Genomic DNA, 55885 nt, shown 5'->3' on the forward strand with positions numbered 1-55885 from the left:
GCTTGGCCGCCAGGGTCAGCTTCCCGGTACGGGCGAAGTCACAGTCGATGCCCTCCTCGCCCACCAGCTTCTCCACCGTGTCGATCGCGTCGTCATAGGCCAAGAAGTAGGCCTTCGCCGCCTCCAGGCCGTACCGCTCGATCGCGGTCCGGAACCCGATCGAGAGCCCCGTGGTCGCCATCCCGCCGTTACGGCCCGAGGCCCCCCAGCCCACCGACTCGGCCTCGAAGACCTCCACACTCGCACCCTTCCGAGCCAGGTGCAGCGCCGCGGACAGGCCGGTCAGACCCGCACCCACCACCGCCACCTCGGCCCGACCACCGACCTCGGTCCGCGACCGATCAGGCCCCTGCGGAGCAGTGTCGAGCCAGTAAGGGGTGAACTTCATGAGCATGTCCTTCGACTTGGTGGATTCTTGTCATCTACAGCTACGTCATCGTGGGCCGCGCGCGGCGACCCGCTCGGGGGTCACAGCACCGACTCGAGGAACTTCTGGGTCCTTCGCTCCTTCGGGTTGCACAGGACGTCCTTGGGGGCTCCCTGCTCGACCACCAGCCCGCCGTCCATGAACATCACGGTGTCGGCGACCTCCTTGGCGAAGCCCATCTCATGGGTGGCGATGAGCATGGTCATGCCGCGCTCGGCCAGGTCCTTCATGACGGCGAGCACCTCCCCGACCCGCTCCGGGTCGAGGGCGCTGGTGGGTTCGTCGAAGAGCATGACGTTGGGGTCCATCGCGAGCGAGCGCGCGATCGCCACTCGCTGTTGCTGACCTCCGGAGAGCTGCCACGGGTAGTGGCCGCCGTGCCCCTCGAGCCCGACGCTTGCCAGCAGCGCGTCCGCACGCCGTGCGGCCTCTGCCTTCGGCTTGCCCTTGACGAGCACCGGTCCCGACATGACGTTCTGTCGCGCCGTCATGTTGGGGAAGAGGTTGAACGACTGGAACACCATGCCGATCCGAGACCGTTGCGCCGCGACCTCCTTGCGCTTCCTGGCGCGGTACGACGTCGCCGTCTCCCGGAATCCGAGGTCCTCGCCGTTGACGCGCAGGACTCCGCGGTCGACCTCCTCCAGCCCGTTGATGCAGCGGAGCAAGGTGGACTTGCCGGACCCGCTCGGCCCGATGACACAGACGATCTGGCCGCAGACGACGTCCAGGTCGATGCTGTCGAGCACCACCCGGTCGCCGAAGCTCTTGCGCAGACCGCGCGCGAATACTGTTCCGTCACCGTTCACTTGGCATCACCTATGAGTCCGATCTGCGAGGGGACAGGGTCGTTGCCGACCCGGGCCCTGGTGCGAGAGAACCTCTTCTCGATCAGCGACTGCGGATAGCTCAGGAGCACCGTCATGACCAGGTACCAGACACAGGCCACCAGGAGGAGCGGGATGGTCTGGTACGTGCGGGCGTAGACGAGCTGCACGCTCTGCAGCAGCTCCGCGACCCCCAGCACGCTGACCAGTGACGTCTCCTTGAACATCCCGATGAACTGGTTGCCCGTCGCCGGGACGATCGTGGGCATGGCCTGGGGGATGGTGATCCGCCTCAGCTTCGTCAGCCGGCTCATGCCCAGGGCGTCGGCAGCCTCGATCTGTCCCTTGTCCACCGACGCGAACCCACCCCGGACGATCTCGGCCTGGTAGGCGGCCTGGTTGAGGGACAGTCCCAGCACCGCCGCCGTCGTCGCGCTGATCAGTCGGTTGACGTCGATGTCCTGCGAGATGTCGGTGAAGGGGATCCCGATCGCGAGCTCCGGGTAGAGCGCGGCGATGTTGAACCAGAAGATCAGCTGCACCAGCACCGGCGTACCTCGGAAGAACGTGAGGTAGGCGCCGGCCAAGATGCGGACCGGCCTGAGCGGAGAGACCCGCAGGACCGCGATGACCACGCCCAGCACGCTTCCGAAGAACATCGCCGCGAAGGTGAGGACGACGGTCAGGACCAGGCCCCGGATGATCGACGGCGCAGTGAGGTACTGCGCCACGACGTCCCACTGGTAGTTCTCGTTCGTGACGAGAGTGCGGGTCACCCCGATCGTCACGAGGACACAGACGGCCCAGGCGACGTACTCGAGCGTTCCGCGCCGGTGCACCCGAGGCTTCGTTGCGGCGTCCTCGTGTCCGTCCGGTTTATGGCGGTCGGTACGGGTCGGTTCTGTCGTGGAGGTCATGGGTCACCTCAAGATCTGCGACTCGGAGATCGCGCCGGCGCCCAGACCCCAGCGGTCCAGGGTCGCCTGGTAGGCCGGGGAGTCCATGAGCACCTGCATCGCGGCGTGGAGCGCCTCGGTGAGCGGCGAGTCCTTGGGCAGCCCCAGGGCGGCGGTGTCGTCGCCCACTTCCTTCACGTACTGCGGCGAGAGCAGCTCGAACGCCTCAGGCTGCTGCTGCGCCGCCCACGCCAGCTGCGAGGTGTCGGAGAAGACGCCGTCCAGCCGCTTCGACGAGAGCTGCGTCAACGCACTCTCGACGTTGCCGAGGTTCACGCCCTCGACCGGCTCCTCGCCGGCGGCCTCGCAGTCCTCGGAGATGAGGGGGAGGTAGTCCTGCTGCTGCGAGCTGCCCGTCATCACGGCGATCTTCTTGCCGCAGATGGACTCGTCGGCGATGCTCAGGTCCTCGGGGTTGCCCTTCTGCACGATCAGGGACGACCCGGGCGCCCAGTAGGTGATCATGTCCAGGACCTCGAGCCGCTCCGGCGTGGGAGTCATGTTGGTGGCGGTGAAGTCGTAGCGGCCGGCCGCGATCCCCGGGATCACGCCGTCCCAGGTGACGTTCTTGACCTCGACCTCGAGCCCGAGCACCTGCGCGAGAAGCGTGGCGATGTCGACGTTGTAGCCGATCGGCGTCTTCTGGTCCTCGGCGAGGAAGGACGTGGGCGGGTAGTGCAGGTCAGCCGCCATGGTGATCACGCCGGCCTCCTTGATGTCCGCCGGCAGCAGAGCGATCGCCGCGTCATCAGGCTTCACCTCCGCCGAGATGTCCTCGAAGCTGCCCTTCGCACCCGATGCCTCGTCGCTCGACGACGCGGTACCGCCACACGCGCTGGCCGCGATCAGCAGCAGCGATCCGAGGCCTGCCGCCGCGGTAGCTCTCAACTTGTTCATGCTCTTGTGCCTCCTGGTTTTGGGCATAGGGATGTTCATCAGTTGCCGGCAGAGACTCCGGAGGAGCCGCCATCGACGGGGAGATTCCTGGCCGCCCTGCACAGGGCGGTTCTTCACGACGCCGGGCAGGCGTCAGCGCCTGCCCGTGCGAGGCGGGCGGCGGGAAGCGGTCAGATGCCGAGCAGGGTGTTGAGCTCGTCGAGGGACTTGACCACCGTGAGGTCGTAGCCCGGCGGGACCGGGTCGTAGCCGCGGTCCAGCAGCACGAGGTTGCGGAAGCCCATGTCGTGCATCGGCAGCGGGTCGTAGCGGGTGTGCGACGAGACGTGCACGAAGTCCTCGGGCTTGGCGTCCAGCTGCTCGAGCATGTACTCGAACGCGCCGTAGCGGGGCTTGTAGTAGCCGGCCTGCTCGGCGGTGTAGACGGCGTGGAAGTCCGCCTCGAGCCGCGGCACGCTCTCGGCGAGGAAGGAGTCGTCGGCGTTGGAGAGGATCACCAGCTTGTAGTGCTCGCCCATCTTCTTCAGCGGCGCGACCACGTCCGGGTGCGGGCCCCAGCTCCGCACGCCCTCGGCGAAACGCTTCCCCGCGGCGGGGTCGGACTCGATCCCCCACTTGCGGCAGATCCGGTCGAAGGAGTCCTGGAGCACCTGCTCGTAGGGGTAGTACTCACCGCAGACCTGGTCGTAGCGGTAGCCGCGGAACTCCTTGACGAACTGGTCCCACTGCTCGGCAGGGATCTGGTCGCCGACGAGCTCCTTGGTGATGGGGGTCATCGGCCAGCTGATCAGGGTGCCGTAGCAGTCGAAGGAGACGTACTTGGGGCGGAATGTGGGCTGGGTCATACGGGCAAGCGTAGGTCTGCAGATTGACGATTGTCAACAATCTTGCGTCAGTCCACCTTGTGCGGTTACTATCTACGTATGCGCGCAGATTCGCAACCACATGAGGCAATGCCTGAGCAGGAGAAGGTCGACCTCGCGGTCGAGATCTTCCGGATGCTGTCGGACTCCACCCGCGTCAGGCTCCTGTGGGCCCTGCTCGACGGCGAGCGGTCGGTCAACGAGCTCGCCGAAGCGGTGAAGAAGGCGCCGGCGGGCGTCTCCCAGCACCTGGCCAAGCTGCGGCTGGCGCGGCTCGTGCGAACGCGCCGCCAGGCGAACCAGATCTTCTACCGGATCGACAACTCCCACGTTCGGCAGCTGGTGGAGGACGCGATCTACCACGCGGAGCACAGCGCGGGGGGCATCCCCGAGCACCACCGGGCCAAGGCGGACGTCAGTGAGCTTCGCAGAGCCGACCAGTAACCGGCTCCGACCCGTCACCTGAGCTTCACGAGCAAAGAGAGAGCGACATGAGCAACGCAGCACACGACCACGGGCATGGCCACGGGCACGGCCACGGCCACGGCCACGGAGACCACGGTGACCACGACCACGGGTCGGGCGTGTGGGCGAAGATCAAGCACATCGTGGTGCCCCACTCCCACGACTCCAACGAGGCCATCCAGTCGGCCGAGGAGTCCAGCAACGAGGGCATCCGGGCGGCCTGGATCGGCCTGGCCGGCATGGGCGCCACCGCGATCCTGCAGGTCTTCATCGTCGCGATCTCCGGATCGATCGCCCTGCTGGCCGACACCCTGCACAACGTGGGTCACGCGGCCACCACGATCCCGCTGATCATCGCGTTCCGGATCGGACAGCGCGCCGCGACCAAGAAGTACAGCTACGGCTACCGTCGCGCCGAGGACCTGGTCGGTCTCTTCATCTCACTCATCATCGCCCTGTCCGCAGGGCTGATCATCTGGGAGTCCGTCAACGCACTGGTGAACCCGCGTGAGCTCACCAACCTGTGGTGGGTATTCGCTGCCGGCCTGGTCGGCGCCGGCGGCAACGAGCTGGTCGCCGTCTACCGGATCCGCGCCGGGAAGCGGATCGGCTCCGCCGCGCTCATCGCCGAGGGCCAGCACGCCCGCGCCGACGGCTTCACCTCGATCGCGGTCGTCGTCGGAGTGATCGGCGTGTGGCTCGGTTTCGAGCAGGCCGACGCCATCATCGGATTCCTCATCGCGGCCGCGATCCTGTGGATCCTCGTCAGCTCCGTGCGGACCACGGGCCGCCGGCTGATGGACGGCGTCGACGACGATGTCATCGACCAGCTGACCGAGGTCATCACCTCCACTCCGGGCGTCATCAGCGTTGGACGGGTCCGTGCCCGCTGGAGCGGTCACCGTCTCGAGGCTGACGCCAACGTCGCCGTGGACTCCCGGCTCACCGTCCTGGAGAGCCACGCGCTCGCCGAGAAGATCGAGCACAACGTGCTGCACACGGTCGCCCACGTCGAGAACGTCGTCATCCACGTCAACCCCGTCGTCGACGGTGTCGAGCCCCCGGAGCTGCACGAGCTGACCCACCACCACACCAGTGCGGCGGCACGCCAGGAGTACCTCAGCCGCCAGGCAGCCCACCGGTCCTGACCGACCAACGAGAGAAACCGACGAGGACCAAGGAGTACTTCGCACATGCTCGACTTCGAACCGAAGTTCATCACCTTCGACTGCTACGGCACCCTGACCGCGTTCGGGATGTCCGCGGTGACCCGCGAGCTGGTCGCAGACCGCGTGCCGGCGGAGCGGATGGAGGACTTCCTCGACGACTTCGAGGCATTCCGGATCGACGAGGTCCTCGGCGCCTACAAGCCGTACCACCAGGTGATCAACGACGCCCTGGCTCGGACCGCGAAGCTGTGGGGGATCGAGCACCGCGACAGCGACGGAAGGGCGATCTACGAGTCGGTGCCGTCCTGGGGCCCGCACCCCGACGTACCGGAGCCGCTGGCCGCCCTGGCGGAGCGGTATCCGCTGGTCATCCTCTGCAACGCTGCCGACGAGCAGATCCAGAGCAACGTCGACAAGCTCGGCGCGCCGTTCCATGCCGTCTACACCGCCGAGCAGGCGCAAGCCTACAAGCCCCGGCTCCAGGCGTTCGAGTACATGCTCGACCAGCTCGGCGTCGGGCCGCAGGACATCCTGCACGTCTCCTCCAGCCTGCGCTACGACCTGATGCCGGCCCACGACCTGCGGGTGAGCAACAAGGTCTACGTCAACCGGGGCTACGAACCCAGCACGCCCTACTACGGCTACCACGAGGTCTCCGACATCGCCGGCCTCGCGGCACTCCTCGACGTCTGACGCCCCGGCCCGGGCGCGGGACTCCAGATCCCTCGCCCGAGCCGGTCCACCCCCACCTGCGGCCCAGGCCGCAACCCGAACGAGAGGAAGCACATGGATCGCAAGCGCCGCGACATCTTCATCAACGTCGCCAAGCCCGGCCACGGGGACGAAGCAAGGAAGTACCTCGGCGAGTGGCTCCGCTCGCTCGACGGCCACCCCGGATACCTCGGCGGCTCGGTGCTCGAGGAGGTCGCCGGCGAGCTGCTGCCCGACACCGTGGTGCTGATTCTGGAGTTCGAGTCCACCGAGGCTGCCCGAGCGCTCTGGCCCAAGATCGAGAGCACGATCAACCCGCTCTACCCCGACGACAAGAGCGACAAGACCCCCGACCAGGGACCCGCCTTCTTCGACGGCACCAAGGACGCCGTCGCCGCCGGCGGCGAGGTCCCGCTGAAGTTCACCCGGGGAGACGGCCTCTTCGCTCGGATGCTCCACGTCCACGCAGCCGTCGTGGAGGAAGTCGCTGCTTCGGCCTGAGCACGGACTGGCGCTGCGTCGTCCGCGGCCACCGTCTCAGAAGGCGGGCACAGCCTGTTCCGCAGGCCGGCTCTGGCGACGCGATTCCAGCACCGCGACCCGCAGCCGGTTCCGAGCCGCCCGCAGGCCGGCGTACACCGCTCCCTGCGCCACGGACAGACCGAGCACCTGGGTCGGCGCCTTCACCTCCGGGGCCGAGGGAAGGCTGTCGTCCAGCCGTCGTCGTACGTCGGGAAGGACCTCGTCGACGAGCGGCTGCAGTCGACCCACCAGGAAGACCGTCTCCGGATCCATCGTCACGGCTACGGCACTGACAGCGGTAGCCACCGCCGTGGCGAACGCATCCAGCACCTCGGTGCGCGACTCCTCCTCTTGCGGTTGCAGCCACAGGTCCTCGACGCGATCCAGCTGGAGCCCCCGCCCGCGCGCGAACCGAAGCAGGCCGCTCGTGCTCAACAGGCCGTCGAGGGGCTCGTCGCCGACCCCGGAGAAGAGCACGCCGATGTCGCCGAAGGCAGGCGTGCGTCCCCGGACGAGCTCGTGGTCCGTGCAGCTGGCGAAGTTCAGGATGCTGCTCAGGCTGAAGAGCGCGGCATCGCGGAGAGTGGCGTCCTCGGTGAGGATCCGGAGCAGGGACGCGTTGGCGTCACTGTCGAGGCGCACGGGCGCGTCGACCAGGTCGGCGAGGGCTCGCTGGAGGCCGGAGCCCGCGAAGGCCTTCATCGCCTCCCCCGAACCGAAGAACTCCGTGCCGGCCAGCACACGGCCGGGCATCGCAACGACCACCTGGCGCAGCGGCCCCTCTGCGGACCTGCCGGCTTCCGCCACCAGGCCGACCAGCCAGCGGGCGGCCTCGCTGATCCCTTGGTGGTCCCCGGTGGGCACCAGCACGTGCTGCACCTCGCGACCGACGAGATCGGCCACCAGGACGCAGGTGCTCTGCACGCCGAAGCTGATGCCGACGACGTGTCCCGTCGTGCCCGGAACGTCTAGGTAGGTGGACCGGCGGCCGCGGCCGGCGACCTCGTCCACTCCCCCGTCGACGACGAAGCCGTCCGCCCGGAGCTCCTCCACTGCTCGCGACACCGTGGCCTTGCTCAAGCCGGTCAGCTCGATGAGCTCGTTGCGTGTCAGCGGGGCACGGGAAAGCACCACATCGAGGACCGACGCCTTGTTGTAGTCGCGCGACGTGGGGTTGCTGGTCACCCGACGACCCTATCGACGGTGGGCCGTTCAGCCGTGGCCACGACGGCCCGCCCGGAGCTGCGCGACGACGTCCGACATCGGTACGGCGATGGCCCGCTCCACGTTGATCCAGTCGTCCTTGGCATGGGCCAGGAGGTAGTCGCGCCGTCCTGGCACGCGCTCCGCGCGCCAGTTCGTGATCAGTGCGCGCAGGGTGAGTCGTGCCAGCGCGGCCACGGGCAGCAGCGGGAGCTCACGGTCCGTGATCGGCCGGGCCCGTTCATAGCCCGCGACGAAGGCGCAGGCCTCCCACCAGGGCTCGTCCGGCGTCCGGCCGACGAGGTTCGCCAGGGACACCGCGGGATCGAAGATCAGCGCACTGCGCATGGTGTCGCCGAAGTCGATGACGCCGGCGACGTAGTCGTCGCTCTGCTCGTCGACGACCACGTTGTAGGGGCTGTAGTCGCCGTGGATCACCTGCGCCTCGAGGTCGTCGACCCTGGGGACGACGGCTTCCTCGAACAGCCGGAAGACCTCTGCAGCCAGCCGGCGGTGCTCGCCGCTCGGCGTGTGCTCGACGAGCCCCGTCAGGTGGTGGAAGTGCCGGATGTCCCACATCAGCTCTCGTCGGTCCGCCGGGTGCGCGAACGCCTCGAGCGCCACGTCGACGCGCCCGAGGACCTCGCCCACCTGCGCGAGCTGGCCGGCGTCCGGGTCCGCCTGGGCCCAGAGCGCGCCCTCGACGTACTCGAACACCCGCAGGATCCGAAGGCTGCCGTCGTCCTCCACGACCACGTTGTCGCGTCCTTCGACGGTCAGCCTCACCCGTTGGACGGGCAGCTCCGGGACGGCGTCCTCGAGGAACCGCATCGCGGCGGTCTGCAGCCCGACGATCGCCGGAGCCTCGTCGGGCGGCGAGACCTTCACGAGGAACTGGGTCTCCTCGGCCCTGAGCCGGAACGTCTCGTCCTTCTCCGTCGCCACCGGCTGCAGACGCCCGGCGAGGCGGTAGTGCCTGTGCAGGAGGCCGCTCACCACCACCGGGTCGACGGGCTCGTGGGGGGACGCCAAGCCGCTTCCGGCGAAGAGCCGCTGGGCGAGGCCCGAGGACGGTGAGGCATTCACTGTGAGTCCCTTCAGCCCTGCTACAGACGGACTTTCGCGACCTCGGCGAAGGTCTCCAGGAACCGCGTCACGTCGGCGGAGCTGAAGGCCAGCGGAGGACGGACCTTCAGGACGTTCGCGCCCTTGCCGGTGCCGCTGATGAGGACTCGACGGTCCCGCAGGTCGTTGATGATGTCCTCGGCTCGTGCGCGATCGGGGTCGAGCGTCTCGCGGTCCCGGACGATCTCGATGCCGACGTACAGACCGCTGCCGCGCACCTCGGAGACGTACGGCGACGCCTGCGTGATCTCCTCCAGTCCGGCACGCAGGGCCTTGCCGTTCACGAGGACGCGCTGCTGCACGTTCTCCTCCTCGAAGACGTCGAGCACCGCCGCCCCGGCCGCGACCGGGATCGAGCTGCCGGCGAAGGTGTTGAAGTAGCGGACGTTCTGTCCGAAGTCGTCGCAGACCTCGGGGCGGAAGACCACGCCCGAGAGCGGCAGTCCGTTGCCCATCGGCTTGCCCATGGTGACGATGTCCGGCACCACGCCGTGCCGGCTGAAGCCCCACATGGTGTCCCCGAGCCGGGCGAACCCGGACTGCACCTCGTCCGCGATGTAGACACCACCGGCCGCACGCACCTCCTCCAGGACGCCCGCCATGTACCCGACCGGGTCGGTGAAGATGCCGTCGCTGCTGTAGGCGCAGTCGGTGACCAGCGCCGCGAGCCGGTAGCCGTGGCGCTCGAGGTCGTCGATCGCGCCCCGCACCTGGTCGCGCATGTGCTCGGCCAGCGTGGACCCGGGCGCGACGAGTCTCGGGTCGGGAGGGTCGATGAGCCGGACGTTCGGACCCAGCGGTGAACCCTTGCCCAGTGTGGGCGAGAAGCTCGAGACCTCACGGGTGATGCCGTGGTAGGCCCAGCGCGTCACGATGACTCCCTCGGCACCGGTGTGGAACCTCGCCACCCGCATCGCGAGGTCGTTGGCCTCGGACCCGCTGCACGCCAGGCTCACCTTCGACAGCTCCTCGGGGAACGTCTCGAGAAGCCGCTCTGCATAGTCGACCAGCGGTTCCTGGACGTAGCGGGTGTTGGTGTTGACGGCTGCCATCTGACAGGAGACCGCCTCGACCACGTAGGGGTGGGCGTGCCCGACGCACGGGACGTTGTTGTAGGCGTCGAGGTAGTCGTTGCCGTCACGGTCGAACAGGTGGGCTCCGCGACCGGAGACGAACTCGACAGGTTCCCGGTACATCAGCATGTAGCCGGGACCGAGCACCTCGTTCCGTCGTTCGATGGTCTCCTGGAGATGGTCGGGAAGTCCGCCCATCACACCGGGGTCGAACCGGTTGGGGAAGCTGGCGAGCGCTCGACTGAGGGTGGTAGGCATCGGGAGCTCCTTGCCGGCTCAGATACCGAGCATCGTGTTGAGCTCGTCGAGGGACTTGACCACCGTGAGGCCGTAGCCCGGCGGCACCGGGTCGTAGCCGCGGTCCAGCAGCACCAGGTTGCGGAAGCCCATGTCGTGCATCGGCAGCGGGTCGTAGCGGGTGTGCGAGGAGACGTGCACGAAGTCCTCCGGCTTGGCGTCCAGCTGCTCCAGCATGTACTCGAACGCGGCGTACCGGGGCTTGTAGTAGCCCGCCTGCTCGGCGGTGTAGACGGCGTGGAAGTCCGCCTCGAGCCGCGGCACGCTCCCCTCGAGGAAGGAGCCGTCGGCGTTGGAGAGGATGACCAGCTTGAAGTTCTCGCCCATCTTCTTCAGCGGCGCCGGGACGTCCGGGTGCGGCCCCCAGCTCCGCACGCCTTCGGCGAAACGCTTCCCCGCGGTCGGGTCGGACTGGATCCCCCACTTGCGGCAGACCCGGTCGAAGGCGTCCTGCAGCACCTGCTCGTAGGGGTAGTACTCACCCAGCACCTGGTCGTAGCGGTAGCCGCGGAACTCCCTGACGAACTGGTCCCACTGCTCGGCAGGGATCTGGTCGCCGACCAGCTCCTTGGTGATGGGCGTCATCGGCCAGCTGATCAGGGTGCCGTAGCAGTCGAAGGAGACGTACTTCGGGCGGAACGTGGGGGTGGTCATGGCGGTGCGCCCTTCCATCGGTGTGGTTGTCGAGGCAGGCCCTCTCGGCCGCTGCCCCACCATAACGCATTTCGTTCCCGTTTGAAACTGAAACTTTGTAGGGCGGTCACGACCTCGGAGCGACCCCGGACAGTCCCATCTCCTTGCCGACGACGGGCACCGCGCTCCTCCAGTACGGCGGGGCGGGGACCCTTGTGACCACGGACAGTCGCGGCCCGCCGAACCGAGGGGTGGTGAGCTCGCGGTCGCCCTCGGCGAGATAGGTCCGCAGCAGGGACCGCGGCATGACGACCGGGTGGCCGAGGAGGCGCCCGAGCCGCACCGCGGTCTCCGCCGTCGCCGCGCGGTACGGCGTGGCCCCGAGGGCGACGACGCGCTCGTCGAGGTCCTCCCCCGAGTAGTCGGTGGTGTAGGTGACGACGGTCCTGCCGGCGAGCTGCCGACGGTCGGTGGAGCGGAGGTCGCAGGTGGCGGGTGCCAGGACGCCGATCCGGTCCACTCCCACGAGCCGGCCGGTCACGCCCTTCGGCAGCTCGATCTGCCCGGCGATGGCGACGAAGGCCGCGTCGAGCGAGCCCTCGGCCACCCACTCGACGAGCCGGGGGCCGTGGTCGACGACCTGGCTGGTGCGCAGGTGGGGCAGAGCGACGTGCAGCGCAGGGAAGACCAGCATCGCGAGGCTCGGGATGGTGCCCACCGTGATGGTCGCCGACTCGGCTGCCGCCCTGCTGCGTTCGAAGACCCGCTCCAGGTGCTCGAGGATGTGCCTCGCCTGGACCATCATCTCGCGGCCGGCGGGCGTCGGGCGCGCTCCGGTGGTGTCCCGGTCGAACAACCGCACGCCGCACCGCCGCTCCAGGGCCGCCAGCCGCTGGCTGGCCGACGGCTGGCTGACCAGCAGCCCTCGCGCCGCCGCGCCGAGTGAACCGTGCCGGCCGACGGCGTCGACGAGGCGGAGGTCCGCAACCTCCGGATATGGATCCATAAGGCCAGTCTATGAGTGGTTGCCCGGCGATGCTCGCTACCGGCCGCTGCCTGCTTGTCCGAGCCTTGGAGCATGAGGAGAGATCTGGTGCGCATCCTGATGGCCACCTTCGTCAGCTGGATGGGCCTGCGGATCACGGAGGTCGCTCTGCCCCTGATCGCGCTGCAGCAGACGGGCTCGGTGTGGGCCACCGGCCTGGTCGCCGGATGCTCGGGCATCTCGCTCCTCACCTCGCCGTGGTGGGCGGCGCGCCTTCGCCACCGGGTGACCGCCGGGCCGGCCCTGGCCGCGGTCCTCGGCCTGCAGGCTCTCGGCTACGTCACCGTGGCCGTCGCCGCGACGCTCGACTCCCTCACCGTTGCGCACCTGTGCCTCAGCGGCCTGGTCGTCGGCGCAGCGACGTCGGTCGGAGGTCCCGCGACCCGCGCCATGCTCGCCGACCTCGGAGACCGCATCGGACCCGGTGTCGCGGTCCGCGCCCTGGCCTGGCAAGACCTCGCCCACCGGATCAGCATGGTGGCCGGTCCGCCCGTCGCCGCCTGGGTCGTCACCCGGCACGGGGCGATGCCGCTCATGTGGGCGGACACGATCGCTGTGCTGCTGGCGGCTGTGCTCGTGGCGAGGGTCGGACAGTACGGCGTACGGCGGGCCTCTGCCGGTGCGGTGCCGCGCCGGGCGCGGGAGGTCCTGCGCGCCCACCCCGTCGTCGCCGACGGCATCGCGATGGCCGCGGTGGGCTGGTACTGGTGGTTCGCGTTCGCGCTCGGCCTCGCCATCCTCGGCGCCGAGACGGGCCGGCCGGGACAGCTGGTCGCGGCCGGGATGGCCGGGTACGGCGTCGGCTCGCTGGCGGGATCGGCGACGGTCCCGTTGATGGTGACGCGCCTGCCGCGCGTGCCGACGATGGTCACCGGGTGGGTCGTGCTGGGCCTCATGTTCGCGGCCCTGCCGTGGCTGGACGGCTCCCTGCCGGCCCTGGCGGTGGTCTCGGCGGTCGGCGGCTTCGTGACTCCCTTCGGGCTGGCCGCACTGAACGCAGTGATCACCGAGCACACGAGCGGCGAGGAGCGCCGTACCGCCTTCGCGGCCCAGCACGTGGCCGGGAGTGGTGGCTCGTCGGTGGGGATGCTCACCGGCGGCGCCGTCATCGCTGTGCTCGGCGCGGAGAACACGCTGCACGTCGCGGGGTCGGTCCTCGTCGCGGTGCCGGTCGTCCTCGTGGCAAGAACCCTGCTGCGACGACGCCGTCGGGACGCGCGCGAACCAGTGCCCTTCGGCGATCCTTCCTCGACTGCAGCGTGCCGGGCCGGCTAGCTGGGCGGCAGGAACGGCGCCACCAGACGCACTCGCTTCGCCTGCTTCCCCGTGCGCTCCTCATAGGCGTCGGCCGACGCGAGCGTCTTGTGGATGAGCCTCGAGGCGATGAACCGGAGCGGCTCGGGCTCCCAGTTCCGGGTGCGGTGCCCGACCCACGGAAGCGATGTCAGGTCGGTGCTGCGGCCCAGGACCAGGTCGCGCATCGTGCGGCCCGAGATGTTGGCTGCGGTGACCCCGTGGCCGCCGAAGGCACCCACGAATCCGAGTCCCGTAGCGCGGTCGAAGGTCGTCGTCATGCACCAGTCGCGTGGTACCGCCAGGGGGCCGCCCCAGTGATGGGTGATCCGCGCATCCGCTGCAGCAGGAATGGCTGCTCGCAGGGTCTGGACCAGCCGCTCGTAGACGTGGGCGTCCTGCTCGTTCTCGGGGGAGATGGGTCTGGTGAGTCGGTACGGCGCACCTCGGCCGCCGACCACGATCCGTCCGTCGACCGACCGCTGGGCGTAGTAGTAGAGGTGCCCGAGGTCTGCGAACCCGAGGCCGTCCCGCCACCCGAGCTCGTCCCAGGCCTGCTGGGGAAGGGGTTCGGTAGCGATCACCAGGGAGTAGAGCGGCAGGAACCTGCGACGCTGGCCCCGCTCGCGAATCGTGTAGGACTCCGTCGCCCGGACCACGACATCGGCCGAGATCCGGCCGTCGCTGCACTGGACCACGTTCGGGCCCAGGTGCTCAGCCGGGCTCTGCTCATAGATCTTGACACCCAGACGCTCACAAGCCGTGGCCAGCCCGCGAGCCAGCCGAGCGGGATCGACGCGAGCACAGTGCGGCGTGAACGACGCACCGAGAAGACCCTCCGGCCCGCGGACGAGGTCGGCGGACTCGTCGGCGGTGAGGAGCCTGATGTCCTCGGGACCGAGCCCGGAACGGTGCTTCGCCTCGACCCTGGCGCGGAGACGCTGCAGCTGCGGCTCGGTGGTCGCCACCGTGAGAGCCCCCGCCTTGTTGTAGCCGCAGTCGATCCCTTCCAACGCCACGACGCGACCGATCTCGTCGATCCCGTGGTGGACCTCGCGCTCGGCGCGAAGGACGCTGTCCCAACCGCTACGCCGGGCGTAGCGCGCGGCGCTGCCGGCGATGCCGGCAGACACGAAGCCGCCGTTACGACCCGCGGCGCCGAAGCCCGCGATCTCGGCCTCGACAACGGTGACCCGCAGGGAGGGGTCGGCTTTCTTGAGGTAGTACGCCGTCCACAGCCCCCCGAACCCGGCGCCGACGATCGCGACGTCGCACGTGTGGTCGCCCGACAGGCGCTCCCTCGGCGTCAGGTCCTGGACGACTCCCTCGAGCCACAGGCTCCGTGCCCACGGGTTGTCGGGTGCGGGGGGCGGCGCGGTCGCACCGTCCGGTCCGCCCTTCGGTCGCTCGACTCGAGCCATCGCAGTTGCCTCTCTGCTCTTCGGGATCGGAACTCAGAAGGCGGTGTAGCCGCCGTCGACGGGCAGGACCGCGCCGGTGATGTACGTCGACTCCGGCGAGGCGAGGAAGAGGACCGCGTCGGCCACCTCTTCCGGGGTCGCCAGGCGCTGGAGAGGGATCTGTGCCTCGCGCTCGCGGCGGTAGGCCTCGGGGTCCGGCCGGCGCTGGAAGGACGCTTCGATGACCGGCGTGGTGGTCAGGCCGGGCGCAACCACGTTGACGCGGATGTTGCGGGGAGCCCACTCGATCGCCGCGCCCTTGGCGAGCATGATCAGGCCACCCTTGGCCGCGGAGTACAGCACCTCCTCCGGCTTGCCGACCATCCCGAGCCGCGAGCCCACGCAGACGATGGAACCGCCGGCTGCGGGCATCAGCGGGGCGAAGTGCTTCATCACCAGGAACGCGCTGAGCAGGTTGCTGTGCAGCACGTCCCGCGCGTCGTCGTACGCCATGTCGACGAGGGGGCTGCTCCGTTGCAGGCCGTGGTTGATGACCACCACGTCGACGGACCCGAAGGTGTCGGCCGCCTGCTGGGCCAGGCTGGAGACGAAGGACTCGTCGTTGGCGTCGCCGGCGACGTATACGTCGTCGGGCTCGGCACTGTCGAGGTGCTCCCTGCGCCCGGTGAGCAGCAGACGCGCGCCTTCGCGGCGGAAGTGGGACGTCACCGCCTCTCCGATCCCGCTGGTCGCGCCGGTGACCAGCGCGGTCTTCTTGTCGAGTCTCATCTCAGCTTCTCCTGGTTCATCGGGGTGTGGGTCTGGATCGGGCCCGGCTGACCCGTCAGCTGAGCAGGCCGCGAGCCGCGACCGGCCACCGCTGCAGCGTGGTGCCCTCGGAGTCGGTCACGACCAGCTCCTCGAAGCTCGCCACCACCGGGCAGACGTGGTTGGGCACCACCGGGACGACCGTGCCCACGCGGGGCCGCACCTCCCCTGCCGGCACCGCCACGAACCCGTGGTACTCGTTGAGCTTGGCCAGGACGGCCTTCTTGCCCGCGATCCCGCCGTAGCCGATCTCCGGGTTGCCCTCACGGCCCATGGCCTTGGTGCCGACGTCGAGGATGGCCTGGTCGGGGACCCAGTCGCTGACCACGGTCGCGGCCACGAACAACGCGATGTCGTCCTCCGCGCACGCCCCGAGCCGGGTGTTGTTGAGGTCGCAGAAGACGTATTCGCCCGGGCGGATCTCGGTGATGACGCTGCCGGTCGCGAACGCGACCGTGGGCGTCGAGCCCGCGCTGACCACCTCCGCGGCGATGCCGGCGTCGTCGCAGCTGCGGACCGCCGCCCTGAGCGCGGCCTCCTGGTCCTGCGCCGCCGGCTCCCGCGAGTCAGGCCCGGCGCTGCCGTGCCCGGGGTAGGTGTAGACCCCCACGGGCACCAGACCTCGGTTGCGCGCGGCACGCGCCAGGTCACCGGCGACCTCAGGCGGGGCGCCGGAGCGGCGAGCGCCGCAGTCGACCTCGACGACCACCTGGAGCCGGTCCGGCTCGCCGCCCATCGCGTCGGCGAGAGCGTCGATGGCCGCGGCGTTGTCGACGCCGACGCGAAGCCGCGTGGTCTGCGCCAGCCGCCGGATCCGCTCGCCCTTGGTCCCCGAGGGCCAGACCGGGTAGGCGAGGAAGATGTCGTCGAAGCCGGCGCCGGCGAACACCTCCGCCTCACCGACGTTGCCGGCGGTGATCCCCACCGCCCCCGCCTCGACCTGGAGGCGTCCGATCTCGATGCACTTGTGCGTCTTGACGTGCGGCCGCACGTCGAGGCTCTGCTCGGCGGCGAAGGCCTGCATGCGCTCGATGTTGCGCTGCATCACGTCCGCCACGACGATCGGCATGGGGGTGTCCACTCGGCCGGCCAGGTCGTCCAGCACTCGTTGGAGCCGGTTCATGGTGGCCTAGACCGCCGTGCAGATCATCTGGATCTCAACCGGGGTGTTCACCGGCAGGCTCGCCACGCCGATCGCGGTCCGCGCGTGCCGACCGTTCTCACCGAGCACCTCGACGAGGAGGTCGCTGGCCGCGTCGGCGACCTTCGACTGCAGGCCGAAGTCGGGCGTGCTGGCGACGAAGACCAGCATCTGCACGATCCGGACCCGGTCGAGGCCGCCCACGGCGTCCGCGGCGACCGCCAGGCAGTTGAGGGCGGCGTGGCGCGCCAGCTCACGACCGGTCTCGAGGTCGACGTCGCGACCCAGGACGCCCTGGCCCAGCAGCTCGCCGTCCCGGTAGGGCAGCTGACCCGCCACGTGCACGCTCGAGTCGACCCTCCGATGGTGCACGTAGTGCGCGTTGTCGGGGATGTGGGGCAGCTCCAGGCCGAGGGCGTCGAGCCGCTCGGCAGCCGAGCCACCCCGGGTGTGCAGGTCGGTCATCTGATCTAGGTCTCCTTGTCGGGGGGGCCGGCACTCAGGGCCGACTGGAAGTGGGCGGCCAGCTCCCGCCGGAACGCCTCGACGTCCCCCTCGAGTGCGACCGCCGCCAGCCGCTCGTGATCGTCGGCGATCTCGTGGAGGTCGTCGTAGGAGCGATGGTCGACCGAGAGGTAGAGGCGGAGCTTGGTTTCCCAGCCGCCCCAGAGTTCCCGCAGCACCCCGTGTCCGGACAGGTCGTAGAACAGCCGGTGGAACTGCAGGTGTGCATCGATGCTGGCCGGGATGTCGTCCTCGTCCGTCGTTCGGCGCAGGTCTTCGGTCGCCTTCACCAACCGGTGCCGTTCGGCCCCGCGCAGCGCGTCGGCAGCAAGCTCGCCGGCGTACGGCTCGACCAGGAGCCGGACCGACGCGATCTCGGCGACCTCCTCGGCGCTGACCTCCGCGACGAACGCGCCGCGGAAGGGGACCTTCACGACCAGCCCCTCGTTCTCGAGCAGGGTCAGCGCCTCTCGGAGGGGTGATCGGCTGATCCCCAGGTCCGCCGCGATGTGCGCCTCGCGCAGCTGTCCCCCCGGCGGCACGCTCCCGTCGAGGATGGCGGCACGCAGCACGCGGTAGACGCCGTCCGGGGTCGTCGTCCGCTTCTCGTGCCACTCGAACATGGCGTCCATCCTGCGGCTCGTCCTGTCAGGGACGGGGCAGGCCGAAGAGGACGGGGAGGTCGGCGATGTCGGTGATCCGCTCGTAGCCGAGCCAGTGCTCGTCATGCTCGAAGCCGCGGTCGACGTAGACCTTGTTCTTGATGCCCATGGTCGCCGCGGACCGGTGGTCGTACATCGGGCTCGCGGAGACGTGGACGAGCTCGTCAGGCCTCACGTCCAGCTTGTCGAACAGGTACTCGAACGCGGCGAGCCGGGGCTTGTAGACCCCCATCTCCTCGGCGCTGATGACGACCTCGAACGGGGCCTCGAGGTTCTTCGAGAGGCGCTCGGCGTGCGCGGTGTCGCTGTTGGTGATGATGACGAGCGGGACCTCCTCCGCCAAGCGGTTGAGCGCGTCGGTGACACCGGGGTACGGGCCCCAGGTCGGGATGATCTCGTAGACCTCCCGCGCCTCCTCCTCGCGGTACTCCAGCCCCACCCACCGCGACGCACGCTCCATGGACCGCGCGACGACCTGGTGGAAGGGTTGGTAGGCGCCGGTGCACTCGTCGATCCGGTAGGCCTTGCAGACCCGCAGGTACTCCTCGGCGACCTCGGCTGGCAGCCGGTCGCCCAGGACCTCACGCATGGCGTCGTTGATGCTGAACTTGATCAGCGTTCCGTTCATGTCGAACGTCACGAACTTCGGCTTCACATCGAATGCCACGGCTACTCCTCACGCTCCGCCCGAGCGGCCTCGGTTACCGCTCTGGTCGATTGTCGACAATACGTCCATCGTCGTCGATTGTCAACAATCTAGCCATGCGCGGCAGAGGTGTCGCCGCTGTGCCAGGTCCTTCGGGCATTGACACGCCGGTGGTCGGCACGCAGGCTCGAAAATGGCGCAGTCCTACTCCGAAGACGTCCCGGACAGAAGCGATGGGCAATGGGTGTGAAGTGAAGTCGGAAACGCACCGGGCATTGCCTGCGGAGCTGACCAGCTTCGTCGGACGGCGCCAGCAGTTGGCAGAGATCCGCCGCCTGCTGTCCAGCAGTCGGCTGCTGACGCTCACCGGCATGGGCGGTGCCGGCAAGACCCGGCTCGCACTGCGGACAGCCACGGAGACACAGCGTGCCTTTCCCGACGGGGCGTGGTTCATCGAGCTCGCGGCGCTGAGAGACCCTCAGCTGCTGCCGCACACGATCGCGACCGCACTCGACCTACGTCACGTGTCCGGAAACCCGCTGGCCGACCTGACCGATCACCTGCAGGAGAAGCAGCTGCTTGTCGTGCTCGACAGCTGCGAGCATCTGACCGAGGCCTGCGCGGTCGTGGTGAGCAAGCTGCTTGCTGAGGCACCAGGCCTTCGGGTGCTGGCGACCAGTCGGCACGTGCTCGATGTCGAGGGCGAACAGGTCCTCGCGGTGCCACCGCTGTCCATCCCGGAGGATGCCGCGGTGCCCATCGGCGAGGCTCCGCACTATGAGGCGGTGACTCTCCTCGTGGAGCGGGCTAGGGCGGTGGATCCCCAGTTCCAGATCACCGAGGAGAACCGGGGGGCGGTCATCGAGCTGTGCCAGCGGCTGGACGGGCTGCCGCTCGCCCTCGAGCTCGCCGCGGTCTGGCTGCGAGCACTGTCGCCGGCGCAGATCCTGGACCGGCTGGAGGACCGCTTCCAGCTGCTCACGACTGGGCGCCGCACCGGCCCTGCCCGACATCAGGCGCTCGACGCGGCAGTCGCTTGGAGCTTCGACCTCTGCTCGCCCGAGGAGCAGCTGCTGTGGACGCGCCTGTCGATCTTCTCGAGCGGGTTCGACCTGGAGGCGGCCGAGGAGATCAGTGCGGGCGACGGCGTGCCCCGCGAAGACGTGCTCGAGCTGCTGGCCGGGCTGGTCGGCAAGTCGATCGTCGTCCGCCAGCACGACATGGAGCACGGAGACTCCTGGTACCGGATGCTGGAGACGATCCGCGAGTACGGCGCTCGACGGCTGCCGTCGGCGCAGGTCGACGCGATCCACCTCCGGCACCGGGACCACTACCGGAGCCTGGCCAACCGGTTCGACAGGGAGTACTTCACCTCGCACCAGGGCGAGTGGTACCTCCGGCTGCGCCGGGAGCACGACAACATCCGCGCCGCCATCGAGTTCTGCCTCTGCCATCCGGGAGAGGCCGACGCCGCTCTGGACATCGCGGCACCGCTCTGGCCCTGGTGGCACGCCGGCCATCTCCAGGAGGGATTGCTGTATCTGGTGCGGGCACTGGACCTCGCGCCCGGACCCACCCGCAGCCGTGGGTACGGGCTGTTCGCGGCGAGCAACCTGGCGATCCGTCTCAGCGAGTTCGACCGAGCACTGGCCCTCCTGGCTGAGAGCGGCGAGATCGCAGAACAGCTCGACGACGAACTGCTCGCGTCCCGGGTCAAGCAGTGCCAAGGACACGCGCTGCTGCACAGCGGTCACCCGGCCGAGGCCGTGCCGCTGCTGGAGGCGGCTCTCGATGACGCCCGGCGGCTCGGCCAGCCCAGGGATGAGTGGCGCGACGTGAATCTCCTCTGCTTGGCCATGATGTTCGTGGGCGATCCGCGCGCCGAAGACCTTGGCCGGAAGGCCGTGGAGCTGGCTGAGGACCACGGGGCAGAAGCCTCGAAGGGCTGGGCATTGTGGGACCTGGGTCTGGCCCAGTGGCGCGCCGGCCGATACCAGGACGCCGACCGGTCACTGCGGGACGGCATCGGAATGTTCCTGCCCATGCGGAACCTCGACGGCGTCAGCGTCTGTGTCCAGGGCCTGTCCTGGTGTGCTGCTTCTTCCGCCCGACGAGCACGCTGCCCATCTGCTCGGAGCTGCAGAGGCGGTCTGGCGCGCCATCGGTGGGAATGTCTCGCAGGCGGTCTATCGCGAGTTCGACCGGCGCGCAGAAGAGCGGCTGCGGTCGGCGATCGGTGACCACCGTTTCGAGGCGGCGTTCGCACAGGGCGCGGCTTACCCGCTGGACCAGGCCGTGGCGGCGGCGCTGGGTCAGGACTCCGCTCGCCCGTCCGCCACCCCGTTGCCCAACGTGCACCCCACGATCCCCGGCGGCCTGACCCGTCGGCAGTGGGAGATCGCCCAACTATTGGGCGAAGGGCTGAGCAACAAGGAGATCGCCGCCCGCCTCGTCATCTCACGCCGTACGGCCGAGGCCCACGTCGAGAACATTCTGACCAAGCTGGGCTTCACCTCTCGCACGCAGGTGACCAGTTGGGCGATCGACCAGCACGGCCGCAGAAACTAGCCCGCGCAAACGCGCCGAGTCACACGTTGAAGCGGAACGTTCCCGCGGGGATCTGGCTGCTAGTGACCGTTGTTGGATCTCGCTGGAAAAGTGGCTCTGACCTGCGTAAACGCGGACTTGTCGTCGTTGGCAGTCGTTGACTTCTCTTGGTCTCGGCTGAACTTTTTGCGGACTTTTTGCGGACTAGCGGCGTCAGTCGACGCACCGCGCCCTGGCCGCTGACACCACCCAAGGGGCGTGCCTCCCGTTGTGGATGTCATCACGGGCTCGACCGGCCAATGGAATAAGGATCCCATCGATGTAATTAATGACCGCCCTGACCAAGCTCCGGGCGCTCAGCCGACACCGAGGACCGCGACAAACCCAAGCGAAGGAGTCCCTGTCAGTAGCCATCACGCCACCGATAACGCCTCGCGCGGCTCCATAGCGGCCCCTCGTGACGAGCGCCCGGGACGTAGCCGAAGGGGTTCTACTCCCGAGTTGCTCAACAAGAAGGTGGAGCCAATTGCTGCACTCCCCTTGCCGATGTTCTCCACCGCCAAGGTTACAAAGGGGACGTGCACGGTCTTGGCCGAGATGACCGCGCGGTCACGCGCTCGACTTGGTCATGCTGTCACCAGATCATTCAGCGCAGGGGCACGGTTTAGTGGACTGCTGGCCGCGCCATCTGTTCGAGCGCGGTGCCGGTTCCACCAGCACTGGCACCGCCCTGAGGACTCTGTGACGCCACGAGCACGTTCCGTCCGATTGCTTTCCTCGCGACGCGCCTCTCCCACATTCCACCGTCAGATGCTCACCGGCGCAGCGGGAGGGTCCGAAGTGGGAACTGGCATCACTCGGCGGATTCGGATTCGTGGAGCCAAACCTGCCCGATCTTGCCCTCGCTTATCTCGTACACAGCGTTCTGTTGCCACCCACCTGGCCGGGCGTCGGACACCATTCGAATGACAGCCGCGGCGTAGCGCTCGCCGCCGAGATGGTCCAGGACGTACCAAGCAAATCCGGCGCCCTCGTTGTCGCGACGCCGCGCGTACCAAGCGAGCAGATCGTCAAAGTCACCAGTGAATCCGCCGTCGACGGCGTGGAGAGTCGCGCCCTCGGCCCACAGGTCACGGGCCGCTCCTGGGTCCTCGGCGAAAGTGGCGAACCAGAGCTGCAACGTCTCCAACGGGCTCATGGTCGGCACACTATGACTCGGCGGCGAGGTTGCCGACCCCGGTTCGGCTCCGGACGCAGACCACGGCACGTACGTTGTGACGATGGTCGAGATGGACGTCTCGGTCGGTGACCGAGGCCTGCGAGTGCGCGACGTTGGTGACCCGCGAGGTAGTCCGGTCCGGTCCTCTACTTCCACGGCATCCCCGGCTCCCAGGTTGGACATGGCGTTCGCCGATCAGCTCGCTGCTGACCTGGGGGTCCGCCTGATTTCCTTCGATAGACCCGGGTACGGGGCTTCGCCCTCCGCGAGGTTCGGGCTGGCTTCGATAGCGCGGGACGCGGCGAGAGTGGCCGATTAACTGGGGATCGACAGGTTTGCCACACTGGGGCAATCAGGTGGAGGACCTTTCGCCCTGGCGGCAGGTTGTGTCCTGGAGACCGCGTCACGCGGGTCGCTGGCGCCGCTCCGTTCGAGCTGGTTCTAAGCGCGGTGGACATGCTGGACGACAACGACACGGCGGCGCTCGCTCTGCTACCCGATGCCCCGGTCGACGCGGCGCGTCGCTTTGCCGACGGCTTCGAACCTCTTGTCAGATGGTCCGCGAGACCGTCATAGCCGAGCTGGCGAGTAGCTTTGAGAACTTTCTCTCAGCGCGCGACCGCGAGCTGATGAGCGACGAACGGCTATCCACCGCGTTCGCAACCAGCATGCAAGAGGCGCTGAGACAAGGCGCAACCGGTGCGGAGTGGGACAACGTCGCCTGGGTAGGCCCGTGGGAGGTCGACCCCGCCAGCCTCAACTGCCCGGTCCTGCTCTGGTACGGCAATGAGGACCTGTTCGTCCCCCCAGGGACAGCAGAGTGGTTGCGCGACCACATCCCCGACGCCCAACTCGTGCTGCGCTGCGGGGAGGGGCACCTGGGCTTCATGGAGCACGCCGCGGAGAAGCTCCACGCGCTCACGGAGCCCACCAGTTGAACTCTGTGGCAACCTGGGTCTGATGGAGGCTTTGGGGCAGTCCAGCTCAGCCGATCCTGACCGCAACGGGTGGGTCACTGGTCTCCGCGGTGTACCGCGGCGCGGCCGGTTCGGCTCTCGTGTTGCGAGCGTCTCCGGTGAACCTCGTGAGCGGAATCGTGACGTGCGCGGTGCCATCCACGGTTCGGACGTGGCACTGCAGACCGCAGCGCCGAATCGTCGGCAACAACGCCCGGTTGTCCGGCTCCATGATCGCAAACATGGCCGTCTTCTGAAGCCCGGCGGCATGAGTGGCAGCCGCGTGCAACAAGGTCGAGCCGATGCCCTTCCGTTGCCATCCGTCCTCCACGAGGACCCCTACTTCCACGACATCGTCCTCGTACGGCGCGATGACGACCATCCCCACGACCTCGTCCCCCACAGCGGCAACGAACGACGCTCCCCCATCGGGCTCGAGAAGTCGTCGCTCCCACCGCCGGGACAATCGGGTGGTCGGCGAGTGGAAGCGGCGCGACAGCGTCTCAGTCGAGCAACGCTCGTGCAACCGACGTACCACCGTCGCATCCGACGGCCCCGCGCGTCGCACGGTCGCCGTGGCTCCCAACGGGCTGACCGGGCAGGGAGCGTCAACGATGTCGCCATCCGGCTCGGAACGACTCAACGCCCACCGAGCGAACTCCGTCAGCACAGCCGCCCGAGCACGCTCGACCTCGGTGAACGGGACTGGGCGTTTCACTTCGGCGCTGGACCCTTCGACCTCCACACTGAGAACGTCCTCCTCATCGCCGCCCTGTGCTGAGCCATCGACACCGAGTAACTCCCCCAACGCCTCGGCCAGGGCGTACGGCCTGTCGAGGAGCTGCAGCGCGGTCCGAAGATACTTCGTTGGCGCGTCGACGAGATCGCGCTCTGAACAGCGGCCCACGGCCACCAGATCCCCACCAGAGGCCGCAACCAAGGCCCTTACCTCCTCTGCGTCCCAGTTGCCGGGGACAGACAGCAGCACCTCGTCGGTGACACTGCCGAGGTGCGGGAAGATCTGCAGGCTCAATATGTTCACGCCGTTCTCCCCGCAGCGACCTGCCAACGCCGCCAACGCTCCCGGTCGGTCTGCCAGAGTCGTGCGTACTTTCCATAACAAGGCGTTCACCCTTTCGCCGGCACGGCCGACTGGCAGCATGCCGCGGGTAGGTTGCAGCCCCGGGGCGGCGCCGTTTCGACGAGGTGAAGGTTTCCCGATCGGTCCGACCGCAGCTTCGAATAGAGCACCCGACCGCCAGCTTCGGACCCGAGCGGCTCACGAGTCTCTTCCGTCAACAGTCCAGGTGGACAACCCGTCTGTGATCTACAGCCGGTGGGAGTACAAGAAGCACCGACGGGCGCACGGTTTAGCGATCGCAAGGCCTCCGTAGCGCTGACGGGGTGGTCGTCGGCGACACCGCAACTCCCTAGGGCCAGGGCACTGATGAAGCGTCGTTGACGGCGCTCGTCTGAACCTCCCCAGTTCTGCTCACTGAAATTCCCCACCCTGTGGCTCCATCCGGAAGCGGGTGGGGCTCCTTCGAAGACGGCGGTCTCTGACCACACGCCGTCTATCGAAGGAGCCCTCGCTTCCCATGCTGACACGGGAGGAAGACATCGACGCGCACGCGTTGCACCGGCGGGGTTGGACGATCTCCGCGATCGCCCGGCATCTGGGTCGGGACCGCAAGACCATCCGCGCCTATCTGGCCGGTGAGCGGGTCGCCGGCGTGCGCAAGCCCGCCGAGGACGATCCGTTCGAGCCGTTCGTCGAATACGTCCGTGAGCGGCTCCGTGAGGATCCGCATCTGTGGGCGGTGACGTTGTTCGACCAGGTGACCGGGCTCGGCTACGACCGGTCGTATCCGACGTTCACCCGCCAGATCCGCAGCAGGAACCTGCGTCCGCACTGCGAGTCGTGTGCCGGGGTGAAAGGCCGTCCCGCGGGGGTGATCGAGCATCCGCCGGGTGAGGAGACCCAATGGGACTGGGTCGAGCTCCCCGACCCGCCCGAGCATTGGGGGTGGGGCAAGACCGCGCATCTGCTGGTCGGCACCCTCATCCACTCCGGCAGGTGGCGCGGCTACCTGGCGCCCAACCAGCAGCAGCCACACGTGGATCGCCGGGCTGGACTCGGTCGCCCGAGCGCTCGGCGGGCTGACCAAGACCTGGCGGTTCGACCGGATGGCCACGGTGTGCCATCCCGAGTCGGGGAAGGTCACCGCCTCGTTCGCTGCGGTCGCCAAGCACTACGGCGTGAGCGTTGCGATCTGCCCGCCACGCAGCGGGAACCGCAAGGGCGGGTGGAGAAGTCCAACCACACCGCCGCCCAGCGCTGGTGGCGCACCCTGGCCGATGAGGTCACCGTCGAGGAAGCCCAGGCCGGCCTTGACCGGTTCTGTCAGCTGCGCGGCGATGCTCGGCTGCGGCCAGCCGGTCCGGGCGGGAAGGCCAGCGTGCTCACCCTGGCCGAACGCGAACCCCTGGCCGCTGTCCCCCACGACGCCGTTCCCCGCGACCATCACCGCCGAGCGGATCGTCTCGGCACAAGCACTGGTCGCCTGGCGGGGGAACTTCTACTCCGTCCCGCCCGAGCTCACCCGCGCCACCGTCGTCGTCGCCCAACGCCTGGGCACCCAGCACCTCGACATCGCCACGGTCAGCGGGATCGTGATCGCCCGCCGGCATCCGCACCCTGCGGCGCCGGCGTGATGGTCCGCGACCACGGCCACGTGATCGCACTCGAGCAGCTCGTGCTCGCCGCGCACGACACCCGGGCACCGCACCGGAAGAAGGAACGCATCCCACCCGGACCCGCAGCACGGGCCGCTGCCGAGCAACTGCGCGCCCGGACCGCCCCCGACGACGCCGGCAATGCCCTCAGCGCCGACGTCGTGATCGACATGTCCAAGTACGACCGAGCAGCCAATGGAAGGAACACCCTCCCGTGACCACCACCGACCCGATGCCGATGTCTGGCACCCAGCCCAGCCTCTACCAGCAACTGCGCGGGCACCTGGCCGCGTTGAAGCTCACCGCCGCGGCCGAGCACCTGCCCAGCGTGCTCGCCCAAGCAGAAGCCGAGCAGTGGTCGATGACCGCGACCCTGGAACACCTGCTCGCCCGTGAGGTCGAGGCCACCGAAGCCCGCAAGCTCGCCGGCCGACTCCGCTTCGCGTCCCTGCCGACCCCCGCGACACTGGCCGGCTTCGACTTCGACGCCGCGCCCGGCATCGACCGCAAGCTCCTGGACGAGCTCGCGACCTGCCGCTATCTCGAATCCGCGACCAACGTCTTGTTGATCGGCCCGCCCGGAGTCGGGAAGACACACCTCGCCGTCGGACTCGGACGGGCCGCAGCCGAAGCCGGCTACCGCACCTACTTCACGACTGCCGCCGACCTCGCTGCCCGATGCCACCGCGCCGCGATCGAAGGTCGCTGGGCCACCACCATGCGGTTCTTCGCCGGACCCACGCTCCTGGTCATCGACGAGCTCGGCTACCTCCCGCTCCCCGGCGAAGCAGCATCGGCGCTCTTCCAAGTCGTGTCCCAGCGCTATCTCAAGACAAGCATCGTCCTGACCACCAACCGCGGCGTCGCCGGCTGGGGCGAGGTGCTCGGCGACACCACCGTCGCTGCCGCCATGCTCGACCGGCTCCTGCACCGCTCCGTCGTGTTCAACCTCGACGGCGAGTCCTACCGACTCCGCGACCACCACGCCAAGAACGACGCACTCCGACAGACCGCGACCGGCACCCGCCGACCGCTACAGTGACCACCGCCCAGGGGTGAGGACTTTCGATGAGCATCACTGGGGAATTTCGCGAGCGCCATCATCGTCGGAGGGCAGTGAATCCGAGACCGCCCGAATGCCGATGACACAGGTATGGTGCGCGCGGACGGCAACTGGAAGTGCGCTCGCTGGTCACGCGGGTCAGCGACGCGTCTGGTGACCACCAGGGACGGTCGCGCGAGGCGATGATGCCGAGAAGCGCGGACCTCGTGACCAAGTCCGACCCGGTGGCCGATCTCCCCCCGGTCGCAACGAATGGCTTGTCCAGCCAGGCGCGGAGAGCCTTCCGGGGGTTCGTGCTTGCGCGTTCAAGGGGAGACTGATCCGCAACGTCCTTGAAATCCCGCGCCCCTACCCTGGACACGGGGCCGCCGGCGCAGGTCGGGATGGGTTCACCCTGCCCCACGGCGCAAAGGGGGCACAACTGCGCGAATCGCTGGTCAGCCGCTCGGCCCGGCAGGGTGAGGCGGGCTTGATTCGCAGCGGATCAACATTTGGTGCCTTGAGGAGGAGAGCATGACGAACGGAGCATCGCTTGAGGGCACCGCCATATCAGTGGACGGACTGCGGGCCGCTATGACTCGGTTGGACCTCAAACGTGGGGACGTTGTGTTCGCCGAGGGAAGCCCGGGCGACTCCCTCTTCGTGGTGCAGACCGGGGCTGTCAAGGTCTTCAGACCAAGGACGGTCCAGCGATCCACCTCTCCGACGATCCTCGCGATTCTCGGCCCCGGCGACCACTTCGGCGAAATGTCGTTGCTGAACGGTGAGCTCCGCACCGCCACGGTCACCGCGGTCAGAGCGACGACCCTGCTGGAGCTGACACGCGATGCCTTCGACCACGAACTGGAGGCGAACAGCGCCCTCGCTGCCACGCTGATGCGCGACCTTGCACGTCGGATCAGGTTGTCATCGAACGCCGTCGCCGAGCTGGTATACGCCGATGTTCCGAGCCGTGTCGCGCGCGCCATCGTGGTGCTTGCCGAGAAGTTTTCCGTGTCGACTGCGCCCGGAGAGACGCGCGTCGACCACCAACTGACCCAAAGCGAGCTCGCGGAGTTCGTAGGGGCAGCGCGTGAAAGCGTCAACAGGGCTCTCGGGATCCTCGAGCGAGCCGGCGCCATCGTGGCACGACCGGGATTCGTCAAGGTCACGAACTACGAGCGCTTGCACGCGTACGCAGGCCTGAGCGCTGTCCGAGCGCCGGATCCCGGCGACCTCGCCTCCATCCCCTGATGGGCCGGCGTGCTCACCGATCAGTAGCGCTCAGCTCCGGGTCGGCGTCATCGTCTGGAGTGCCTGCCGATGTCCGGAGCGCTGGGAACAGTCGGCCGACGACGGAGCACAGGTGCCCCACCTGTCGCAGAACGGCGGATGCGACAGCCTCGCGACCTCTGCGGAGCCCGACCGAGTTTGGCGAATCGCGTGATCGTCGTGCACTGCGCGAGGCAATCATTGTGTTGGGCGTGACCCACCGGAGAAGGCTCGTGAAGGCGCCTCTACCGGCCACCTAACGCACAGAGAGCCTGCAACTCAGCTGACGCATGCAGCCTCCGGCGCCGGCTGTCCCACGCGATCGACACCACGACTCCGCGTCAGTGGATGACCGGAGAGGCCGAATCGATGCCGCACGAGTAGGTCCCTCGGGCGAAGTCGGCGACACGTCGGTCGCTCAGGCCGGTCTCACCAGCGATCCGCGCGAACGACCATCCTCGGCGCCGCAGCGCGCGCACGGCGCGCGGACCGTCGACCTCCAGCTCGTCCAGGCACGCCATCAAGTGCCGACGCAGCCGCTCGGCGTTGCGGAGCGTAAGGACCGGGTCGCCGAGATCGAGAGCGCGGTGCCGCTCGGTGTCGAGCATGCGCCGGATCGCGTGACCAACGTCGACGTCGGCAGGATCACGCGTCACCGCCCGCCTGGCCGGTCGCGGCACATCAAGACGGACAACCGACTGACTGAAGCCCCATGGGGTGTAGTCATCCATCCTGTTCAGGAAACGGGCTGCTCGGGACACCACCGGCTCCCTCCGGTCAAGCACAAGCACGGACGGCACCCAGTCTGAGGGCCGCTCGTGTCCTGACGATTCGACCGTCGTGACGGGTCCGTAAACTGGTCGAGCCCGGGCGGTGAAAATGAGGACCAGGGCATTCTGTCTCAGCAAATCAGCGGTCCCGGTGGCGGTGGCTCGCACCGATCCGGCGGCTTGTGCGAGCGGCGATGGTCCCCGCGCAGGCGAGCCGCGTCGCCCGGCCTCCAGGAAGGTCGAGACCGAGCGCGTTGTCCGTCTGGTCAAAGGCGCGTGGCTGAACCCAGCGTCCCGAGAAGTCCCGTCGTGGCGTTCCAGAATGAGGGCGACCGCTGGTCCGTTCGACCCGGCCGGGAAGGGGCTGAGTGATCAGACTGTCGCGCCAGCCCTCGGGCAAGGGCGCAGCCTCGACGTGGATGCCCTCGGCGTAATAGCCGCGCAACTGGTGGAAGGCGAAGTCCTCCCCGATGGCGGCGGTCACGAGGTCCGCCTTCGCCCGGTCCTCGTCGCTGAGGAACGCGGTCTCGGCCTCCATCGACACGGTGGCGGCCGGTGGCAGCACGTCTTCCTCGTCCGTGCCCAGGATCGCCTGCGATCCCATGACCAACGGCCGATCATCGCCCCGTTGGCTGACTCCCCGGAACACCTCGGCGCGCTGCTCGCGGCTCATCGCACCAGGCTCTTCTCGGCAACAGCCGCGGTTGTCGGTGCGCGGCGCTCACACTGGCGGCGGAAGGCCGCCCGCGCCTGCGCGCGGCTCCTGGCCGAGCACGCCGGCGAACGGAGAGTTCTGCCGCAGGTCCTCCCCCTCCTCGCTTGGCCCGATCAATGCTGCCGCAACCGACTCGACGCCCTCCTCGAGAACCTCGCTCCCCCGCTCCAGCGCCGACAAGATCGACGGCCTACCCGCGCGGATCTCGCGCCACTGCGCGATGTCGTCGCGCGCGATCGCCAGGGACACGATCGGGGTCGCGGCTCAACTTGCCCACGACGAGCCGGTTCAGCCGCATCGACCGCTGCTTCCCACGCCGCACCTCCCCCGCCCGGCCTCGAGCAACCGCAACTCGAGATGCAGTTCCGCACCCAGTCTGTCGAGCACCCGAATCAGCGTTGTGACGCCGCTGGCCTGCGTCTGGACGGACTCAATGGGAAAGCATTGACTGCGGGATGCCGTACACGTGGGCCGGGCGCTGGCTCAGGCCCAGCCCGTGCGGCGCGCCCTCATCAGTCCACCGGGGGTTCGGGGGTTTCTCGTTCACTCCGATGACACGCAACAACGCCCTGTCTTCTTCACTAGTCGACACGGCCCCACTCCGCGCTCACACGGCGGCACGGGACTTGCCGCCCGACATTCGAAAATCCTCGTCTACACCGGCGCACTGGGCCGCCCCCGCGGCGCGCTACCTCGCGGTCGAGCCGCAGTAGGCGGCCCATCCGCCGTGTGCGGTGATGTCCTCGGCCCCGTCCAGTCCCCAGGGTTCGCAAACGAATCCATGCACGAAGGAGCCGTCGGCGAGCTCGACCTGTCCGATCGCCAGCGGAGCGGCGACGTGTGCGAGGAACCCGCCGACCTCTGCCAACGGCAGCCGATAGACCTCGACGGCGATCTCGCTGCCGGAGCTGCCTGTGCGGCTGAGTGCCGGTTTCGGCGGGTGGGCGTCGAGGAGCCGGTAGAGCCGGTAACGAGGCGCCGTCGCGGTGCGGGCAACGAGCTGAGCGCCTCGCTCCACCAGCTGTTCGTGCAGCGGGAACCCGGCGAGGTGGGCACCGACGACCGCCAGGTCCAGGGTCGCCGCCGGAGGTTCGGCCCAGGCCGCCGCGGGGGTCGGAGCGTCTCCGAGGAGTGCCTCGATCGCCGCCCCCACAGCGGAGATCGTCGCGTCCTTGCCCGCAGCGGCCTGCACGGTCACCCCGAACGGGTGACCGCCTGCACCTCGACCGGCCGGCACCGCCAGCGCGCAGAGGTCGAGGAGGTTGGTGAAGGTCGTGAAGCGCCCCAGCCGGGCATTGAGGGCGACCGGGTCCGCGACCATCTCGGCCACGGCGAATGTTTCGGTGACGGTCGGCGTGATCAGCACGTCCACGGTCGCGAGCAGCCGGGAGACGGTCCGCCGCAGCGCCTGCATGCGGTCGAACGCACCGAACGCCTCGACGCCGGACACGCCGCCGGCGCCGAGGAGGACCTCGCGGATCTCGGGCAGGACCTCGTTGGACCGCTCGCCCAGGAACGTGGCGAGCCCGTGCAGGCGCTCGGCGAGCCAGGCGCCGCCGTACAGCTGGTCTCCTGCCTCGAAGAACGGCTCCATCGGTACGGCGACCAGCTCGGCGCCAGCACCGGTGAGACGACTCAGCAGCTCGTCCCAGCACGCCCGCTCGCCGCGCGCGCCCCAGGCGCAGATCTGGTCGGGGATACCGATCCGGAGGCGGTCCAGCGGCATCCGCAGCGGGGGCGACGGCTTCCCAAGCGGCCTGGCGTAGGGGTCGAGCTCGTCGTACGAAGCGAGTACGGCGAGCACGGCTGAGGCATCTGCTACCGACGTCGTGAAGACGGATGGGCAGTCGAGCGAACGGCATGCCGGCACGATCCCGCGGGTGCTCACCAGCCCGTGGGTGGGCTTGAGGCCGACGACGCCGTTGAGAGCGGCGGGCACCCGGCCGCTCCCTGCGGTGTCGGTGCCGATGGCGAACGACACGAGGCCCGCCGCGACGACGACCGCGGACCCGGAGCTCGAGCCGCCCGAGATCAGGTCGGGGTCGGCGACCGACACCGGGACGCCGTACGGGCTCCGGGTCCCGTTGAGGCCGGTGGCGAACTGGTCGAGGTTGGTCTTGCCGACCAGCAGCGCACCGGCCTCGAGCAGGCGCTCCACGACGGGTGCCGTCGTCGTCGGCTCGTAGGCGAATCCCGGACAGGCCGCCGTCGTCGGCATGCCGGCGACGTCGATGTTGTCCTTGACGGCGAACGGCACTCCCCACAGCGGCAGCCGCTCGCGATCGGCGGGGTCGAGGGCAGCGGCGGCGTTCCGGAGATGGTCCGGCTCGACCATGCAGATCCAGACACCGTCGTCGCCGCGGGCAGCGATGCGGGCGAGGACCGTCTCGACGACCTGAGCCGGCGTGCATCGTCCGCTCGCGTAGCCGCTCCGCAGCGACCCGGGCTCGAGGGTCGGGTCGGTCATGCCGCCCCGGCCGCCATGCCCAGGCTGGCGAGCAGCGCCGATGACGGGGCGATCGCCCCAAACACGCCGCCCTGCATCGTCACCATCTTCAGCGCCGCCTCGTAGTTGCCGCGGTCGGTGGCACCGGTGCAGTCGGTGAGCAGCAGGCACTCGTAACCACGGTCGTTGGCGTCGCGCATCGTGGTGTGGACACAGACGTCTGTGGTGATGCCGGTGAAGATCAGGTGCGTCACGCCCCGGGTGCGCAGCAGCAGGTCGAGGTCGGTGGCGTAGAACGACCCCTTGCCCGGCTTGTCGATCACGAGCTCGCCCTCGATCGGCGCGACCTCGGGCACGATCTCCCAGCCCGGCTCGCCGCGCGTCAGGATCCGTCCGCAGGGTCCGTCCGACCCGATCCCGGCGCCGATCTGCTGGCTGCGCCAGAGCTTGTTGGGAGGGCAGTCGGCGAGGTCGGGACGGTGCCCCTCCCGGGTGTGGACGATGAACATGCCGACCGCTCTCGCCGCGGCGAGCACCGCCTGCGTGGCGGGCAGCCCGGCCCGGGTGAGTGACAGGTCGTAGCCCATCCGGTCGACGTACCCGCCGGGGCCGCAGAAGTCGACCTGCCAGTCGATGTTGACGAGCGCGGTCGTGGCCGGCGAGAACGAGCCGTCGTACGGCCACGCGTAGGGCTGGGCGTCGAGCTTTCCGAACCTGGTGGTGTCCATTGGCGCTGTCCTTTCAGGCGGAGGTGATCGCGGCGCAGACGTCGACCGACTGGCCAACCGCGCCGAAGATCCCTCCGGACATCTCGATCTGGGAACGCGAGGCCGCCTCCAGGGCGGGCTCGTAGGCAAGGCACGCGTCGAGCACCAGGAGGCACTCGAAGCCGCGGTCGTTGGCGGACCGCATCGTGGAGTGGACGCCGGTCTCGAGCCAGGCTCCGGCGAGGAGCAGCTGGTCGCGACGGAGCCGCCGGAGCAGGCCGTCGAGCGGACTGCCGTAGAAACCGTCGATGCCGGCTGCGTCGAGGACGTGGTCGGCACCGACGACGGCGTGCTCGTCGCGGACGCCGGCGGACCGGTCGGGCGGTGTGGTCGTCACCTGGACCACCGCGCCGCCGACCGACTGGACCGTCCCGGCCGTCGCCCGCACCTCTTGCCAGATCCGCGAGTCCGGCAGACGGTCGCCTCCGAGCCGCGGGCTGATGACGACCAGCGCCACCCGCCCGGGATCCAGGGCTCCGTCCCACGGCCAGGCGTACGGCGTGGTGTGGGCGACGTTCCGGGTCATGTCCGTCCGGCCGTCACTGGGCCAGGTTTCCGATGACGCCCTGGACGAAGTAGTCCATCACGTCGTTGTCGGCGTACGTCGGTACGCCTCCCTCCTCGACGCGGACCTCGCCGTCCTGGTCGAGCACCGGTCCGGCGAACGGCGAGCCCTCCTCGGTGCCGAGCCACTCCTGGGCGGTCTCGATCGCCGTGATCGTCTCCTCGCTCACGCCCGGCCCGTACGGCGCCAGCACGAACGGGTTCGTCCCGGTCTTGTAGCCGACCCGGAAGTTGTCGTTGTACGCACTGCCGACGAAGTCGCCGTCGACCACCGTCTGGACAATGTCCGTGTAGACCGGCCCCCAGTCCCAGACGGCGCCGGTGAGCCAGCCCTCGGGGGCGATCTCGGACGCGTCGGCGTGGTAGCCGACCGTCATGGCGCCCGACTTCTCGGCAGCCTGGATCACCGTCGAGGTGCAGTCCTGGTGCTGTGTCAGGACGTCCACTCCCTCGTCGAGCAGGCTTTCGGCAGCAGCCTGCTGCTTGCCCGGGTCGCACCATGACGAGGTGCTGACGGTGATCGTCTCCACGTCGGGGTTGACGGACTGCGCACCGCGCTCGAACGCGTTGATGTTCGCGATCGTCTGCGGGATCGGGAACGCGTAGACGTAGCCGAGCTTGTCGCTCTCGGTCGCCGTGCCCGCGGCGATACCGGCGAGGTACATCGGCTCGTACACGGTGCCGAAGTAGGTGCCCGAGTTCTCCGGGATGTCGTCAGTGATCGTGTTGCCCTGCTGGACGACGACGACGTCGGGGTTCTCCTCGGCCACGCTCAGCGCGGCGTCGAGGTGCCCGTAGCTGGTGGCGAAGATCAGCTCGGCGCCCTCGTCGATCATCTGCTGCATGGTCGTCGCGGCCGTGTCGTCCTCGGGGACGTTCTCCGCCGTAAGCACCTCGAGGTCGGGGAACGCCGCCTCGACCGCCTGACTGCCTTCGTAGACGGCTTGGTTGTAGCCGAAGTCGTCCTTCGGGCCGACCATGATGAACCCGACGGTGGTGGTGTCCTTGCCGGGCTCACCGTCACCGGAGCTCCCGGCCTCGGTCGCCGAGGTGCACCCGGCGACCACGAGCGCCGCGCACGCGACGGCCAGGGCCCGGACGGTAGATTGATGGACGGACATGGGAGATCTCCTTTGTTCACGCACTGCGCCACGGCTGACGAGTTCTCCAGACCAGGAGCCGGGGCGCGGTGTCTTTTTCTGGGGTCCTTCTTCGGTCAGTTCTGTCGGGCGATCGCGGGTCAGCCGGATGGCGGTGCGTTCTCGAAGACGCGTTTGAGCTCGGCCGGCGACGCCGACAGCGTCCGCTTGCCGAGGATCGTGAGGACGGCGAGGGTCAGCACGAACGGCACGGCGTCGAGCAGGAACTGGTTGATCTCGAACGCCCGCGCCTGGAGCGCGGGTCCGAGCGCGATCGCGCAGCCGAACAGGTAGGCGCCACCGAGGACGCGCCACGGGCTCCAGGTCGCGAAGATGACGAGCGCGACGGCGATGAACCCGCGACCGGCCACCATGTTCTCGAACCACGCGTTGGCGTACGCCGTCGCGAGGTGCGCGCCGCCCATGCCGGCGAGCACGCCCCCGGCGGTCACCGCGCCGATCCGGATGGCGTGCACGCTGTAGCCGTGCACCGTCAGTGAGTCGGCTCGCTCACCGGCGGTCCGGCCGAGCAGCCCGACGCGGGTCTTGAACAGGACCACCCACACCAGCGGGACCACGAGGTAACCGAGGTACAGCAGGGGGTCGTGCTGGAACAGCACGGGACCCAGCACAGGGAGGTCGCTGAGCAGCGGGACCTCCCAGGTGTCGAACCCGACGACGGGCTGTCCGACGTACGGCGCACCGAAGAGCGAGGTGAGGCCCAGGGCGAGGAAGAGCAGGCTCAGCCCGGACGCGAACTGGCTGGCGCCGCGTCGTACGACGAGGTAGCCGTGCACCAGGGCGAGCGCCCCGCCGGCGGTGGCACCCGCAAGGACGCCGATCCACGGGTTGCCGGTCTCGACGCCGGCGGCATAGGCGCCGAGCGCCCCCACCAGCATCGACCCCTCGGTGCCGAGGTTGATCACGCCGGCGCGCTCGGAGACCGTCTCGCCCACGCCGGCGTACATGATCGACGTACCACCGCTGACGCCTCCACTGAGGACATCCACGACCAGGCTCATGCTGCGGCCTTCCTGCGCGAGGCCGTGAACCCGAGCACGGCGATGAGGATGAATGCGGTGAGGACGTGGATCGACGCAGCGGGCACGCCGGCGTCCAGCTGGAGGCTGTCGCCGCTCACCGAGAGCGCCGCGAACACGAAGGCAGCGACCAGGATCGGGAATGGCTGGTGCCTGGCGAGCCAGCACGCGAGGAACGAGGTGTAGCCGAGCTGGTAGCCGAAGCTCGGTCGCAGCTTGTACTCGACGCCGGCGAACTGGATCATCCCGGCGATGCCCGCCAGGGCACCGCCGATCATCAGCGCCGACAGCACGAGCAGCCGCACGTTGAGCCCGGCGCGCCGGGCCGCCTCGGCGTTGCCGCCGGCGACTGAGATCTTGTAGCCCCACCGGGTGCGGCTGAGCGCCAGGTAGACGACCACGGCGAGGACCAGCGCGAGCACGATGCCGACGTTGATGCGGGTGGCGGCGACGAACGGCAGCTTCGCGGCGTCGACCAGCTCCACCGTCGCAGGCTGACCGACGGGGCTCTCCCGCCAGGGTTGGTAGATCAGGAAGAGCAGGACGTCGAGGGCGACGAAGTTGAGCAGCAGCGTGCTGATCGCCTCGTTGACGCCCGCTACCAGCCGCATGGCGGCGGCGATACCGGCCCACACCGCTCCGGCGACCATCGCCGAGACCAGCATCGCGACCAGCAGCAGACCGGGTGCGGCGGTCTCCCCGACGAAGAGGAAGGCGCCGCACGCGCCCACTCCGCCCATGATGATCTGTCCCTCGCCACCGACGTTGGTGAGGCCCGCGCGCGCAGGTACGGCGACCGCGAGCGCACCGAGTACCAGCGGCGTCATCTGGACGACGATCTCCTGGAGCGAGCGTGACCTGAGGAAGGTCGACTCCCAGATCCCGGTGTACGCCGTGACCGGGCTCGCGCCCTTCAGCAACAGGAGGACGCTGAACACGACCAGCGCGACCGCGAGGGTGCCCACCCAGCGCATCACCACGGGGAGTGCCCGGGAGAGCAGCGGGGCAGGCGTCTGCTCGGCCTCGGGATCAGCCACGACGGCGGTCACGCCGCACCCCCGGTCATCAGGCTGCCGATGGACTGTCGGTCGAAGGCGGCGGGCAGGACCTCGCCCGAGATCGCCCCGTCGTGCATGACGAGGATCCGGTCGGCGAGCCCCATCAGCTCGTCGAGGTCCTCGCTGACGACCAGCACCCCCGCACCGGCATCGCGGCGTTCGAGCAGGATCTCCTGGGTACGGCGTACGTTCGCGATGTCCAGGCCTCGACTCGGGTAGGCCGCCACCACCAGCGTCGCGTCGAGAGACAGCTCCCGGGTCAGGACGACGCGCTGGATGTTGCCGCCGGACAGCTCGCTGACCCGTCGGTGCGGAGCGGCCATCCGCAGACCGAGCCGCTGGTCGGCGTCGGCGGTCGTCTCGCGCACCTTCCGCCAGTCGATGCCGAGACGTCTCGCTGGGAGCGGCCGTCCGTTGAGGATCATGTGTCCGGTCACGTCGAGCCGGCTGACGACTGCATCCGCGACGGGGTCCTCGGGCACGCTCGCGGCTCCGGCAGCAAGTGCTGCGGCCGCGGAGCGCACCTGCGTGCCGTTGATCCGGACCGTGCCGGCGCGGGGGCGGCGGAGCCCGAGGGCGACCTCGCACAGCTCACGTTGTCCGCTTCCCGCAACGCCGGCGATCCCGACCAGCTCGCCGGAGCGGACGGCCAGCTTGATCGCCTTGAGCGCGAGGTGGCCGCCGTCCGACGCACATTCGATCCCGGCCAGCTCGAGCGCAGGTGCGGCGCCGTTCGGCTCGCTCGTGCGCGCTGGCGGCCGTTGCAGGTCGGCGACACTGCGCCCCACCATCGCCTCCACCAGCTCGGCGTCGGAGTGCTGGCTCGGCACGATGTTGCTGAGGACGGCCCGGCCGCCGCGGAGCACCGTCGCCCGGTCCGCGATCGTGCGCACCTCGTCGAGCTTGTGGGTGACGATGACGACACCGAAGTCCTGGCTGCGCAGGTGCTCGACGACCCGGAACAGCGCTTCGACCTCCTGGGGCGCGAGGACGCTGGTTGGTTCGTCGAGGATCACCAGCCGCGCGCCGGTCATCAGGACCTTCAGGATCTCGACGCGCTGGCGCTCCCCGATCGAGAGGTGGCCGACCCACGCCCGGCTGTCGACCGCGAGGCCGAACCGTTCGCTCGCCTCGTCGATGCGCGCGCGCAGCGCTCCCAGGCGGAGCCGGACCCCGCCGGGGATCGCCAGGGCGATGTTCTCCGCGACGGTCAGCGCCGGGACCAGCCGGAGGTCCTGGAAGACCATGCCGATGCCGAGCCGGCGGGCGTCGGACGGGCTGGCCACGACGGCCTCGTGGCCGTCGAAGACGAGCTGGCCGGCGTCGGGGTGGTAGACGCCGTAGATCATCTTGAGCAGCGTGCTCTTGCCGGCACCGTTCTCGCCGACGAGCGCGTGCACCTCGCCCGGCCAGACTTCCAGGCTGACGTCGGTCGCGGCCTTGATCTCGCCGAAGCTCTTGGTCAGCCCGAGCACCTCGAGCAGTGGATGGCAGAGGGTCATCTCAGGCTCCTCGGTTGCGGCGACTGCGCAGCGAGCGCTGCCGGATCGCCTCGGCTGCGCGCTGCTCGACGACCTCGAGTGAGGCGCCGATGTGGTCCCTCAGCCGGTCGACGGACAGCGCGATGTCGTCGTCCAGCAGGGCCTCGACGATCCCGAGATGCTCGGCGATCGAGGAGGTGATGCGGTCCTCGGTCAGGAAGTCATAGGTGCGGACAGCCCGGATGCGTCCGTTGACCGACTCCAGGGTCTCGGCGAGCGCCAGGTTGCCCGATGAGCGCAGCAGGGCCAGGTGGAAGCTCTCGTCGAGCTCGATGAACGAACCGTCCGGCTCGGGTGGATCCGCCTGGATCGCTAGCCAGGCCTCCCGCAGCTCGACGAGTGCATCGCGGTCGTGGGAGATCCCTTCTTCCAGAGCACGGGTCAGGCCCCGCAGCTCGAGCGTGAGCCGCAGCTCGTAGAGGTCGCGCATGTCGAACAGGTCGATCTCTGCGACGTAGTAGCCACCGTCGTTGAAACGCTTGAGCAGGCGGTCGGCGTGGAGCCGTACGAACGCCTCGCGGACCGGCGTACGGGAGACGGCGAGCTGCTCGGCGATCGGCTCCTCGGCCAGGCGTTGGCCGGTCGGGAACTCTCCCAGCATGACCATCCTCCGGATCTGCGTGTACGCGCGCTCCCGCAGCAGCTGTGCCGCGGTCGCGCGTGTCGCTGTGGTCTCGACGTCCATGTCCCGCTTCCGTTTCCCGAGTGACCCGACACGTCGTATGCCGCGCTGTATACAAGGCTGGACACTGAATGTTTCGGCGCTCAGCGACGGCCTATGACGTTTGCGTAACCGGCAGGACCGACGTCCCTCCCCGCACGGGAGAGGCCTACGTTGGACCCGTGCATCCCCGCGCCCCCCGCGTCGTGCTGGTCCACGGGACGGCCACCGCCCCCGTGGTGTGGGACCGGCTCCGACCTCTGCTCGACGGCTACGACGTCTCGGCTCCGGAGCGGCCGCGCACCGGCGACCTGAAGGCCGAGTCGGCCTGGTTGGCGAACCACGCGAGCGGCGCCTGGGTGGTCGGCATGAGCGGCGGAGCGACCCTCGGGCTGGAGCTGGTCCGGAACGGGACACCGCTCGCCGGCGCGATCCTTCACGAGCCCGCCGTGGGGAGCCTGGTGACGGACCTGCTGACGCCCGTCACCGAGGCATTCGCCACCGACGGAACTCCGGGCCTCGCCCGCGCCCTGTACGGCAGCTCCTGGCACCCTGACATGGTCGAGACCAGCGATGACACCACGGCCGGCGAGCTGGCGATGTTCCGAGGGTTCGAGCCGGGCCCGGTGTCGCCGGCCTCCGGCAGGGTCCTGATCACGTACGGCGCCGCGTCCCCGGAGCCGCGTCACCGGGCCGCGCGGGCGCTCGCCGAGCGCTTCGGCTACGCCATCCGCGCGCTGCCCGAGGCCAGCCACTTCGTGGCGTGGGACGACCCGACCGCGTTCGCTGCCCTCATCCGCGACGTGATCGGCTGACTCGGCCAATGCCCGCCCGGAATAGCGTGGAATCCGAACGGGCGTCCATTCCCCGCTTTGCACGGGCTGCGTCGTTCCGCCGCCCATGGCCTGTCAGGTCGCCGACCTCGGGTCCACCGCCCGCTGGCGAGCCACCTCAGCCGATAGTGGGGCAGCGTGCACTTGCGGAAGCGGCCGGCTCGTCATCACGATTTAATACCATTTGGTAATAGTTGGAAACGCCCTCTCCCTAGGTTCCTCGGCAACCGGGGACACATCGATGTGTCCCAGCCAGCACACGGCGGCCGTGTCGCCGTGCACCCTGATCGAGAGGGCTGCCCACCCGTGTTCTCACCACGCTCCCGCCTCGCGACCGGCACCGTCGTCGCGCTGACCGCGACCCTCGGCCTGTCTGCCTGCGGCAACAAAGACGGAGAAGGGACGGCAGCCGAGAGCTGCGTCGACACCTCCGGCGACAGCATCAAGCTCGGGTTCCTCAACTCCACGTCAGGCGCCATGGCGATCAGCGAGCAGACCGTCCGCGACTCCCTCTCGCTCGCGGCGGAGGAGATCAACGCTGACGGCGGCATCCTCGGCAAGGAGATCGAGTTCGTCACCGAGGACGGCGCCAGCGACCCGGCGATCTTCGCCGAGAAGATCGACAAGCTGCTCACCGGCGACTGTGTCGCGGCGGTCTTCGGCGGGTGGACGTCCGCGTCACGGAAGGCCATGCTCCCGGTCGTCGAGGCCAACAACGGCCTGCTGTTCTACCCGGTGCAGTACGAAGGTCTCGAAGCGTCGGAGAACATCTACTACACCGGCGCCACCACCAACCAGCAGATCATCCCGGCGATGGACTTCCTCGCCTCGGAAGGCGTCGAGTCGCTCTTCCTCGCGGGGTCCGACTACGTGTTCCCGCGCACGGCCAACAAGATCATCAAGCAGTACGCCGCGGAGCTGGGCATCGAGATCGTCGGCGAGGAGTACGTGCCGCTCGACGACGACGACTGGACCACGCAGGTCGCCAAGATCGTCGAGGCCGATCCGGACTTCGTCTTCAACACCATCAACGGCTCCTCCAACGTGGGCTTCATCAAGGCCTACTACGAGCAGGGGCTCACCGCCGAGACGAATCCGATCATCTCCGTGTCCATCGCGGAGGAGGAGGCGCCGGCGATGGGGAAGGACGTGACCGGGCAGTACGCCGCGTGGAACTACTTCCAGTCCGTGGAGAGCCCGACCAACGCCACGTTCATCGCGGCGTTCCAGGACAAGTACGGCGCGGAGCGGCCGACGTCGGACCCGATGGAGGCGGCGTACACGTCGCTGTACCTCTACAAGGCCCTGGTCGAGAAGGCCGAGTCCTTCGAGGTCGACGACATCAACGAGTCCGCTGACGGCGTCACCTTCGATGCGCCGGAAGGCACGGTCACGATCGACGGGGACAACCACCACATCGCCAAGACCGCACTGATCGGACAGATCAACTCCGACAACCAGTTCGACGTGGTCTGGTCCTCGGAGAGCCCGATCGAGCCCGACCCGTTCCTCGAGGGCTACGACTGGTGGGACCCCAGCGCGGAGTGACGACGACCGGCTCGGTGCGCCCTCTCGGGGGGCGCACCGCGCTGACCAGCCCCATCCGCTCCGGGCTTCAGGAGACCCTCCTTGGACTCGTTCACGACCCCGCTGCTCGCCGGTACGGCCACCGGCGCGCTGCTCCTCATCGCCGCTCTCGGACTGGCGCTGACGTTCGGCCAGATGGGCGTCATCAACATGGCGCACGGTGAGTTCCTAATGGCCGGCGCCTACACGGCCTTCCTCACCCAGCAGGTCGTCACCAACGCGGACGTCTCCATTCTGGTGGCCCTCCCGGCTGCCTTCGTCGTCGCGGGACTGCTCGGGCTGCTGCTCGAGGTCACCGTGATCGCCTGGATGTACCGCCGCCCGCTCGACACCCTGCTGGTGACCGTCGGCGTGGGGTTGTTCCTCCAACAGCTGGCCAAGGACGTCTTCGGAGCCCAGGGCGACCCGGTGCGGACCCCGAGCTGGCTGGAGGGGAACCTCCCGGTGTTCGGCTACCACTGGCCCTACCGGCAGATGTTCACGATCGTGCTCGCGGTGGTCGCGCTCGCAGCCCTCGCCGCTCTCCTGAAGTACTCGTCGTTCGGACGGCAGATCCGCGCGACGGTCCAGAACCGCGACCTGGCCGAGACGGTGGGCGTCAGGACGCGCGCGGTCGACCGGATCACGTTCTTCGTCGGATCCGGGCTCGCCGGGATCGGCGGCGTCGCGGTGTCCCTCATCTCCGGCACGAACCCCCGGCTCGGTACGGCGTACATCATCTCCGCGTTCCTCGTCGTCGTCGCGGGCGGTCTCGGTCAGCTCAAGGGCACCGTCATCGCCGCCTTCGCGGTCGGCATCGCCACGTCGTTCTTCGCAGACTGGACCAGCGCCAGCATGGCGCAGGTCGCCACGTTCGCGCTCGTAGTGGTGTTCCTGCAGCTCCGACCGCAGGGCCTGTTCACCGTGCGCAGCAGGGGGCTGGCATGAGGACGGCCGTCCGCACCTTCGGGCCGCTGGTGGCGATCGCCGCGCTCGCGGTGCTGCTCCTGGTCGTGGCGCCCGCCGTGCTGAGCCCGTTCCGGCTCAACAACCTCGGGAAGTACTGCTGCTGGGCGATCGCGGCCGTCGGGATCGGCCTGGCGTGGGGCCGCGGCGGGATGCTGGTCATGGGCCAGGGCGTGTTCTTCGGCATCGGCGGCTACGCGATGGCGATGCACCTCAAGCTGGAGGCGGCGGGTCCGGAGGGCGTCCCCGACTTCATGATGCTGTACGGCGACGGCACCATGCCAGTCTGGTGGGAGCCGTTCCGCAGCGGCGCGTTCACGCTGTTCGCGATCGTCGCCCTGCCTGCGGTCGCCGCCGCGATCCTCGGCTACGCGATCTTCAAACGCCGGGTCAAGGGCGCCTACTTCGCGATCCTCACCCAGGCGCTCGCGGTCGTGTTCGCGACGCTCCTCATCGCGACCATCCAGGAGACGGGCGGCTTCAACGGGCTCAACCAGTTCACCTTCTTCTTCGGCTACAACCTCTACGACCCGGTGAACAAGAAGATGGTCTACTCGATCGCGGCTGCCTTGCTCATCGGCTGCCTAGTCGTCGTCTGGCAGCTCTACCGCAGCCGGTTCGGGGAGCTGCTGGTCGCCACTCGGGACGCCGAGGAGCGGGTGCGGTTCCTGGGCCACGACCCCGCCAACGTCAAGCTCGCAGCGTTCGTGATCGCCGCGGTGATGGCCAGCATCGGCGGCGCCATGTTCGCTCCGATCGCCGGCATCATCTCACCGTCGGACGTCGACGCGACCGCATCGATCTTCCTCATCGCCGGGGTCGCGCTCGGCGGCCGGGCGCTGCTGCTCGGTCCCGCTCTCGGCGCACTTGCGGTCGGCTACGGACGCTCATCACTGTCCGAGTCCTTCCCCGACCAGTGGACCTACTTCCTCGGAGCTCTGTTCATCGTGGTCATCCTGTTGTTCCCCGCCGGGCTCGGCTCGGCGTTCGGGCGGGCGGCCGCACTGGTGCCCCTTCCGCGCCGGAAGGAGACCACCTCGTGAAGCTCGACCACGCGACGCCCGACGAGGTCGGCCTCGACTACCTCGAGATCAGGGACCTGACCGTCCAGTTCGACGGGTTCACGGCGGTAGACGCCGTCGACCTGACCCTGATCCAGGGCCGGGTGCACTTCCTCATCGGCCCGAACGGCGCCGGCAAGACCACGTTGGTCGATGCCGTCACGGGGCTGGTGCCCGCCACCGGTCAGGCCCGCTACCGCAACCAGAACCTGCTCGCGATGCGTTCCCACCGGATCGTGCGGGCCGGCATCGGCCGCACCTTCCAGACGGCGACCGTCTTCGAGCAGCTCAGCGTGCTCCAGAACCTCGACATCGCCGGTGGCGTCCACCGCTCCCCGTTCGCACTGCTCCGCGCGCGGCGTGGAGTGCCGTCGTACGTCGCCGACGCCCTCGAGACCGTCGGCCTCGCCGACCTGAGGGACAAGCCGGCAGGCGTGCTCGCCCACGGGCAGAAGCAGTGGCTCGAGATCGGCATGCTGCTGGTGCAGGACGCCAAGGTGATGCTCCTCGACGAGCCGGTGGCGGGGATGAGCGCCGAGGAGCGGGAGGAGACCGGCGCGCTCCTCCAACGGATCGGGAAGGAGCGCACGATCGTCGTCATCGAGCACGACATGGACTTCGTCCGCAGCTTCGCCGACGTCGTCACCGTGCTGCACGCCGGGAAGGTGCTGACCGAGGGCACCGTTGCCGAGATCCAGGCCAGTCCCGAGGTGCAGGAGATCTACCTCGGCCGCATCGTCGAAGGCGTCGTCGAGGAGGGGGCGGACCATGCTTGAGGTTCGCGACGTCACCGCCGGCTACGGCCGGACGATGGTGCTCGAGAAGGTGACCCTCGCCGTACCACCAGGAGGTGCGGTTGCGGTGATGGGCCACAACGGGGCCGGCAAGACGACGCTGCTCCGCGTCGCGGTCGGCCTGCTCCCGGTCCGCTCCGGTCGGGTCTTCCTCGACGGCGACGACGTCACGGGCCTCCGTCCGAGCGCGCGGGTACGGCGAGGCCTGGGCTACGTGCCGCAGGGACAGCAGGCCTTCCCCCAGATGACCACGCTCGAGAACCTCCGGCTGATCACCACCACCCGCGAACGGATCGACGACGTGCTCGACACGTTCCCGGCGCTCCGTGGCCTGCTCTCGCGACGCGCCGGGCTGCTCTCCGGCGGCCAGCGCCAGCAGCTGGCGATCGCCCGGACCCTGCTCACCCAGCCGCGGATGCTCATCCTCGACGAGCCGACCGAGGGCATCCAGCCCAACGTCGTCGCCGAGATCGAGGGTGTCATCAGCGCGCTCACCGAGCGTGGCGACCTGTCCGTGCTGCTCGTCGAGCAGCACGTCGGGTTCGCCCTGCGGGCCACGAGCAGCTACTGCGTGCTCGAGTCGGGGCGGATCACGTCGCGTGGTGATGGCGGGCCCGCAGCGATCGACGCCGTGCGCGCGGCGATGGCAGTGTGACGCCGTGCACCTGACCCCAGCGGACACCGAGAAGCTGTTGCTGGCCGTCGCGGGAATGGTCGCCCGTGACCGGCGCGCCCGCGGCATCCGGCTCAACTACCCGGAGACCGTGGCGCTCCTCAGCTGCTGGGTCATCGAGGAGGCCCGGGCCGGGGCGTCGGTGCTTGACCTGATGTCCCGGGGCCGCGAGGTCGTGTCCCGCGACGAGGTCATGGACGGGGTGGCGGACATGCTCGCCGACGTCCAGGTCGAGGCCACCTTCCCTGACGGCCGCAAGCTCGTCACCCTCCACCACCCGATCGCTTAGGAGCACACCATGGGACTCACCACCTCCGGGCCGGGCGCGATCCGGGTCGCCGAGGGCACGATCGTGCTCAACGGCGACCGCAGCGCCGACGAGCGCCGTCGCCTCGTCATCACCAACACCGGGGACCGGCCGGTCCAGATCGGGTCCCACATACACCTCGCCGAGGTCAACACCGCGCTGTCCTTCGATCATGCTGCCGCAGTCGGCTTCCGGCTCGACATCCCGTCCGGGACCTCGCGACGGTTCGAGCCGGGTGCCTCCCAAGAAGTCGACCTGGTCGCGCTCCGCGGCCGCCGCCTGGTCCCCGGAATCCAGGTCAAGGCTGACGGACGCCGTGGTTGAGATCAGCCGCGCGTCGTACGCGGCGCTCTACGGGCCGACCGTCGGTGACCAGGTGCGTCTCGGCGACACCGATCTGTGGATCGAGATCATCGAGGACCGCACCGTCGGTGGTGAGGAGGCGGTGTTCGGGGGTGGCAAGTCGATCCGGGAGTCGATGGCGCAGTCGACGGCCACGTCGGCCGAGGGAGCTCTCGACACCGTGATCACCAACGCGGTCGTGCTCGACCACTGGGGGATCGTGCGGACCGACGTCGGCATCAGGAACGGACGGATCGTCGGTCTCGGCCGAGCCGGCAACCCCGACGTCGCCGACGGCGTTCATCCCGACCTGCTGATCGGTCCCGGCACCGACGTGGTGTCGGGCGAGGGCAAGATCCTCACCGCAGGTGCCATCGACGTCCACGTGCACCTGCTCTCGCGCTCGCAGATCCACGAAGCGCTCGCCACAGGAATCACGACCATCGGCGGTGGCGGCACCGGGCCGTCCGAGGGATCGAAGGCCACGACCGTCACGCCAGGCAGGTGGCACCTCACCTCCGTGCACCGGGCACTCGACGACCTGCCGGTCAACGTGCTGCTGATGGGCAAGGGCAACACGGTGAGCGCCGCCGGCCTGGCCGAGCAGGCGCTCGCCGGCGCCGCGGCCTACAAGGTGCACGAGGACTGGGGATCGACGCCCGCCGCGATCGACGCCGCGCTGCGGGCAGCCGACGAGTTCGGCCTCCAGGTGGCCCTGCACTCCGACAGCCTCAACGAGGCCGGGTACGTCGACTCGACGATCGCAGCGATCGCCGGGCGCGGCATCCATGCCTTCCACGCCGAAGGAGCCGGCGGTGGCCACGCGCCCGACATCCTGACGGTCGCCTCGCTCCCCCACGTCATCCCCGGGTCCACCAACCCCACGCTCCCCCACACCGTCAACACGGTCGCCGAGCACCTCGACATGTTGATGGTCTGCCACCACCTCAACCCGACCGTGCCCGAGGACCTCGCGTTCGCGGAGTCGCGGATCCGCGCCAGCACGATCGCCGCGGAGGACCTGCTGCACGACATCGGCGCGCTGTCGATCACGTCGTCGGACGCGCAAGCGATGGGCCGGATCGGGGAGGTGGTGTGCCGCACCTGGCAGGTCGCCCACGTCATGAAAGCCCGGTACGGCGACCACGCCGACCTCGGAGGCGGGCACGCGGACAACCTCCGGGCCATGCGCTACGTCGCGAAGTACACGATCAACCCGGCGATCGCCCACGGCATCGACCACGAGGTCGGTTCGGTCGAGCCCGGGAAGCTGGCCGACCTGGTCCTGTGGGATCCGCGCTTCTTCGGCATCCGGCCGTCCGTCGTGCTCAAGGGGGGCGCGCTGGTCTGGGGTGCACTGGGCGACCCCAACGCATCGATACCGACACCGCAACCGGTGCTGATGCGGCCGACCCTGGTGAGCGACGGCAGCCCGTACGCCTTGACCTTCGTCGCGCAGGCAGCGCTCGACGACGGTCTCGCGGGGCGGCTCGGACTCCGTCGCCGGCTGACGGCCGTCAGCGCCACGCGTGACGTCACCAAGGCGTCGATGATCAACAACGCGGCGCTCCCCCGGATCGACATCGATCCCGAGACCTTCGACATCGACGTCGAAGGTGAACGGATCGTCCCGCAGCCGGCCGAGACGCTGCCGCTCGCCCAGCTGTACGCGATGTTCTGATGCACCCCGAGCTCATGCTGATGCTCCTCGCCGACGCCCGGCTGCCGGTGGCCGGTCACACCCAGTCCGGCACCGCCGAGGCCGCCCTCGCGAACGGGCTGACGGCGTACGACGTCCCGTCCTACCTCCGGACCCGGCTGCGCAGCGTGACGCTCGTCGAGGCCGGCACCGCTGTCGTCGCGCGCCACCGAGCTCAAGTCGGCGAGCCGCTGGCCGACGTCGACGTCGCCTGGGCCGCCCGCACTCCGAGTGGCGCCCTACGCCAGTCCTCCCGCGGCCAGGGCCGAGCGCTGCGGCGGCTCGCCGAGCGGCTCTGGCCGGACGCGCTGGCGCCGGTCGGCGAGCTCCGCACGCCGTCGAGGGCGGCGGTGCTGGGAGCTGTGTCGGGCTACCTCGGCCTGGGCTCTGGTTCGCTCGCGCGGTTGGTGGGGTACGACGACGTGCAGACCGTGTGCGCGGCCGTGCTGAAGCTGGCCCCCCTCGACCCGGCGGTCGCGACCGGTTGGGTAGCCGGCGCGCTGCCCGAGATCGCCGCGCTCGCGGCCGAGGTCGCTGACCTGAAGACGCCGGACCAGATCCCGGCTGTCGGGTGCCCACAGATCGAGGCGTGGGCCGAGGCCCATGCCGTGACCAGCAGGAGGTTGTTCCGTGCCTGACCACCCCGACCGTCACGAGCACGCCCCGCACGCCCACCCTGACCGCGCCCTCCGGCTCGGTGTCTGTGGTCCGGTGGGCACCGGGAAGAGCTCGCTGATCGCTCTGTTGTGCCGCGAGCTCGCCTCCTCGCTCGGACTCGCCGTCGTGACGAACGACATCTACACCGACGAGGACGCCCGTTACCTGCGCTCGGCCGGGGTGCTGGCTCCGGACCGGATTCGAGCGGTCGAGACCGGCGCGTGCCCGCACACCGCGATCCGCGACGACATCACCGCCAACCTGCTCGCCATCGAGGAGCTCGAGGAGCAGTACGACGACCTCGACCTGGTGATGGTGGAGTCGGGGGGCGACAACCTTACGGCCACCTTCTCCCCCGCACTCGTCGACGCCCAGGTCTTCGTGCTCGACGTCGCCGGTGGCGGCGACGTGGCTCGCAAGGGTGGACCGGGGATCGAGCGCGCCGACCTCCTCATCGTCAACAAGACCGACCTGGCGCCGTACGTCGGCGTCGACGTCGCCCAGATGGTCACCGACGCCACTGCGGTGCGCGCCGACCGGCCGGTTATCGGCCTGTCCCGCTCCGACAGAGCCAGCATCGATGCGCTGCTCGCGTGGGTCAGGTCCGTGCTCGACTCCCACCGTGCGGGCACCCTCGTGCCTCGCGACCCCGGCCCGATGGCGCGCCACGTCCATGCTCACCAGCACTGAGCGAGTCGGCCGGACACGCATCAGGGTGACCGCCGATTCGGACGGCGGTCGCTGCCGGGTGCGGACGGCCATGACCGGGTCGGACCCGACCGCAGCACTGCTGCGTCCGATGGTCCTCCACCACGACTCGGAGGCGGCCCGGATCAGCCTGGTGCCGGAAGGGGCGCTCCTGCTCGCCGACGACGCGATCGAGATCGACGTCACGGTCGACGCCGGCGTCCGGTTGGACCTGGTCGAGCCGGGCGGCACCGTGGCCTTCGACATGCGCGGTCGCCGGGCGCGGTGGGACGTCCGCATCCGGCTGGGCCGCGACGCCGTACTAACCTGGGCGGGCGAGCCGTTCGTCGTCGCTGCTGGGGCCGACGTCGCCCGCCGCTTCGACCTCGTGCTCGCCGCGGGCGCCGCAGTGGCGATCCGGGAGACCCTCGTCCTCGGTCGGTACGGCGAGGGGCCGGGCCGGATGAGCCAGCACTCCAGTGCGGTGCTCGACGGCGTGCCCGTCCTGGTCGAGGACCTTCCGCTCGACGCGACGACCGCACCGGGCCTCCTCGGCGGCCACCGGGTGCTGTGCTCGGTCCTCCTGCTGGGTCGCTCGGCACTCACGGACCCGGAGGCCGCCTCGGACCGGCTGGACCTGGAGGCAGGTGGCCACCTCTGGCGGCGACTCGGTGCACACGCCCACGAAGCACGGCTTCCGGATGCATGGGCAGCAGCCGTGCGGGCGATCGGCTGAGTCTCAGTGCGCGCGTGCGATCTGCTGCTCCACCCGGAACGCCAGGCCGTCCGCAGCAGCGACGTAGACGTCCTGGTCGAGCAGGTTGCCGTCGAGGCGCATGAGCCCACGCGGACTGGAGTAGAAGTGCCCATCGCGCATCCGCCGCACCGCACGCACGTCGATCGAGCCGCACACCTCGCCCAGCCTGGCCAGGAAGAACAGCGCCTCGTAGCACGACTCCCCGACAGCGTTGAGCGTCGGTGCCCACCGTCCCCAGCGGGCGTAGTAGGCCCGGGCCAGCTCGGCGCTCTCCGCGGTCCCGAGGGCGTCGAAGAACGCCGCTGCCGCATACAGGCCGTCGTTGGCAGCCGCCCCGCCTGCGAGCAGCGTGTTCTCCTCCACCGCCGGGCTGAGCCTCGGCATGGCCGCGCTGAGACCGGACCGTCCGAACTCCCGGTTGAAGTGCACCGCGTCCTGACCCATCAGCAGCATGATCACGCCGTCCACCGGCTCCCGGGACAGGTCCGAGATCACCTGGCGGAAGTCGGTCGTCCCCAACGGCACGTAGGTCTCGCTGACGATCGACGACCGGGTGTCCTCGAGGGCGAGACGCGCGGTCGCACCGGTCACCCGCGGGAAGACGTAGTCGTTGCCGACGATCGCCCAGCGGCCGATCGAGAGCTCCTCGCGCATCCAGTGCGCAGCCGGCAACAGCTGGTTGATCGGGCGCTCACCGATCATGAACACACCCGGGGTGGCGTCGCCGCCCTCGTGCATCGCGGCGAACGCGTAGACCACCCGTCCGCCCACGCGCCGGGTGATGGCCTGCCGGACCGCCGAGGTGTGCCAACCGGCCACGGCCTCGACCCGGCCCGCATCGACCAGGCGGCCGACCTCCGCCGCCACGACCACCGGGTCCCGACCCCCGTCGACGACGACCAGCTCGACCTCACGCCCCGCGATCCCCGTCGCCGTGTTCAGCTGCTCGACCGCCAGCTCGCCGCACGCGAGGCACGACGGACCGTAGATGCCGGTCGGGCCCTGCAGCGGGACCACGAACGCGATCGAGAGCTGGGGGCCGGGCAACGGACCTCCGGGCGGTGGAGGGCGGGTGCGCCTGGCGACGGTGCAAGGTGCGCTTCACCCGGAGATCCCGGGCGTCCGCCTAGGATAGGGACCGACGCGGCGGCTCGTTGCGCTGCTGACCAGAATGTGACCCATCACCGGTCGGTCCGGCTGGTGCGTGCCACCGGAGGACGGCTGTGACCGAGGACGCTAACGTCGATCTGTCATCCAGTCTCGCCGTGCGCCTGCGCCGGGCCGAGGCCGCGATCCGTGCGCGACTCCACCCGTTGCTCGACGACAACGGGTTGTCGATGGAGCACTGGCGCATCATCGCCGTGGTCGACGATAACCCCGGCATCAGCATGCGTTCCGTGGCGATCGCCGCGGTCGTCCCCGCCGCAACCCTCACGCGCCACATGGACAAGCTCGTCGAGCACGGCGTCGTCGTGCGCCACGTGGACCCTGCCGACAAGCGGCGCGTGGTCGCCGCGCTCTCGCCCCGGGGTCGAACGCTCGCCGCGCACCTGAGGGAACAGGAGAAATTGGCAGACATCCCGGCGAACGTCGAGCTGACCGACAGCGATGCCGGGCTTCACTTCACGGCGTAACCCAAGTTCTCGCGAAGCTCTCGGGCAGACTTCGAGTCCCAGTAGGGGATGGGTACCTCATGTGCTCGCCTACGAATGCCCGGCACCTACTCGATGCCGCGGAGCATTGGAGAGCTCTGTCGCAAGACCGGATCGATCCGTCTGAGCGATACGGCTCGTCCGGGATGCTCGTGAGGTAGCGCACGCCTGGAACGTCAGATCACCACCTGTTGTGTGACGTTCGCGCAACCGGCAATGGCCGGCCGTAAATGCTTGATTTCACTGGCTTGTCGGACTCACGGGCCACCGGGTGCGGGGCTACCGTTAGTGCTCCCCAACCCCGGGCGCCATGGAGAACGATGCCAGACCCCCTTTACCGCCAGCGGTACCGCGCACTCAAACTCGTGATCGAAGAGATGGACCGTCGTCGCGACGGCGTGATTCCTTCTCAGGTTGCCGAGCTCTGGGAGGTCTTCGAGGACGACGTTGACCTCGTAGGGGCTCTGCAGATGCGCTGGTACACCCGCCTGAGTGGCCGAATCGACTTTGAACAGTCGCGGGGGCACGACCGCGATCAAGCCGTCGTGTCGGCGTGGCGGCTCACCCATGCTGAGATGCCCGGGGTGCGCATGGCGCTCGATCGACTTCTCGAAAGCCCGACATGTCCCCAGATGGGCCTGATGCTGGCCAAGGCTCAACGCAACGAGCACATCATGGTCGCGCTGTGGCCGGTCTTACCTGGTTTCACAACGACCGCGCCGCAGCGCTCGGCTCCGACCTCGAGCGCACCGCCCGCCACGTCACGCACGTCCCAGACGTTCAACGCTTCGATTCAGTGACGAGGCGCTGCTCCCTAGCCGCGCGACTGAGGAGAATCCTGGCAGCGTAGTCGACTGCTCGTGCTGCCACGCCGAGTCTGCTGGGTTCGCTGCGCGACCCGTGACAGATCGAGCCGATTGCGACACCTCTCGATCTCTTGCCATGCTCCTCTCGCTGATCGATGTCGCAGAACTCCCGCGCCGGGCTCAGGCGGGACACCTCCGTCGAGAACTCCACGGCATTACGCCGCTCGAGAATCAAGAGCCCACACACCGCCCGCTAAGCCCCGAATTCTCCTCCATAATTGAACGTTGACGAATATCACGTGTCGTTTAACTTTCTGCCTGCGCCGTCACTCGACACGCTTTCCTGACCCTTCAAATCGTCGGCACGCATGCTACGAAGGTTCGTAGATGGGCCGCCCGACTCGGGTGGCCCACGAGTCATTTTCGGGCGACTTGTTGGACGTGATTGGTCATGCATGGTGGCGTCAAGATCTACAACCGATCACCCGCTGCAGCGCGCGCTTACGTCGAGGCCGACCGGTCCCGGGTCGATGACTACTACCTCACCGAGGGCACCGGAATCGCCCGCCGTTTCGGCGCCACCCCCGACGGCGAAGGTGTGATCGATCTTGGGGTGCTGGACGGCGAAGGGTATGAGCAGTGGGTCGCCGGCTTCGACCCGGTGTCCGGTCAGGCGCGGGATCGGCGCCGCGAGAACGGCAATCCGGTGCGGTTCGTGGAGATCGCGGTCAACGGCCCGAAGACCTGGTCCCTGGCCGCGGCACTGAACCCGGAGGTCTCGGCGGCCTACGACGCCGCGCAGGACCGGGCCGCCGAGCAGATCATCGGCTGGGTCGCCGAGCACGCCACCACCCGGGCCGGGCAACGCGACCGGCAGGTCCAGGTCCCGATCGAGGAACTCGAGGCGGTCACGGTGCGGCACTACACCTCGCGTGCCGGGGACCCGCACCGGCATCTGCACCTCCAAGTGAACGCGAGGGTGTTCGCCGTCGGGCAGTGGCGGGGCCTGCACACGGTCGGGTTCCGCGACTACATCGAGGCCCTCAACGGCATCGGCCACGCGGCGGTCATGTGTGACCCCGACTTCCGGGCCGCTCTGGCCGGTGCCGGGTTCACTCTCGATCCGGCCACCTGCGAGATCGTCGAGCTGGCGCCCTACGTCGGGGCGTTCAGCGAGCGGGCCGCGCAGATCGGCCGGAACATCGACCGTTACGAGGCCGAATGGCGCTCCGCGAACCCCGGCCAGGAGCCCGGCCCAACGGTCCGGCGATCCTGGGACCGACGGGCATGGAAGGACGCCCGCCCCGACAAGATCGCACCCAAGGACGGCGCCGAGTTGGTCGCGGCGTGGAACCAGCAGTTGGCCGACCTCGGCTACCAGGACCCCACGCCGCAGTTCGGGCTGCCGATCATCGTCGGCGCCCCGCAGGTCGGTGAGTTCGACCGCGACGCCGCCGCCGAGACCATCCTCGTCCGTCTCGGTGCCCGACGGTCGGCGTGGAACGCCGCCGACATCCGCGGCCAGGCCGAGAAGGCGATCGCCGCAGCCGGGCTGGTCCTCGACCCAAGTGTGCGGATCGAGCTGGCCGAGGACATCACCGCCCGCGCCATCGAGGCGTGCGTGCCGCTGCTGCGCCACCCGGGTGTGCCCGAGCACATCCGGTCGCTGTCCTCACGCCACGTGCTGGATGTCGAGGCCGACATCGTGGCCCGGCTCGCCGACCGCGCCAGCATCCCCTCAACCCCGGCGGTGCTGTCCCCCGCCACCGGGACAGGGCTGGATGAGCCCCAACGCACCGCAGTCGGGGTTCTAGCCGGGGACGCGGAGCTGGTGGTCATCGAGGGCGCGGCCGGGGCGGGGAAGACCACCACCCTCGCCGCCACCCAGACCCTGCTCGGTGAGCAGGGCCGTCGGATGCTCGTGGTCACCCCGACCCGGAAAGCAGCCCAGGTCGCAGCCCGCGAGGTCGGCACCGCGGGCTCGGTCGCCTGGCTGGTCCACCAACACGGCTACCGGTGGGACACCGACGGCCGGTGGACCCGCGTCCCCGCTGAGCCAGCGTCCGAGGCAGTACTGGGTCAAGGTGACCTGCTGCTGGTCGACGAGGCCGGGATGCTCGACCAGGACACCGCCCGCGCGCTCCTCACGGTCGCCGACGAGATAGGCGCCCGCCTCGCCCTCGTGGGTGACCGGCATCAACTCCCCGCCGTCGGCCGCGGTGGCGTCCTCGACCTCGCCGCACGTTGGGTCCCACACCAAGCGCACGTCGACCTCGACATCACTCACCGGTTCGCCGACCCCGAGTACGCCGCGATCAGCCTCGCCCTGCGCACCGGGTCCTCCACCTACACCCTCCCACCGCCAGCCCCATGCCAAGCAGACGGTGAGCCGGTTGGTGAGCGAGATGGTGAGCCGACCCGGCAGGTGTGGGCAGCGTTGTGGCGCCGCGGCCAGGTCCGGATCTACCCCAGCGAGACCGAACGCACCCAGGCGCTGGCCCAGCTTGCCGCCGACAGCATCGTGAGCCGAGATCGGCGCGCGCGCCAGATGTTGATGCTGGCCGACACCCGCGAACAGACCACCGCACTCAATGGCGCGATCCGCGACCGGCTCGTCGCCGCCGGCCGAGTCGAGGACACCCACGCGGTCGCCACCGACGCCGGGGAACGGCTCGGGGTCGGGGACCGGGTCGCTACCCGCCGCAACGACCGCGACCTCGGCGTCACGAACCGCGACACCTGGACCATCACCGCCATCGGCCACGACGGCAGCCTCGCCCTACGCGGCCGAAAGGCCACCGACCTGCGCACCCTTCCCGCGACCTACGCCCGCAAGCACACCGAGCTCTCCTACGCCACCACCGTCTACGGCGCCCAAGGCGAAACCACCCGCACCGGACACCTCGCGTTGGGCGAGCACACCTCCGCTGCTTCCGCCTACGTCGCGATGACCCGCGGCCGGCACGACAACATCGCCCACCTCGTCGCCGAAGACCAGGCCGACGCACGGCGCCAATGGGAGCAGGCGTTCGCCCGCAACCGGGCCGACCTCGGCCCCACGATTGCTGCCGCACAAGCTGCTGAGGACATCGAGCGCTACGGCACCCAGCAACCCACCCGCCCCCTCGACCAGGTGCTCGGCGACCTGTGGAACGCCTGGACCCGGCAGGCCGACCTCCACGAACAGCACCAGCGACTGGTCGGCGAACGCGACGCCCTCGAACAGGTCGCCGCGATCCAAGCCCGCTACACACCCGACCGCGACCGCCTGAGCGGAGAAGAGATCCACGCCAGACGTCGCTGGCTGCAGGCCCGCCAGCAGGTCGCCGACCTCGACACCGCACTCAAGTCCGAGACAGCCGACCTCCAGACCCGGGTCTGGGACGCGTGGCGCCAAGACCTCTCTGAGGCCCGCCTTTCCGCCGACGTTGTCCGCGCCGGCGCCGGACGACTCGGCCAGAACCGGCGCCAGGTCCGCGACGCCACGACCGAGCTGACCGCCTTCGCCCAACGCTGGCACCCCGCCGTACCCGACCTGCCCAGTAGCCCCGGGGAGCTCGCAGACCAGGTGATGTGGCTGCACGGGCACCGCGTCCAGGACCCGATCAACGCCTACGTCGCCCGCCAGGTCGCCGCCGCCCACCCCGACGCCGACCACATCCGCGACGCCGAGCACGACGCCTACGCGGCGTACAACCGCGCCGAACGAGCACGCACGAAGCTCGACGAGGCGATGTACGCCGAGCTGCGCCCGTACGGCAAGGCAGCACATACCCGCGACGCCGCCAGTCGGCTCGCAGCTGTCGCAGACGAACTGGCAGCAGTCGAAGGCGACCTGCACACCGCCACCACGCGCGTCGGTGCCCTCGCGAGTGAACCGTGCCTCCGGACGCTTCCGGACGGAGGATTCGACGTCGAACACGAC

General features: G+C 69.2%; 58 protein-coding genes (1 of these 58 cut by a window edge). 27 read left to right on the plus strand and 31 right to left on the minus strand.

What is annotated here, in order from left to right; all coding sequences use genetic code 11:
- From D0Z08_RS10015 to D0Z08_RS10035, 5 genes are all read right to left on the minus strand, one after another.
- Positions 1 to 388, minus strand: a 388-nt coding sequence (locus tag D0Z08_RS10015) for an NAD(P)/FAD-dependent oxidoreductase (RefSeq protein WP_147381388.1), incomplete at its 3' end; no start/stop codon positions are given.
- A gap of 80 nt (positions 389 to 468) precedes the next feature.
- A complete protein-coding gene (locus D0Z08_RS10020) occupies positions 469 to 1236 on the minus strand; it encodes an amino acid ABC transporter ATP-binding protein (RefSeq protein ID WP_118925111.1) in 768 nt (255 codons plus the stop codon).
- A complete protein-coding gene (locus D0Z08_RS10025; RefSeq protein WP_118925112.1) occupies positions 1233 to 2171 on the minus strand; it encodes an amino acid ABC transporter permease in 939 nt (312 codons plus the stop codon). The genes D0Z08_RS10020 and D0Z08_RS10025 overlap by 4 nt, the downstream gene beginning before the upstream one ends.
- A 3-nt stretch (positions 2172 to 2174) precedes the next feature.
- Complete coding sequence (locus D0Z08_RS10030) at positions 2175 to 3107, minus strand: ABC transporter substrate-binding protein (protein ID WP_118925113.1); 933 nt, start codon at positions 3105 to 3107, stop codon at positions 2175 to 2177.
- A gap of 170 nt (positions 3108 to 3277) precedes the next feature.
- Complete coding sequence (locus tag D0Z08_RS10035) at positions 3278 to 3952, minus strand: haloacid dehalogenase type II (RefSeq protein WP_118925114.1); 675 nt, start codon at positions 3950 to 3952, stop codon at positions 3278 to 3280.
- Positions 3953 to 4060: 108 nt separating this feature from the next.
- Here D0Z08_RS10035 and D0Z08_RS10040 point away from each other — a divergent pair, with 108 nt between their 5' ends.
- The 4 genes from D0Z08_RS10040 to D0Z08_RS10055 all read left to right on the plus strand — a co-directional run bounded on the left by D0Z08_RS10040 (position 4061) and on the right by D0Z08_RS10055 (position 6816).
- Positions 4061 to 4414: an ArsR/SmtB family transcription factor gene (locus D0Z08_RS10040; protein ID WP_281271721.1), complete on the plus strand. Its 354-nt coding sequence runs from the start codon at positions 4061 to 4063 to the stop codon at positions 4412 to 4414.
- A gap of 47 nt (positions 4415 to 4461) precedes the next feature.
- Complete coding sequence (locus D0Z08_RS10045; protein WP_118925115.1) at positions 4462 to 5583, plus strand: cation diffusion facilitator family transporter; 1122 nt, start codon at positions 4462 to 4464, stop codon at positions 5581 to 5583.
- 45 nt (positions 5584 to 5628) lie between these two features.
- A complete protein-coding gene (locus tag D0Z08_RS10050; protein WP_118925116.1) occupies positions 5629 to 6297 on the plus strand; it encodes a haloacid dehalogenase type II in 669 nt (222 codons plus the stop codon).
- Positions 6298 to 6390: 93 nt separating this feature from the next.
- On the plus strand, positions 6391 to 6816 hold the full coding sequence (locus tag D0Z08_RS10055; RefSeq protein WP_118925117.1) for an antibiotic biosynthesis monooxygenase family protein: 426 nt from the start codon (positions 6391 to 6393) through the stop codon (positions 6814 to 6816).
- 36 nt (positions 6817 to 6852) lie between these two features.
- Here D0Z08_RS10055 and D0Z08_RS10060 read toward each other — a convergent pair whose 3' ends face one another.
- The 5 genes from D0Z08_RS10060 to D0Z08_RS10080 all read right to left on the minus strand — a co-directional run bounded on the left by D0Z08_RS10060 (position 6853) and on the right by D0Z08_RS10080 (position 12174).
- On the minus strand, positions 6853 to 8022 hold the full coding sequence (locus D0Z08_RS10060) for an ROK family transcriptional regulator (RefSeq protein WP_118925118.1): 1170 nt from the start codon (positions 8020 to 8022) through the stop codon (positions 6853 to 6855).
- 27 nt (positions 8023 to 8049) lie between these two features.
- Positions 8050 to 9126 carry a phosphotransferase gene (locus D0Z08_RS10065; RefSeq protein WP_220454127.1) on the minus strand — a complete coding sequence of 359 codons (1077 nt, stop codon included), beginning with the start codon at positions 9124 to 9126 and terminating at the stop codon, positions 8050 to 8052.
- Positions 9127 to 9146: 20 nt separating this feature from the next.
- Complete coding sequence (locus D0Z08_RS10070; RefSeq protein WP_118925119.1) at positions 9147 to 10496, minus strand: aspartate aminotransferase family protein; 1350 nt, start codon at positions 10494 to 10496, stop codon at positions 9147 to 9149.
- Between the two features lie 18 nt (positions 10497 to 10514).
- The gene (locus tag D0Z08_RS10075; protein WP_118925120.1) at positions 10515 to 11189 is read right to left on the minus strand and encodes a haloacid dehalogenase type II; all 675 of its coding nucleotides are present in this window, start codon (positions 11187 to 11189) and stop codon (positions 10515 to 10517) included.
- Positions 11190 to 11295: 106 nt separating this feature from the next.
- A complete protein-coding gene (locus D0Z08_RS10080) occupies positions 11296 to 12174 on the minus strand; it encodes a LysR family transcriptional regulator (RefSeq protein WP_118925121.1) in 879 nt (292 codons plus the stop codon).
- A 72-nt stretch (positions 12175 to 12246) separates the two neighbouring features.
- On the opposite strand from D0Z08_RS10080, the gene D0Z08_RS10085 reads away from it, so the two are divergent.
- Positions 12247 to 13488, plus strand: a complete 1242-nt coding sequence (locus D0Z08_RS10085) for an MFS transporter (RefSeq protein ID WP_220454128.1) — start codon at positions 12247 to 12249, stop codon at positions 13486 to 13488.
- On the opposite strand, the gene D0Z08_RS10090 is transcribed toward D0Z08_RS10085, so the two are convergent.
- The 6 genes from D0Z08_RS10090 to D0Z08_RS10115 are packed head-to-tail and all read right to left on the minus strand — an operon-like array spanning position 13485 to position 18708.
- A complete protein-coding gene (locus tag D0Z08_RS10090; RefSeq protein WP_118925122.1) occupies positions 13485 to 14927 on the minus strand; it encodes an NAD(P)/FAD-dependent oxidoreductase in 1443 nt (480 codons plus the stop codon). The two genes, D0Z08_RS10085 and D0Z08_RS10090, sit on opposite strands and share 4 nt — an antisense overlap.
- Positions 14928 to 14960: 33 nt before the next feature.
- A complete protein-coding gene (locus D0Z08_RS10095; protein WP_118925123.1) occupies positions 14961 to 15695 on the minus strand; it encodes an SDR family NAD(P)-dependent oxidoreductase in 735 nt (244 codons plus the stop codon).
- A gap of 55 nt (positions 15696 to 15750) precedes the next feature.
- Complete coding sequence (locus tag D0Z08_RS10100; RefSeq protein WP_220454129.1) at positions 15751 to 16803, minus strand: alanine racemase; 1053 nt, start codon at positions 16801 to 16803, stop codon at positions 15751 to 15753.
- A gap of 60 nt (positions 16804 to 16863) precedes the next feature.
- Complete coding sequence (locus tag D0Z08_RS10105) at positions 16864 to 17340, minus strand: RidA family protein (RefSeq protein ID WP_118925125.1); 477 nt, start codon at positions 17338 to 17340, stop codon at positions 16864 to 16866.
- A 5-nt stretch (positions 17341 to 17345) separates the two neighbouring features.
- On the minus strand, positions 17346 to 18002 hold the full coding sequence (locus D0Z08_RS10110; RefSeq protein WP_220454130.1) for a GntR family transcriptional regulator: 657 nt from the start codon (positions 18000 to 18002) through the stop codon (positions 17346 to 17348).
- Between the two features lie 25 nt (positions 18003 to 18027).
- Positions 18028 to 18708, minus strand: a complete 681-nt coding sequence (locus tag D0Z08_RS10115) for a haloacid dehalogenase type II (protein ID WP_118925127.1) — start codon at positions 18706 to 18708, stop codon at positions 18028 to 18030.
- Positions 18709 to 18938: 230 nt separating this feature from the next.
- Between D0Z08_RS10115 and D0Z08_RS32060 the strand changes: the two genes are divergently transcribed.
- Both D0Z08_RS32060 and D0Z08_RS32065 read left to right on the plus strand, forming a co-directional pair.
- Positions 18939 to 20927 carry an ATP-binding protein gene (locus D0Z08_RS32060; RefSeq protein ID WP_182481258.1) on the plus strand — a complete coding sequence of 663 codons (1989 nt, stop codon included), beginning with the start codon at positions 18939 to 18941 and terminating at the stop codon, positions 20925 to 20927.
- Positions 20928 to 20982: 55 nt separating this feature from the next.
- A complete protein-coding gene (locus tag D0Z08_RS32065) occupies positions 20983 to 21255 on the plus strand; it encodes a response regulator transcription factor (protein WP_182481259.1) in 273 nt (90 codons plus the stop codon).
- Positions 21256 to 22087: 832 nt separating this feature from the next.
- Here the strand turns inward: D0Z08_RS32065 and D0Z08_RS10130 are convergent.
- Positions 22088 to 22432, minus strand: a complete 345-nt coding sequence (locus tag D0Z08_RS10130; protein ID WP_147381390.1) for a nuclear transport factor 2 family protein — start codon at positions 22430 to 22432, stop codon at positions 22088 to 22090.
- Positions 22433 to 23007: 575 nt separating this feature from the next.
- Between D0Z08_RS10130 and D0Z08_RS10135 the strand changes: the two genes are divergently transcribed.
- Entirely contained in the window at positions 23008 to 23391 is a 384-nt protein-coding gene (locus D0Z08_RS10135; protein WP_118925131.1) for an alpha/beta fold hydrolase, read from the plus strand.
- 46 nt (positions 23392 to 23437) lie between these two features.
- Here D0Z08_RS10135 and D0Z08_RS10140 read toward each other — a convergent pair whose 3' ends face one another.
- A complete protein-coding gene (locus D0Z08_RS10140; protein WP_118925132.1) occupies positions 23438 to 24571 on the minus strand; it encodes a GNAT family N-acetyltransferase in 1134 nt (377 codons plus the stop codon).
- A 412-nt stretch (positions 24572 to 24983) separates the two neighbouring features.
- Entirely contained in the window at positions 24984 to 25220 is a 237-nt protein-coding gene (locus D0Z08_RS32625) for a hypothetical protein (RefSeq protein ID WP_220454131.1), read from the minus strand.
- A gap of 580 nt (positions 25221 to 25800) precedes the next feature.
- On the opposite strand from D0Z08_RS32625, the gene D0Z08_RS32630 reads away from it, so the two are divergent.
- The 4 genes from D0Z08_RS32630 (at position 25801) to D0Z08_RS10155 (ending at position 28441) form a co-directional block, all read left to right on the plus strand.
- Positions 25801 to 26124, plus strand: coding sequence for a Mu transposase domain-containing protein (locus tag D0Z08_RS32630; RefSeq protein WP_220454132.1), 324 nt, complete (start codon positions 25801 to 25803; stop codon positions 26122 to 26124).
- The gene (locus tag D0Z08_RS32635) at positions 26121 to 26363 is read left to right on the plus strand and encodes a hypothetical protein (protein WP_220454133.1); all 243 of its coding nucleotides are present in this window, start codon (positions 26121 to 26123) and stop codon (positions 26361 to 26363) included. Before D0Z08_RS32630 ends, D0Z08_RS32635 begins: the two co-directional genes overlap by 4 nt.
- Complete coding sequence (gene istB, locus D0Z08_RS10150) at positions 26360 to 27187, plus strand: IS21-like element helper ATPase IstB (RefSeq protein ID WP_220454134.1); 828 nt, start codon at positions 26360 to 26362, stop codon at positions 27185 to 27187. Before D0Z08_RS32635 ends, istB begins: the two co-directional genes overlap by 4 nt.
- Positions 27188 to 27721: 534 nt before the next feature.
- Positions 27722 to 28441, plus strand: coding sequence for a Crp/Fnr family transcriptional regulator (locus D0Z08_RS10155; protein ID WP_118925133.1), 720 nt, complete (start codon positions 27722 to 27724; stop codon positions 28439 to 28441).
- 359 nt (positions 28442 to 28800) lie between these two features.
- Here D0Z08_RS10155 and D0Z08_RS10160 read toward each other — a convergent pair whose 3' ends face one another.
- The 11 genes from D0Z08_RS10160 to D0Z08_RS10210 form a co-directional block, all read right to left on the minus strand.
- Positions 28801 to 29115 carry a hypothetical protein gene (locus tag D0Z08_RS10160; protein WP_118925134.1) on the minus strand — a complete coding sequence of 105 codons (315 nt, stop codon included), beginning with the start codon at positions 29113 to 29115 and terminating at the stop codon, positions 28801 to 28803.
- A gap of 253 nt (positions 29116 to 29368) precedes the next feature.
- On the minus strand, positions 29369 to 29902 hold the full coding sequence (locus D0Z08_RS10165) for a hypothetical protein (RefSeq protein WP_118925135.1): 534 nt from the start codon (positions 29900 to 29902) through the stop codon (positions 29369 to 29371).
- Positions 29903 to 29950: 48 nt separating this feature from the next.
- Positions 29951 to 30193 (minus strand): hypothetical protein, encoded by a 243-nt coding sequence (locus tag D0Z08_RS10170; protein ID WP_118925136.1) that lies wholly within the window; start codon positions 30191 to 30193, stop codon positions 29951 to 29953.
- Positions 30194 to 30632: 439 nt separating this feature from the next.
- Positions 30633 to 32411 carry an allophanate hydrolase gene (gene atzF, locus D0Z08_RS10175; RefSeq protein ID WP_118925137.1) on the minus strand — a complete coding sequence of 593 codons (1779 nt, stop codon included), beginning with the start codon at positions 32409 to 32411 and terminating at the stop codon, positions 30633 to 30635.
- On the minus strand, positions 32408 to 33118 hold the full coding sequence (biuH, locus tag D0Z08_RS10180) for a biuret amidohydrolase (protein WP_118925138.1): 711 nt from the start codon (positions 33116 to 33118) through the stop codon (positions 32408 to 32410). Before biuH ends, atzF begins: the two co-directional genes overlap by 4 nt.
- A gap of 13 nt (positions 33119 to 33131) precedes the next feature.
- Positions 33132 to 33683, minus strand: a complete 552-nt coding sequence (locus D0Z08_RS10185) for an isochorismatase family protein (RefSeq protein WP_118925139.1) — start codon at positions 33681 to 33683, stop codon at positions 33132 to 33134.
- Positions 33684 to 33696: 13 nt separating this feature from the next.
- The gene (locus D0Z08_RS10190; protein ID WP_118925140.1) at positions 33697 to 34842 is read right to left on the minus strand and encodes a BMP family ABC transporter substrate-binding protein; all 1146 of its coding nucleotides are present in this window, start codon (positions 34840 to 34842) and stop codon (positions 33697 to 33699) included.
- Between the two features lie 119 nt (positions 34843 to 34961).
- Positions 34962 to 35882 carry an ABC transporter permease gene (locus D0Z08_RS10195; protein WP_118925141.1) on the minus strand — a complete coding sequence of 307 codons (921 nt, stop codon included), beginning with the start codon at positions 35880 to 35882 and terminating at the stop codon, positions 34962 to 34964.
- Entirely contained in the window at positions 35879 to 36949 is a 1071-nt protein-coding gene (locus tag D0Z08_RS10200) for an ABC transporter permease (protein ID WP_220454135.1), read from the minus strand. Before D0Z08_RS10200 ends, D0Z08_RS10195 begins: the two co-directional genes overlap by 4 nt.
- A complete protein-coding gene (locus D0Z08_RS10205) occupies positions 36946 to 38460 on the minus strand; it encodes an ABC transporter ATP-binding protein (RefSeq protein WP_118925142.1) in 1515 nt (504 codons plus the stop codon). The genes D0Z08_RS10200 and D0Z08_RS10205 overlap by 4 nt, the downstream gene beginning before the upstream one ends.
- A 1-nt stretch (position 38461) precedes the next feature.
- The gene (locus tag D0Z08_RS10210; protein WP_118925143.1) at positions 38462 to 39184 is read right to left on the minus strand and encodes a GntR family transcriptional regulator; all 723 of its coding nucleotides are present in this window, start codon (positions 39182 to 39184) and stop codon (positions 38462 to 38464) included.
- Between the two features lie 158 nt (positions 39185 to 39342).
- On the opposite strand from D0Z08_RS10210, the gene D0Z08_RS10215 reads away from it, so the two are divergent.
- The 12 genes from D0Z08_RS10215 to D0Z08_RS10270 all read left to right on the plus strand — a co-directional run bounded on the left by D0Z08_RS10215 (position 39343) and on the right by D0Z08_RS10270 (position 49481).
- Complete coding sequence (locus D0Z08_RS10215; RefSeq protein WP_147381391.1) at positions 39343 to 39975, plus strand: alpha/beta fold hydrolase; 633 nt, start codon at positions 39343 to 39345, stop codon at positions 39973 to 39975.
- 324 nt (positions 39976 to 40299) lie between these two features.
- Positions 40300 to 41541, plus strand: a complete 1242-nt coding sequence (urtA, locus tag D0Z08_RS10220; RefSeq protein WP_118925145.1) for an urea ABC transporter substrate-binding protein — start codon at positions 40300 to 40302, stop codon at positions 41539 to 41541.
- Between the two features lie 81 nt (positions 41542 to 41622).
- Entirely contained in the window at positions 41623 to 42507 is an 885-nt protein-coding gene (gene urtB, locus D0Z08_RS10225; protein ID WP_118925146.1) for an urea ABC transporter permease subunit UrtB, read from the plus strand.
- Complete coding sequence (gene urtC, locus D0Z08_RS10230) at positions 42504 to 43568, plus strand: urea ABC transporter permease subunit UrtC (protein ID WP_118925147.1); 1065 nt, start codon at positions 42504 to 42506, stop codon at positions 43566 to 43568. The genes urtB and urtC overlap by 4 nt, the downstream gene beginning before the upstream one ends.
- Positions 43565 to 44362: an urea ABC transporter ATP-binding protein UrtD gene (urtD, locus tag D0Z08_RS10235; RefSeq protein ID WP_118925148.1), complete on the plus strand. Its 798-nt coding sequence runs from the start codon at positions 43565 to 43567 to the stop codon at positions 44360 to 44362. Before urtC ends, urtD begins: the two co-directional genes overlap by 4 nt.
- Entirely contained in the window at positions 44355 to 45035 is a 681-nt protein-coding gene (locus D0Z08_RS10240) for an ATP-binding cassette domain-containing protein (protein WP_118925149.1), read from the plus strand. The genes urtD and D0Z08_RS10240 overlap by 8 nt, the downstream gene beginning before the upstream one ends.
- A gap of 4 nt (positions 45036 to 45039) precedes the next feature.
- Positions 45040 to 45342 carry an urease subunit gamma gene (locus D0Z08_RS10245; RefSeq protein ID WP_118925150.1) on the plus strand — a complete coding sequence of 101 codons (303 nt, stop codon included), beginning with the start codon at positions 45040 to 45042 and terminating at the stop codon, positions 45340 to 45342.
- A gap of 9 nt (positions 45343 to 45351) precedes the next feature.
- On the plus strand, positions 45352 to 45684 hold the full coding sequence (ureB, locus tag D0Z08_RS10250) for an urease subunit beta (protein WP_118925151.1): 333 nt from the start codon (positions 45352 to 45354) through the stop codon (positions 45682 to 45684).
- A complete protein-coding gene (locus D0Z08_RS10255; protein ID WP_182481260.1) occupies positions 45677 to 47383 on the plus strand; it encodes an urease subunit alpha in 1707 nt (568 codons plus the stop codon). Before ureB ends, D0Z08_RS10255 begins: the two co-directional genes overlap by 8 nt.
- The gene (locus D0Z08_RS10260) at positions 47383 to 48039 is read left to right on the plus strand and encodes an urease accessory protein UreF (protein WP_220454136.1); all 657 of its coding nucleotides are present in this window, start codon (positions 47383 to 47385) and stop codon (positions 48037 to 48039) included. Before D0Z08_RS10255 ends, D0Z08_RS10260 begins: the two co-directional genes overlap by 1 nt.
- The gene (gene ureG / locus D0Z08_RS10265; protein WP_118925153.1) at positions 48032 to 48748 is read left to right on the plus strand and encodes an urease accessory protein UreG; all 717 of its coding nucleotides are present in this window, start codon (positions 48032 to 48034) and stop codon (positions 48746 to 48748) included. Before D0Z08_RS10260 ends, ureG begins: the two co-directional genes overlap by 8 nt.
- A 25-nt stretch (positions 48749 to 48773) precedes the next feature.
- Positions 48774 to 49481, plus strand: a complete 708-nt coding sequence (locus tag D0Z08_RS10270; RefSeq protein WP_182481261.1) for an urease accessory protein UreD — start codon at positions 48774 to 48776, stop codon at positions 49479 to 49481.
- A 3-nt stretch (positions 49482 to 49484) separates the two neighbouring features.
- On the opposite strand, the gene D0Z08_RS10275 is transcribed toward D0Z08_RS10270, so the two are convergent.
- On the minus strand, positions 49485 to 50549 hold the full coding sequence (locus D0Z08_RS10275) for a substrate-binding domain-containing protein (RefSeq protein ID WP_118925155.1): 1065 nt from the start codon (positions 50547 to 50549) through the stop codon (positions 49485 to 49487).
- Between the two features lie 176 nt (positions 50550 to 50725).
- Here D0Z08_RS10275 and D0Z08_RS10280 point away from each other — a divergent pair, with 176 nt between their 5' ends.
- The 3 genes from D0Z08_RS10280 to mobF all read left to right on the plus strand — a co-directional run.
- Positions 50726 to 51136 carry a MarR family winged helix-turn-helix transcriptional regulator gene (locus tag D0Z08_RS10280; RefSeq protein WP_118925156.1) on the plus strand — a complete coding sequence of 137 codons (411 nt, stop codon included), beginning with the start codon at positions 50726 to 50728 and terminating at the stop codon, positions 51134 to 51136.
- A gap of 338 nt (positions 51137 to 51474) precedes the next feature.
- Positions 51475 to 51954, plus strand: a complete 480-nt coding sequence (locus tag D0Z08_RS10285) for a hypothetical protein (protein WP_118925157.1) — start codon at positions 51475 to 51477, stop codon at positions 51952 to 51954.
- Positions 51955 to 52411: 457 nt separating this feature from the next.
- Positions 52412 to 55885, plus strand: partial view of a MobF family relaxase gene (mobF, locus tag D0Z08_RS10290; protein ID WP_182481262.1) — the 5' portion only. The gene runs 141 nt beyond the window's last position; only the first 3474 of its 3615 coding nucleotides appear in the window; the start codon lies at positions 52412 to 52414; the stop codon falls past the right edge of the window.

Origin of the sequence: Nocardioides immobilis (assembly GCF_003515065.1) — a bacterium.
In the GTDB taxonomy this organism is placed as follows: domain Bacteria; phylum Actinomycetota; class Actinomycetes; order Propionibacteriales; family Nocardioidaceae; genus Nocardioides; species Nocardioides immobilis.

What these genes read in the sequence shown, in the direction of transcription:
- D0Z08_RS10025 (WP_118925112.1), bottom strand. Translation starts at nt 2,171, where the DNA reads ATGACCTCCACGACAGAACCGACCCGTACCGACCGCCATAAACCGGAC.
- D0Z08_RS10030 (WP_118925113.1), bottom strand. Translation starts at nt 3,107, where the DNA reads ATGAACAAGTTGAGAGCTACCGCGGCGGCAGGCCTCGGATCGCTGCTG.
- D0Z08_RS10035 (WP_118925114.1), bottom strand. Translation starts at nt 3,952, where the DNA reads ATGACCCAGCCCACATTCCGCCCCAAGTACGTCTCCTTCGACTGCTAC.
- D0Z08_RS10040 (WP_281271721.1), top strand. Translation starts at nt 4,061, where the DNA reads ATGCCTGAGCAGGAGAAGGTCGACCTCGCGGTCGAGATCTTCCGGATG.
- D0Z08_RS10045 (WP_118925115.1), top strand. Translation starts at nt 4,462, where the DNA reads ATGAGCAACGCAGCACACGACCACGGGCATGGCCACGGGCACGGCCAC.
- D0Z08_RS10050 (WP_118925116.1), top strand. Translation starts at nt 5,629, where the DNA reads ATGCTCGACTTCGAACCGAAGTTCATCACCTTCGACTGCTACGGCACC.
- D0Z08_RS10055 (WP_118925117.1), top strand. Translation starts at nt 6,391, where the DNA reads ATGGATCGCAAGCGCCGCGACATCTTCATCAACGTCGCCAAGCCCGGC.
- D0Z08_RS10070 (WP_118925119.1), bottom strand. Translation starts at nt 10,496, where the DNA reads ATGCCTACCACCCTCAGTCGAGCGCTCGCCAGCTTCCCCAACCGGTTC.
- D0Z08_RS10075 (WP_118925120.1), bottom strand. Translation starts at nt 11,189, where the DNA reads ATGACCACCCCCACGTTCCGCCCGAAGTACGTCTCCTTCGACTGCTAC.
- D0Z08_RS10080 (WP_118925121.1), bottom strand. Translation starts at nt 12,174, where the DNA reads ATGGATCCATATCCGGAGGTTGCGGACCTCCGCCTCGTCGACGCCGTC.
- D0Z08_RS10085 (WP_220454128.1), top strand. Translation starts at nt 12,247, where the DNA reads ATGAGGAGAGATCTGGTGCGCATCCTGATGGCCACCTTCGTCAGCTGG.
- D0Z08_RS10090 (WP_118925122.1), bottom strand. Translation starts at nt 14,927, where the DNA reads ATGGCTCGAGTCGAGCGACCGAAGGGCGGACCGGACGGTGCGACCGCG.
- D0Z08_RS10095 (WP_118925123.1), bottom strand. Translation starts at nt 15,695, where the DNA reads ATGAGACTCGACAAGAAGACCGCGCTGGTCACCGGCGCGACCAGCGGG.
- D0Z08_RS10100 (WP_220454129.1), bottom strand. Translation starts at nt 16,803, where the DNA reads ATGCCGATCGTCGTGGCGGACGTGATGCAGCGCAACATCGAGCGCATG.
- D0Z08_RS10105 (WP_118925125.1), bottom strand. Translation starts at nt 17,340, where the DNA reads ATGACCGACCTGCACACCCGGGGTGGCTCGGCTGCCGAGCGGCTCGAC.
- D0Z08_RS10110 (WP_220454130.1), bottom strand. Translation starts at nt 18,002, where the DNA reads ATGTTCGAGTGGCACGAGAAGCGGACGACGACCCCGGACGGCGTCTAC.
- D0Z08_RS10130 (WP_147381390.1), bottom strand. Translation starts at nt 22,432, where the DNA reads ATGAGCCCGTTGGAGACGTTGCAGCTCTGGTTCGCCACTTTCGCCGAG.
- D0Z08_RS10135 (WP_118925131.1), top strand. Translation starts at nt 23,008, where the DNA reads ATGGTCCGCGAGACCGTCATAGCCGAGCTGGCGAGTAGCTTTGAGAAC.
- D0Z08_RS10140 (WP_118925132.1), bottom strand. Translation starts at nt 24,571, where the DNA reads ATGCTGCCAGTCGGCCGTGCCGGCGAAAGGGTGAACGCCTTGTTATGG.
- D0Z08_RS32625 (WP_220454131.1), bottom strand. Translation starts at nt 25,220, where the DNA reads ATGCGGATCCTCACGGAGCCGCTCACGGACGTATTCGACGAACGGCTC.
- D0Z08_RS10155 (WP_118925133.1), top strand. Translation starts at nt 27,722, where the DNA reads ATGACGAACGGAGCATCGCTTGAGGGCACCGCCATATCAGTGGACGGA.
- D0Z08_RS10165 (WP_118925135.1), bottom strand. Translation starts at nt 29,902, where the DNA reads ATGAGCCGCGAGCAGCGCGCCGAGGTGTTCCGGGGAGTCAGCCAACGG.
- atzF (WP_118925137.1), bottom strand. Translation starts at nt 32,411, where the DNA reads ATGACCGACCCGACCCTCGAGCCCGGGTCGCTGCGGAGCGGCTACGCG.
- biuH (WP_118925138.1), bottom strand. Translation starts at nt 33,118, where the DNA reads ATGGACACCACCAGGTTCGGAAAGCTCGACGCCCAGCCCTACGCGTGG.
- D0Z08_RS10185 (WP_118925139.1), bottom strand. Translation starts at nt 33,683, where the DNA reads ATGACCCGGAACGTCGCCCACACCACGCCGTACGCCTGGCCGTGGGAC.
- D0Z08_RS10190 (WP_118925140.1), bottom strand. Translation starts at nt 34,842, where the DNA reads ATGTCCGTCCATCAATCTACCGTCCGGGCCCTGGCCGTCGCGTGCGCG.
- D0Z08_RS10195 (WP_118925141.1), bottom strand. Translation starts at nt 35,882, where the DNA reads ATGAGCCTGGTCGTGGATGTCCTCAGTGGAGGCGTCAGCGGTGGTACG.
- D0Z08_RS10205 (WP_118925142.1), bottom strand. Translation starts at nt 38,460, where the DNA reads ATGACCCTCTGCCATCCACTGCTCGAGGTGCTCGGGCTGACCAAGAGC.
- D0Z08_RS10210 (WP_118925143.1), bottom strand. Translation starts at nt 39,184, where the DNA reads ATGGACGTCGAGACCACAGCGACACGCGCGACCGCGGCACAGCTGCTG.
- urtC (WP_118925147.1), top strand. Translation starts at nt 42,504, where the DNA reads ATGAGGACGGCCGTCCGCACCTTCGGGCCGCTGGTGGCGATCGCCGCG.
- D0Z08_RS10240 (WP_118925149.1), top strand. Translation starts at nt 44,355, where the DNA reads ATGCTTGAGGTTCGCGACGTCACCGCCGGCTACGGCCGGACGATGGTG.
- ureB (WP_118925151.1), top strand. Translation starts at nt 45,352, where the DNA reads ATGGGACTCACCACCTCCGGGCCGGGCGCGATCCGGGTCGCCGAGGGC.
- D0Z08_RS10260 (WP_220454136.1), top strand. Translation starts at nt 47,383, where the DNA reads ATGCACCCCGAGCTCATGCTGATGCTCCTCGCCGACGCCCGGCTGCCG.
- D0Z08_RS10285 (WP_118925157.1), top strand. Translation starts at nt 51,475, where the DNA reads ATGCCAGACCCCCTTTACCGCCAGCGGTACCGCGCACTCAAACTCGTG.